The following is a 55,215-nucleotide window of genomic DNA, read 5'->3' on the forward strand; positions in this document are numbered from 1 at the left end:
CAAAATGTGCGCAATGTGTTCGATGACATTTTTATGAGGGATTTTTTTGAATCTAAAATGCTGAGTTCGGCTAAGAATAGTCGCAGGAAGCAAAAGAGGGTCTGTTGTGGCAAGAATAAATTTGACAAAAGAAGGAGGTTCTTCTAGGGTCTTTAAAAGAGCATTAAAAGCCTCTTTTGTCAGCATATGAACTTCATCGATGATAAAAATTTTATAACGCCCAAAGCCAGGTTTATATTTGGTTTGTTCAATAAGATCTCGAATATCATCGATTTTGCGATTTGATGCAGCATCAAGCTCGATAATATCAATATGCCTTCCTTCAAGTGAAGCTTTGCAGTTATCACAGATTCCACAAGGTGTGCTTGTAGGCCCTTGATCGCATTGCAATGCGCGGGCAAAGATCCGAGCCGAACTTGTTTTCCCACTTCCTCTTAAGCCACTAAAAAGATAAGCATTGGAAATTTTATTTTGATTGAGGGCAAGCGAAAGTGTCTGAGAAACGCTATGTTGTCCAACCAAATCTTGAAATTGAGTGGGGCGATATTTGAGAGCAAGTGTCATGGCTTTTCCTATGATTTTTCTTTGGTTTCAAAAATGAAAGTAGGAAGTGAGATTTTATACCTAATCGCAATCATTCTTACAATAAAACCAATTCCAATTGCACATAAAGTTGCAAGCTCTTCTCCCAAAAAGGGATAAGAAAACCAATAGATTGCCCCGCAAAGCATTGCGACAAATGCATAGAGTTCTTTTCTGAAAATTAGAGGCATGCTATTGCAAAATAAATCTCGTAAGATTCCCCCAAAACTTCCTGTAATCATTGCTCCAATCATTGCTAAAGTAAGGTCATATCCCATTCCAATCACAATTTTTGCCCCTATCGTGCTAAAAACAGCCAATCCAATAGCATCAAAAGTAAGAAACAATCGCTCTAATCGATTGATGAAGTAGGCAATACGCGTTGCAATCAAAGAAGAAACTAGAACAATCAAAATATAGTGTGGAGATTGCACCCATAAAAGAGGGTAGTGATTGAATAAGACATCCCGAATGCTTCCTCCTCCTAAAGCTGTTGCAAAAGAGATAAAAAATACACCAAAAAGATCCATTTTGTGGCGTCCAGCAGCCAATGCGCCACTCATAGATTCTGCAATGATTCCCATATGAAATAAAACTGCAATTAGCATCGATTTTGTCCAACTTAGAAAACTTCAAAATTGTGTATTTTATGATATTTAAGGATAAAATTGCTGTCTTAAAATTATCTATTTCTTAAGGAATCTAAAATGAGTGTAATCACACGATTTGCACCTTCTCCTACAGGGTATTTGCATATTGGAGGACTAAGGACAGCATTATTTAATTATTTGTATGCCAAATCTAATGGAGGCAAATTTTTGCTTCGAATTGAAGATACTGATTTGCAAAGAAATTCTCAAGAGGCTACAGATGCTATTATTAAGGCATTTGAATGGACAGGACTGAGCTATGATGGAGATGTGGTTTATCAGTCACAACGTTTTGAAATTTACAAACAATATATCCAACAACTTTTAGATGAGGGGAAGGCGTATTATTGCTATATGACCAAAGAAGAGCTTGATGCTTTGAGAGAAGAACAAAGAGCAAATAAACTTCCTCCAAGATATGATAATCGCTACAGAGATTTTAAGGGAACTCCACCTGATGGAATTGATCCTGTGGTGAGAATCAAAACACCACTTGAGGGGGTAATCGCGTTTGAAGATGGCGTAAAGGGACGCATTGAGATTGCAGCAAAAGAAGTGGATGATTTTATCATTGCAAGAAGTGATGGAACCCCAACTTATAATTTTGTCGTGGCTATTGATGATGCATTAATGGGCGTGACTGATGTTATTAGGGGAGATGATCACACGACCAATACTCCTAAGCAGATTGTTGTGTATGAGGCACTTGGTTTTCAGATTCCTAAGTTTTATCATGTGCCAATGATTCTCAATCCTGAAGGGAAGAAATTAAGCAAGCGTGATGGAGCAACTGATGTGATGGAATATAAAGAAATGGGATATTTGCCCGAAGCATTGCTTAATTTCCTTGTAAGGCTTGGATGGAGTAGCGGGGATCAAGAGATTTTTAGTATGCAAGAGATGCTTGCACTTTTCTCTCCTTATGAGCTGAATAAATCTGCAAGTTGCTACAACCAATCTAAGCTTGATTGGCTCAATAACCACTACATCCGCGAAATGGATAATCAAAAGCTTAGGATGATGCTTGAAGAATATGGTTGTGAGGTGAAGATGGAGGGAGATAAACTTGAGGTGCTTTTTGAGGCGCTTAAGGAGAGGAATTATACTCTTGTAGCATTTGCCAATGGTGTGAGGGAAGTTTTAGAGGCTCCAAAGAGTTATGATGCGAAAATGCAATCACGCTTGAGCTTAGAAATAATAGAGAATCTTAAGAAATTTATTGGTGGACTGACAGAGGGATTAGGTGTGAGTGAGCTTGAAGAGAAAAGCAAAGCCTTTATGAGTCAGTATTCACTTAAAGCTGGAGAATTTTTACAACCCTTGCGTTTGGCTCTTCTAGGGAAGGGGGGAGGGATTGGGATGGCCGAAACAATTTTTGTCTTAGGAATTCAGGAATGCCATCATCGCATTAAGATGCTTGAGAAGATTAGTTTTGCAAAGTAGGGGAATTAATTTTTTATTTAAGAATAGTTCCTACAATCTAAAAGAGGGTTTCCTCTTTTAGAAAATATTGCAAGGAAAGATAATGAAAAAAGTTTTAATGATGGCAGGACTAATCCTAGCTGCAAATTTAGGGGCTGATGAATACAAGATTGATGCAGCTCATTCCAATATAGGATTCAAGGTTAAGCATCTTCTTGTGAGTACTGTTGGAGGAAATTTTAAAAACTTTAATGGGAAAATTGATCTAGATCCTGCAAATAAGAAGATCAACTTTTTTGAGGGTGAGATTGCTGTTGATTCTATTAATACAGACAATGAAAAAAGAGATGATCATCTAAAATCTCCAGATTTTTTTGATGTCAAAAAAAACCCAAAGGGTTATTTTAAGATGACAAAACAAGAAGGAGATAAATTGTATGGAATCCTTACTTTTGGAAGCGTGAGCAGGGAAGTTGTGTTTGATGCCGAGATGAGCGATGTTGTTGTGCATCCAAAGACGAAAAAAAATGTAACTGCTCTTGAGCTTGAGGGAAAAATCAATCGTAAAGATTTTAACATTGGGTCGGGAGTTCCAAATACTGTTGTTGGCGATGAGGTGAAGATTGTTATCAATCTTGAGCTTCTTGGACAGTAAGACAACCTTAGAAACAAAGAGAATTTTTCTCTTTGTTTATGCTTATTTTTGTTGGCTCAAGTTTTCTGTGATTAAATTTCCTATTAAGGTCAATAGCTAGCTTTTTAAACTTCTTTAAATTTTATTTAAGCTTTATCCAAAAATAACCATCCCTAAAAAACTTTCATGTTCTTTATTGCCATTTAACCAAGAAGATTAAGTGGTGTATTTGTGCATATAATTTGTGATTTTAGATTTGATTGGTCTTGTCTCTTTGATGTTTTTGATCTGCATTTAATGAATACAGAAGAGTGGATTAAGGTGGTTTTTTGGGGTGCTTAATAAAGGATATAGTATTTTATATTTGTGTATTTTTATAGAAACTTATATTGAGTTCAAAGCAAAGAAAATAGTGAAATTTTAATAAGTGGAAGTATGACTTCCCTCCTAGGGGGAGGGGATTAGTGTAAATCTTTCCAGATTTTTCTTTTCCATAAGTAGGCAATAAAGGCCATAACAATACAGAAGAGGATAATCTTGACACCAAGAGATTCTCTTTCTTGTTTTTTGGCATCAGCAATGCTTTCCATGTATGCAATTACTTGCGCTTCTGCCTGTTTTGTAAGACCGATACGAGGCATAGAGGCCCCAGGAAGCATTTTTTGTGGATCATTGATAAAGAGTGCAAGATAATGTTCTCCTTTGCTTCTGAACATTGTTGAAAGATCTGGTGCAGGAGCTCCAAGATATTCTTGCAAGAAGTTTGAAGGCGTGGCCACTTTGATTCCTTTCACCCCATTAATCCCATCATATTTGATATCGTGACATCTTGAGCAGGCATCAACAAAAACTTCACGATCTCCCATTGTCTTGGGGGCAATTGAAGTAAGATAGGCGATGATATCAGCAATTTGTTGATCATCAAGGCTTCCCGCCAAAGCACTCATTTGATAGAGATCCTCTTTTCCTTTGAGTTTTTCTTGCAAGAGAGTTGCTTTGAGTGGATCTTTGAGAAACGCGCTTAGGAACTCTGGAGCGTAAAGATATCCCATCGTATCAAGATCTGGCCCCATCACTCCATTTGCATTTCTTGCTTTAAGTTCGTTCTCTGGTGTTTTTGTATTGTGGCAACCTGCACAATTTTCTTCAACCAAAGTTTTTCCTTTCTCTGCATTTCCTTGTAGAGAAACTTGCAAGTCTTTTAGATCAGAGAATTGATAATCCGCTGGTGCTTTAGGTGGATGGAAAACGGAGTGAGCCAAGGGTTCAACACCCCAATAAATTACACCAACAATAACAGCTAGGATAGCTAGGATTTTAATTTCTTTCATTATTGATTTCCTCCTGCTTTTTCATTCTTTGTAATTAGTGGAAGAATAATAAAAAGTGCAATAAAGACACTTGAGGCAATACATCCAATCCAGACATTGATTCCCTCTGGAGGAAGCTTTCCATAGATTGTCAAGACAATCATGTCAATAAGTAAAACAGCAAACCATGCAAAAAATGCAGGTCTTTTGTGTGCTGGAGCTACCACGGGGCTACGATCAAGGAATGGAAGAATGAAGAAAATCACATTTGCAAGCCCAAACATTGCAAGACCAAAACTGCTACTAAAGAAAAATCCTCTCAATACTTCATAACTCCACAAGAAATACCATTCAGGGTAAATGTGTGCAGGTGTTTTGAGGTTGTTTGCAGGATCAAAATTAATTGGATCGAGTGCAAAGTTGAAGTTAAAGCAAGCAAGATAAAAGAAGAGTGCTAAAAACACAAAGATGACAAAGATGTCTTTTGATAAGAATGCTGGCCAGAATGGAATAACCTTTGATTCTTTTTTCTTGCCTTCAAGGTATTTTTGAGCCTCAGCTTCAAAATCTAATTTTTCTCCTTCAGCATTATTGACATGAGGGATTCGTAAGCTATAGAAATGGATTGCAATAACAGCCATAATAAGCACTGGAAGCAAGCAAACATGAAGCATAAAAAATCTTGTCAATGTCGCATCTGCAACACTATAGTCTCCTCTAATCCATTCAACAATATCGGGTCCAATAAAAGGGATTCCTCCAAAGAGGTTTGTAATAACAACAGCTGCCCAATAGCTCATTTGTCCCCATGGAAGCATATAGCCACTAAAGGCTTCTGCAGAAAAGAGCACAAAGAGAAGCATTCCTGTGATCCAAATCATTTCTCGTCCTTGTTTGTAAGAGCCATAATAGATTCCAACAAACATGTGAATATAGATAATAAGGAAAACCATGCTTGCACTAACTGCGTGAATATTTCTCCATAGCCATCCATAGGCAACTTCTGTCATAATAGTGTAATTAACACTATCAAAGGCTAGATTAACATCGGGCTTGTAATACATTAATAAAAATAAGCCAGAGATAAAAAGCATTGAAAATAAGACAAGGAGTAAAACCCCCATCGCCCACAAGAAATTAATATTTTTAGGAATCCAATATTCTGTCATTAAGACTTTTGTAAGGCTTCTAACGGCAAGGCGCTGATCTAACCAGTCAATGAGCCCATTTGCTTTTTTAATTTCAGCCATTTTCTACTCCTTATCGCTTAGTTGATTGTATTCTTCTCCTGCTTCTCCAAGCAAGATTTTTTTGCCATCTTCAAGTATTTTAAAGGGTGGGATTGTCATGGGTTTAGGAGGAGGGGTTCCAGGGGCGTTGATTCCTGATGAGTTAAATCTTCCACCATGGCAAGCGCAGAGAAATTCTTTTTTGTTGGCATCATATCCTGGGATGCATCCAAGATGAGTGCAGACTTGAATCCCGATTGTATAAATTGCATCACCAATTTGAAAATTTCTTTTTCCTAAAAAGTTTTGTGCATCCGCATCATTTTTTGCCATCCTTAGGATATAAACAGGTTTCTTTCTCCACTCAACTGTCATCATTTCACCCTCTTGCAGAGAGGAAATATCTACCGTCGTGAAGCCGGCAGATACGACATTAGGGAGTGGATCCCAAGTTCTCTTCATGGCAACAAGTGAAGCAGCAGCACCTAAAGCCGCTCCTCCACCTAGAGCCATGCCGATAAAATCTCTTCTTTTATTCATCCTTGATACTCCTTTTGTGTTATTTCTTGTCGTAAATATTTCGGACAAAACTGAAGATTATAGTTTAAAAATCGATTGAATGAGACAGAACAATAAAAATTTTGAAATACAAAATTTTGTAGAATCTTTCTCAATTCACAATCTAGAGGATAAGAGAGATTTAAAGATTTACTTTTAGGGAGAGTGTAAGATGAGCAGAGAGATGAGGATTCTCAAAGAAGAAATGATTGATTTTTTGAAAAGTGAAGTAAAAGAGAAAGGGTTTGAACGCGTTATTTTTGGATTGAGTGGAGGGATTGATAGCGCTGTTGTGGCTTTTGTATGTAAAGAAGCATTTGGAAGCAATGCAAAAGCTCTTCTAATGCCTTCTTTGAGAGGATCTCAAGAGAATTTTGAAGATGCAAAAATATTAACAGAGTTGCTTAAGATTCCTTATGAAATTATTCCTCTTGAGCCTTATGAAAGAGTGTTTGGATCATATGAAGAGATAGATCAATTGCGATATGGAAATTTTTGCGCTAGGACTAGAATGATGCTTTTGTATGATCGCTCCCAGAGGGATCGTTCGCTTGTTGTCGGGACAAGCAATAAGAGTGAATTGATGTTGGGATATGGGACAATTTATGGAGATTTGGCCTGTGCGATTAATCCAATTGGAGATTTATTCAAAACTGAAATTTTTGAACTTGCAAGGTTTTTGCAAGTTCCAGAAAAGATTATCTGTAAGGCGCCAAGTGCTGATTTATACGAGGGGCAAAGTGATGAGAAAGAAATAGGGCTTTCTTATGATGAAATTGATTCTATCTTGAGAAAAATAGATTATAAAAATTTAAATTGTTCTAATTTAAATTTAGTTCTTGATACAATGCAAGGGAAACATTCTAAAAAAAATTTAGGAAAGATACTTGATCGGATATGGAAAAACAAATTTAAAACACAAAACATAAAAATTTTTAGACATGGAGGATCGGATGATAAAGAGCATCCCATTTTTTCTTGAATTTTTTCAGGAGGAAGACTTACGAAATCTATCTGATGTGGTTAGAAAGCACTCAAATCTAAGCACTGATTGGGGGTATATGCTTGGTGATCGTGAAAAGTGTATTGAAAAGTATGAAGAGGAGATCATCAAAATTACAAGATCTAAATATGCAATTGCGACTCAAGCTGATCATTGCGCTCTTTTGCTTGCTTTTAGAGCCCTTGGTTTAAAAAGAAATCATCGTGTGATTTGTTCAATTTATTGTCATCCTATGGTTCCAGAATGTATTCGTTTGTTTGATGCGGAGCCATTGTTTGTAGATATTGATCCTTCGACACTAGCAATGCTTCCTGAGCAATGTGAGGAATTACTTGAAAATGGAGCAAGAGATCGAATAAAAGCTATTGTTGTTTCTCATGTTGGCGGATTGACGAATATGGACCCCTTTCATAAGATGAAAGAAAAGTATCATGTCAATATTATTGAAGACTTGAGCTATTCTTTGGGGCTGATGAATTCTAGTGGGGTTCATGCGGGAATTGATTTGCAGACAGATTTTGCAATTGTTTCTCGTTTTTCTGGTTTTCTTAGGAGGCTGTCTAGCTGTTCAACGCTTTTGACAAGCAATGGGGAATTGGCAAAAAAATGTCGTCGACTGCGATATCACTCTATGGTGAGAGATTCAGTCAATAATAGTATTTTTTATGATATTACAGATTTGACATTGGAATACAACCCAAGCATTTTTGACTTAAATGTTGCAACACTAGCAGTTAGAAGAAACCAAGAGGCTATCAAAAGAAGAGCGCAAATTGCAATGCGTTATCGTGAAGCATTGCAAGATATCAAAGGTGTCAAGTTTTTAAAACAAGATTTGGAAACTGTTCATGCAATTTGTTTTATCTTCTTTGAGAGGGGAAGGGATCAAATTGCTAATTATTTATCTGAGAGGGGAATTGGGGTGCGTCTGCCCTATGTTCCTTTTAATCTTTTGAGTTTTCACCAAAACAAAAGCTTTTTAAAGGTGACGCAATATCCAAATGCTTTGGATGTCTATCAGAGAGTTTTAGCACTGCCTTGCTATCTTGGAATGACTGATGAAGATGTGGATTATGTTGTTGCTACACTTCAAGCTATTCTGAAAGATGAGAATTTTTAATTGCGACTAATTGATCGTTACTTTTATAAGCCTACATGGTGGCAGAAGATTATTATTTTTCTTCTGTTGCCATTATCTTTTTTTTATTGTCTGATTGCGTTTTTGAAGCGTAAATTTCTTTTTCAAACTGATTTTGGAATCCCAATTGTAAGTGTAGGGAATCTTGTTGTTGGAGGTAGTGGAAAAACCCCTTTTATCTTAGAAATGGCCAAATTTTTTCCTCATTACAAAATTGCAATTGTCTCGCGAGGATATAAACGTAGAAGCAAGGGGCTTGTTGTGGTTTCAGATCAGGGAAAGATTCTGTGTCCACAAGAAGATGCTGGAGATGAGCCGTTTTTGATGGCTAAAAGTGTTAAGAATGCAAGTGTTATTGTTTGTAAAAAGCGCAAAGAGGCAATCTTGAAGGCAAAAGAAATGGGGTGTGAGATGATATTTTTAGATGATGGATTTCGATTCAATTATAAAAAACTCAATGTTGTCTTAAAACCCAAGCTAGAACCTTATTATCCTTTTTGTTTGCCAAGTGGTATGTATCGCGAATGGAGGGGATCATATAGAGAGGCTGATTTGGTAGTGCAAGAGGGGATTGATTATGCGCGAGAGGTGAGTGTAAAAAATCCAAGTGAGAGAATGTTGTTGCTAACTGCTATAGCCAATCCATCAAGATTGGATGAGTTTTTGCCTTCTGTTGTGGGGAAGATTTATTATGCAGATCATGCGCGATTTGATTTTGATGAACTGAAGAAAAAAATACAGGATTTAAAAGCCTCTAGTTTGCTTGTTACCTCAAAAGATTTGGTCAAGCTTGAAGATTTTGATTTCCCTATAAGTGTTCTTGAGTTAAGATTAAAGATCGATCAGCAGATTATTGATCAGATTCAGACCTATGTCAAAGGAGAAAAAGATGCTTAAGCAAGGAGATCAAGCTCCACATTTTGCACTTCCCAATCAAGATGGGATTGAGGTAGCATTGAATGATTTGTTGGGGCGTGTATTAGTGCTTTATTTTTATCCTAAGGATAATACTTCAGGCTGTTCTTTGGAAGCTCAGGATTTTACTGCGTTGTTGGAAGAATTTGACTTGAATGGAGCAAGTATTGTGGGAATTAGTCCAGATAGTCAAAAAAGTCATAAACGCTTTATAGAAAACAAGCAACTTCAGATCATGCTTTTGAGTGATCAAGAAAAGGTTGTGGCATCTAAATATGGAGCTTTTGGAGAAAAGAAGCTTTATGGGAAGACTTATGAGGGAATCATCCGATCTACTTTTATTATTGGAGAAGATGGAAAGATTTTAGAGACCTTTTATAATGTCAAGGCCAAAGGGCATGCTCAAAAGGTGCTTGAGCGTTTGAAAGAATTAAAAGGAAAATCAGGCGAGGAAAAGAGGAGTTAGATAATCACTCCTCCTCCTAACACGCATTCTCCATCATAAACAACAAGTGCCTGACCTTTTGCGACACCAAAAACATCCTCTGTTAATTCTGCAGCGATGATTCCATCTTGAAGTGTAACTTTTGCTGAGGTTTTTGTGCTTCGATAGCGAATCTTGACTTCATAGTTTCCATCTTGGAAATTCACTAAGCTTTTGTTGATGGCTTTGATGGTTTTAATTGCAAGGTCTTCTTTTTTTCCAACAATGATTTCATTTTTTTGTGCATCAATTCCTAAAACATAATGTGGTTCAAGTGCTCCTTTGACGCTAAAGCCTTTGCGCTTACCGATTGTGTATTGCATATAGCCTTTGTGCTCTCCTACTGCGTTTCCATTAATATCTCGAACAATTCCCTTTTTTTCTACTTCAAGCGTTTTTTTGAGAATGTCAATATAGTCTGTTTCTACAAAGCAAATTTCTTGTGATTCTTTGTAGGTTTCAAGACTTCCAAGCCAAGGCATTGCTTCAAAAGCTTCTTTTTTTACATCCACCTTTAGATAGTCTCCAAGCGGAAAAATGAGAGAATCGATGGCTTGTTGGGAAATTGCATACAAAAAATAACTTTGATCTTTGCTAGGATCTCTAGCTTCTCTAATGCACTTAATTCCATTTACTTCTTGGATGCGCGCATAATGTCCTGTAGCAATCTTTTCACATCCCATCTCAAGAGCTTTTTGAAGAGCTAGTCCAAATTTCATTAAAGGATTGCAAAGCGCGCAAGGATTGGGTGTCTCTCCTCTTTGATATGAGGCAATAAATTCATTGTAAACTTTTTCTTTAAATTCTTTTTGTGCATCAATCACTTGAAACTCAAATCCTAAATTTTGCGAGACCTTGATGCAGTTTTGGATAAAAATCTGATGCTTTTCTTCTTTGTCATGTAATTTAAGATAGATTCCAAGGACTTCATATCCTGCTTTTTTGAGAAGATAAGCACAATATGAGCTATCTACGCCCCCACTCATTAATAATGCAACTTTCATATTTTTTAAGATCCTTTTTGAAGTATAAGGTTTAATATTTTTTATCTTCAAATTTTACAGAGAAAATTTTAAATCATGGAGGTGATTATTTTATAATCTCGGGTTTGATTAGATTTTAGATGGAGGATTTGCAATGGCTGATTTGGTTGTAGGCTTGCAATGGGGAGATGAGGGGAAGGGAAAAATTGTGGATTTATTGGCAAAAGATTATGATGTTGTTGTGCGCTATCAGGGTGGGCATAATGCGGGACACACTATTGTTGTAGAAGGCAAGAAGATCGCCCTTCATCTCCTGCCCTCAGGAGTACTCTATCCTCACTGTCAAAATGTGATTGGCAATGGGGTGGTTGTTGAACCCCATTCATTGGTTACTGAAATGAAGCAATTTGGGATTGAATGTTTGCAAAATCGTCTTTTTATTAGTGATCGTGCTCATGTGATTCTACCAATTCATGCCAAATTGGATCTTCTGCGAGAGAAACTTAAAGGAAAGGAAGCGATTGGAACGACAGGAAAGGGGATTGGTCCAAGTTATGCAGATAAGGTTTCAAGAGTGGGGATTAGAATGGGGGAACTTAGAGATATGGAGACATTAAAGCAAAAAGTTCAATTTGCTTATCGTGAGTTACAGATTTTAGCTCAAGCAATGGGTGAAACGATTGAGAGTTTGGATGAGATTGTTTGCTCATTGCGTGAGGTGAGTGAGATTTTGATGCCTTTTGTGTGTGATAGTGTGCATTTTCTTTGGAACGCTAAGGAGCAAGGAAAGAAAATTCTTCTTGAGGGAGCTCAAGGAAGTATGCTTGATTTGGATCATGGGACCTATCCGTTTGTGACAAGCTCAACAACAATTAGTGCAGGAGCATGTAGTGGAAGCGGGATCAATATCCGAGAAGTGCAAGAAGTTATAGGGATTGCAAAAGCTTATTGCACGCGTGTGGGCAATGGTCCCTTTCCAAGCGAAGAGTTTGGGAATATTGCTCAAGAGATACAAACTAAGGGGGGAGAGTTTGGAACAACAACAGGGAGAGCAAGGAGATGTGGGTGGTTTGATGCTGTTGCGCTTAAATATGCTTGCAATCTCAATGGATGTACCCAAATCGCACTTATGAAACTTGATGTGCTTGATGGTCTTGAGGAAATCAAGGTTTGCACGCAATATGAGTATAGGGGTGAGAAAATTGATTATATTCCTTATGATTATTCTGAAGTTAAGCCTATCTATCAAACTTTTAAAGGATGGGATAAAACTTGTGGGGCAAGATCTAGAAGTGATTTGCCCAAAGAAGCACAAGAATATATTGTGGCTTTAGAAAAGTTGGTGGGAGTGAGAATTTCAATTGTTTCAACAAGTCCAGATCGCGAGGATACGATTATTGAAGACAAAGTTTGATGTTTTGGTCAAGGCAAGTGAGCAAAAAATCAAAATGTGCGAGCAGGCTATTTTCCAAATCAATCAAAAAATAAGAGAACATGAAGAAAAAATTGATCAAATTTTGCATCAAATGTATGAACTTGAGATTCCTTTTTGGGGATCCAATCTTTTGTTCTCCGAAGTGTATGAAAATAAAAAAATCTGTTTGAATCTAATTGATGAAGAAAAAGCAAAAATTTCTCATCTAAAATTAGAAAGACGACAACAAGAACAAGAATGTCATCAATTTTCTTTGGAGCTTGAAAAAATGCGATTTTTGCAAAAACAAGACATTCAAAAGAAATTGGAACAAAAAAAACTAAGAGAACAAAAAGAGATGGATGAAATTGCAGGAATGCGTTTTTATCTTAAAGGAGAAAAAAATGAAGAGATTTAAATTGATTTTAATGTTTTGTATTGCTGGACTTATGGCCAATGAAGAGCATTTAAATCAAGAAATCGGTGAAGATAAAATTTTGGAATGCAATTTAATTTTTGAATCAAGAAAAGAAGAAATCGAAGCACAACTTAAAAAACTTGAAGAACAGCAACAATCCCTTTTGATCTTGCAAAATGCAACAGAAGATGTTTTGAAGGAGAGACAGGAAGCTTTAGATCAAAGATATCAAGAGTTAGAAAGAGATAAAGTTGCTTTTGAAGAGCAGAAGAAGCAATATGAGCAAGAGCAAAAACAAAGAGAGGAAGATCTTCAAAAACAACAAGAGCAAAAAACCAAAGAAATTGCAGATTTGATACAAAAAAATGAAGAATTGCTTCAAGAAATTAAGAGGGAAAGAAAAAGCAAGCTTGTTGAAACTTATAGCAAAATGAAAGATTCAAAGGCTGCTCAGATTTTGGAATCAATGCCTATTGATGATGTTGTCGGGATTTTAGGAAGTATGGAGACAAAACTTGTGGGGAAGATTCTAGCAAAAATGAATGCACAAAAGGCTGCAGAAATCACATTGGCAATTCAAAAGGATGGACAGCACAAGACTTTGCCACAAACGCAAGAAGAGTGATTGTGTTATAATCCATTTTAAAATGCATGCAAAAGGAAATCAATATGAAAGTTTTAGTTATTCAAGGACCAAATCTTAATATTCTGGGGCACAGAGATCCAAGAATCTATGGAAATGTTACTTTAGAGCAAATTCATCAAAATATGCAAGATATGGCAAAACAAAATGAAATAGAGCTCGAGTTCTTTCAAAGCAATTTTGAAGGAGAAATCATTGATAAGCTTCAAGAATGTATTGGTGGAGAATATCAGGGTGTGATTATCAATCCTGCAGCATATGCTCATACTTCTATTGCAATTGCTGATGCAATCGCATCGTGCGGAGTGCCATGTGTTGAGGTACATTTAAGCAATATTTTTGCTAGAGAGGATTATCGAAGCAAAAGTTACACAGGAGCAGTGAGCGCTGGAGTAATCTCTGGATTTGGAGCCTTTGGTTATCATTTGGCATTGATTTCGCTCTTTCAGATTATGAAAGAAATTAAAGCATTGGCTGATGCACAACAAAAACAAGCTTAATTCTCCCTATCTTTTAAATACTGAGAGTGCTCAATATTATGAGTGCTCTTATTCTTGTGATCATGCTTTAGTTTTGGTGTGCGGAGATGAAAAGTTCTTCTTCACAGATGGCCGATATGATATTGAAGCAAGGGCTTATGTTCATCGTGGCGTTGAGGTGATTAAGGCACAAGATTTAGTTTTGAGCGTATGTCAATTTGTGATTCAAAACAAAATCTCTTCTTTGATTTATGATCCTTTATATACAAGCGTTTTGGACTTTGAAAGGATGAAGTCCTTATTGTCTGGCATTGAATTGCGGGCACAAACGAATTTTCATCAAGAGTTACGCAAAGTCAAAACAAATGAGGAGATCGAAAAAATCAGACGATCGCAAAAATTAAACAAGGAAGCATTTAAGAGATTTGCAGAATTTTTGCAAATCTCAGAAGGAAAAAACGAGAAAGAATTGCACTTTTGGGCACAAGCATTTTTATCTCAAAATGGACAGTATTCTTTGAGCTTTGATCCTATCTTTGCTTTGAATGGAAATGGGGCAAAAGCTCATGCCTTGCCCGATGAAACGAGCATTTTGCAAAAAGGCGATTGGATCTTGTTTGATGCGGGAATCAAATATGAGCGGTATTGTTCTGATATGACAAGGTGTGCATATTTTGATCGCGAAATTGATTTTTTTAAATCCCAAACACATAGCCATAGCGAATTTCAAAAAATTTATGAAGTTGTGAGAGAGGCTAAAGAGTATGCGATTGAGAATCTAAGAGAGGGGATGAGGGCAAAAGAAATTGATGCCTTAGCAAGAAGTGTAATTGAAAAAAAAGGATTTGGCCAATATTTTACTCATTCGACAGGACATGGGATTGGGCTTGATATCCATGAGCTTCCACGAATTTCTCCCAAAAGCGATGAGATTGTGAGTGAGGGGATGGTATTTTCTGTTGAGCCAGGGATTTATTTGGCTCAACAAATTGGTGTGCGCTTAGAGGATTTGGTAGTGATTAAAAATGGGAGAGCCGAAGTCTTATGAGAAAGTTGCTCTATAGTCGCTTTTTCCCTTTTGTTTCGCGCAAAAAATCCAAATTAAAAAATCAAGTCATGCTTGGAGTGGGTGGAAATATAGGTGATTGCTTATTTTGCTTTGAGGCTTTGTTTCGTAAAATATCTAAGGACGCTCGCTTTTGCATCCTCTCTACTTCTCCAATTTATCGCAATCCTCCGTTTGGATATGAGCAACAAAATGATTTTTTAAATGCAACAATACAGATTGCCACATCTTGTGGAGTAACTGAGATGTTTAGAATGATTTTTTATTGGGAGAGATGTTTTGGAAGAGGCAGAAAGCGAGCTTTCAAAAATGCTCCAAGGACACTTGATGTTGATTTGTTATGGTTTAATCAATTAAAACTAAGTTGGCCATCTTTGCATTTGCCTCATCCTCAATGGCATAATCGAGAATCAGTGCTTATCCCATTGCAATTGCAAACAATCATTTAAGGAGCAAGGAGAAATGAAACTTTTTACTTATACTGGAGAAACTCCCGATGAGGCTCTTAGGCAAGCCAAAAGCGTGCATGGATCAGATCCCTTTATTCTCAAATCAAGAGAGATTCGCAAAAAAACTCTATCCCAAAAAGGGCTTTATGAAATTGTGATTGCAGTAGAGGAGCAAAATGAAGAGCCAGCCAAAAATAGTGTAAAGAAGAAATTAGATGAAATAGCACAAAAAAGTTTTGAAAAAAAGAAGCAGGATCAAAAAATTAGTTTAAGCCAAGATATGAATGAAACTATCCGTCATATCTCTGAAATTGCCGGAGTTAAGAATCCTTCCAATCCATATGTATCACAAAAGCAAAAACCACAAATGCAAGAGAGTGAAGACTTGAGGGCAATCAAAAAAGAAATTGAGCAGATTGATGATCGTTTGAAACTGATTCAAAGCATGTTTTGGGAGGAAAAAAAACCAAATCATCACTTAAATATACCTCAAGAGTTTGCTGAAATTTATGGGATTGCGAAAAATAGTGGGATTGATTCTGAACGCTTAAATGCTTTGATGGAATTAACTCTTGAGCTGATGCCTCTTCAGATGCGATCCAATTCTGTAACAGTGAAGCGTTATTTTCGCGAAGTTTTGAGGAAGATGATTGCTTGCCGTAGTGAGAATTTAGAGATAGGGTCTAAAAATATTCTTATGTTTGTTGGTCCTACTGGAGTAGGAAAAACAACAACTTTGGCCAAGCTTGCTGCACGCTATTCTTTGATGCTTGATAAACGCTATAAAGTAGGAGTGATCACTTTAGATTCTTATAAAATTGCAGCAATGGAACAGCTTATGACTTATGCAAGGATGATGCGTCTTGGGATTGAGCGCGTTGATGATCCAAGTGAGCTTGAGCATGCTCTGGATCGTTTAAAATATTGTGATTTTATTTTGATTGATACTGCTGGTCATTCTCAATATGATAAGCAAAAGCTTGAAATGTTGAAGTCATATATGCAAAATGATTTTCATATTGAGGTAAGTCTTGTGCTTTCGGCAGGCACAAAATATGAAGACTTAAGAGATATCTATCAATCTTTTAGTGCAGTTGAGATTGATAATCTTATTTTTAGCAAATTAGATGAAAGTCGCAGTTTTGGGAACATTTTTTCCTTAGCATGCGATGTGAGAAAACCTATTAGTTACTTTTCAGTTGGGCAAAGCGTTCCGAATGATTTGCTTGTTGCGAGCAATGAATTCTTGGTGGATTGCCTGCTTGATGGGTTCAAAAAGCCACAAAAGGATAATAAGTGAAGAATCAAGCAACAGATTTAATTGAGCTTGTTGGACAACAAGGAAATAAAAAAAATACAGAGATTATTGCAATTACAAGTGGAAAGGGTGGGGTGGGCAAATCAAGTATTAGTGCAAATCTTTCCTATACGCTTTGTAAGATGGGGTATAAGGTCGCTGTTTTTGATGCTGATATTGGGTTGGCAAATTTGGACTTGATTTTTGGTGTTAAGGCACACAAGACGATCTTGAATGTTTTGAAGGGGGAGTGTGAGCTGAAAGATATTATTATCCCTATTGAAAATGGACTATATCTTATACCAGGGGATAGTGGAGATGAAATTTTTAACTATATTTCTGAAGATTCTGTTTCTAGACTTGTGGGTGAGGGCGAAATTTTAAGTGATTTGGATTATTTGATTATTGACACTGGGGCAGGGATTGGTGGAATTACTCAAAAATTTTTAGAATCAAGTGATACTTTGATTGTGATTACGATGCCTGATCCAAGTGCTATCACTGATGCGTATGCGGCAATTAAAGTCAATGCCAAAACACGTAGTCAAATTTATATGATTCTTAATATGGTCAAAACTGCCAAAGAAGCAGAGAATGTGTATCTTAAAATGAAGCAAATTGCTTATAAAAATATTGAGAATCTTTCATTGGAATTGTTGGGCTATGTCCCTCTCTCATCTGGAGTTTCTTCTGCTACGCGTGGTCGCACTTTATTTTCCCGCGTAGATCCTGGAGATGTTGCATCTCTTCAGCTGAAAGGGATTGCAAGAAAGATTTTGCAAAAAAGGGAACAAAAAGTGCTACCTTCAAAAGAAAATGGTTTTGGGAGCTTTTTCCAAAGGCTATTGAAATATTTGTAGGGGTCGTGAATGGCATCAGAAAACTTTATTGGTCTTTCCGTAGTATCTGGATTCTTTATCGGACTTATTTTTGCATTTATTGGCTTTAATGAACCAGAAAATATTGTGTTTTTTACCCTTGTTGTGACGGCTATATTTTATTTGATTGTTATTTCGGGGATTTCTCTTTTTAACTGGTTTATAAGCTTTGATGCAAAGCGTTTTAATAAAGAACAGCTAGAAGACAATTTGGAATACTATGTCTCACAGTTTAGAAAAAAAGAGAATGAACTTGTCTATGTGTTGGACTATATCAAGCGTGTTGAGCTTGAACAGGAAGATCAAGAAAAGTAAAAATCATCATGAAGCGCACCCAACAAGTCAAAAGCTATAGTCAAAGTTTAAAATATACTCAAGATGAGCTTGCTTTGCAGTATTTGCCCGCAGTCAAAGCAATGGCGCATCGCTTAAAAGAGCGTTTGCCAAGCTCTGTTGATTTTGCTGATTTGATTTCAATTGGGACAGAGGAGCTGATAAAGGTTGCAAGGCGTTATGATAGTAGTCTCAATGATTCTTTTTGGGGGTTTGCAAAGATACGTGTTCATGGTGCAATGCTGGATTATTTGCGTAATCTTGATATTCTCTCTAGATCCTCGCGCAAATTAATTAAGGCAATTGATTCTGAAATAAGCAAATATCTCAATGAGCATGATGAAGAACCAAGTGATGAATATTTGGCACAAGTGCTTCATGAAGATATTGCTAAAATCAAGGAAGCCAAGATCGCATCAGATATTTATACACTCATTCCAATCAATGAACAATACAGTGCGATTCAGACTGATAGCGTTGCTTTGAAGGTGGAACAAGAAGATTTGATTGAGCAGATTCAGCAAGTGCTTTCAACACTATCAGAACGAGAGCAATTAGTCATGCAACTTTATTATTTTGAAGAGTTGAATTTGAGTGAGATTTCTGAGATTCTCAATATTACAGAATCTCGAATCTCCCAAATCAATAAGGAAGTGATTAAAAAGGTTCGATTAAAACTGGGAGAAATGTATGGCTGATATTTTAAGTCAAGAAGAAATCGATGCTCTTTTGGCTGTTGTTGATGGTCACGAAGAGCAAGAAGTCAAGCCAAAATATGATCATGTCATGCTTTATGACTTTAAACGCCCAAATCGTGTAAGCAAGGAACAGTTGCGCGCTTTTAAGGGGATTCATGATAAATTGGCAAGATCTCTTTCTTCTCAAATTTCTTCAGCTATGCGCTCTATTGTAGAGATTAGTTTGCATAGTGTCGATCAAATGACCTATGGTGAATTCTTGATGAGTTTGCCAAATCCAACAAGCTTTAATGTTTTTTCTATGCGTCCATTGGACGGAACAGGAGTGCTTGAAATCAATCCAAGCATTGCCTTCCCAATGATTGATCGACTTTTGGGGGGAAGAGGAGAGCCTTATAATCATCAAAGGGAATTTAGTGGAATTGAGCTTAATTTGCTTGATTCGATTTTAAATCAGGTGATTGTAAATCTTAAAGATGCTTGGGCTCCAGTAACTGAAATTTATCCAGCGATTGACACCAAGGAAACAAGCGCTTCTGTGGTCCAGATCGTGGCACAAAATGAAATTGTGATCATGGTTGTGATGGAGATTGTGATTGGTAATTCTAGGGGAATGATGAATCTGTGTTATCCTGTAATTTCTTTGGAAACGATTCTTTCAAGGCTAGGCAGTAGGGATTTGATGTTGAGTGATACAAACACCAAAAAAAGTAGAAATAAAGAACTGCAAGCTTTGATTGGGGGATCTGGGGTAGTTGTGAGTGTGGGATTGGGAAATGCTATTTTGGATCTAAAAAATGTCATTGAGCTTAAAGTGGGGGATATTATTAGATTGGATCGTCCGGCAAATGATGAAGTGGTTGTAAGCATTGATGGGAGAGAGAAATATGTTGCAGAGATTGGACTGCAACGCTATCGCAAAACAGTTAAAATAAAAGATGTCATTCGGACAGAAAAAGATGAGGTGAAGGAAATGCTTGAACTGCTTGAAGAGCAGAGAAAAATAAGAGCAGTCCAAGTTAATGAGGAGGAATAAGGAAATATGGTTTCAGAAATAATCCGTCGTTTTGTAAATCTTTTTGTGCAAGAAAGTAGTGCAACATTAGAGGGGTTGCTTGGTGTGAAGCCAGAAATCTCTTATAAAGATGTTGTCAATGTTGATGATGAAACGATTAAACCTCCTTTTGTTTTGATTCGTATTCGATGTAAAAGTGAAAATCGAGAAGGCAATGCTGCGATGACAATCCCTAGTCTTTTGGCCTCTCATTTATCAGCCCTTATGGTTGGTGAAGAGCCACAAGAAAATAAAGAGCATTTAAGTGATGATGATTTGGATGCAACAAAGGAGATTGCCAATAACATTTTGGGAGCTCTTTCGACAGGATTGGATGCTGATAAGCTTCTGCCTTCTATGCGTTTTGAGATTTTAGAAGTTAAGGAGATTAGGGATCAGGTTGATTTATCTGATTTTGTAAGAGCATGGTCTTATGAGATTTCAATCAATGGATTGCATTCTCAATTGATTAATTTTGGCTCATTGGAGTTTATTCAGCTTTTTCAGACAGAAACAGAAAAAGAAGACAAGAATCTGCAAGAGAATTCTCAAAATGATGATTTGAAAAATATTTCTATGCTTTTAGATGTCAAGATCAATGTTCATGTGCGGATTGGGCAGAAGAAGATGCTTCTTAAGGATGTGATTGCTATGGATATTGGTAGTGTTATTGAGCTTAACCAGCTTGCAAATGAACCTTTGGAGGTTTTGGTCGATGACAAAGTGATTGCTCATGGGGAAGTTGTGATTGTAGATGGAAATTTTGGAATCCAAATCACAGATATTGGAAGTAAAAAAGAGCGTTTAGAGCAAATTAAAGTTTAAATAGGGAGTGTTATGAAAAAGATTAGTTTGTGTGATATGTTATTGAAGCTTCAAAATTATTGGAAAGAGCAAGGATGTTTAGTGCTTCAACCTTATGATATTCCTGCAGGGGCGGGAACTTTTCATCCTGCTACTTTGCTTAGGAGTCTTGATAGTCGTCCATGGAGTGTGGCTTATGTGGCTCCTAGTCGTCGTCCTACAGATGGTCGATATGGGGAAAATCCAAATCGTTTGGGGAGCTATTATCAATTTCAGGTTTTGATTAAACCAAGCCCATCCAATATTCAAGAGCTTTATTTGAAGTCTCTTGATGTTTTGGGAATTGATCGCAAGAAGCATGATATTCGCTTTGTTGAGGACAATTGGGAATCTCCAACACTTGGAGCTTGGGGTCTAGGATGGGAAGTGTGGCTTGATGGAATGGAGGTAACGCAGTTTACATATTTTCAACAAGTTGGAGGATTGCCTTGTGAGCCTGTAGCTGTAGAAATTACTTATGGTGTTGAAAGACTTGCGATGTATATCCAAGGTGTTGATAATATTTTTGATATTGAATATGCCAATGATACAGAGGTTGTTTTTTATAAAGATGTTCATCTTCAGGGAGAGTATGAGTTTTCAAAATATAATTTTGAGGTTGCCGACATAGAGACTTTATTTGCGATGTTTGAACACTCTCAAAAAGAAGCAAAGCATTGTTTAGAATCAGGTCTTCCTCTCCCTGCTTATGATTACACAATGCTTTCTAGTCATTTCTTTAATGTTCTTGATGCGCGTAAAGCAATTTCTGTTGCACAAAGACAAAACTATATCCTCAAGATTCGAGAGTTGGCAAAGGGATGTGCAGTACTTTATAAGGAACAAGAAAAAGAGAGAGAAAAAAGGCTTAAAGCCTAAAAAACTCTTGTATAATACGCCTTCTTCATTAGCGGAGTATGGCGCAGCCTGATTAGCGCGCACCCTTGGGGTGGGTGAGGTCGTGGGTTTGAATCCCGCTACTCCGACCATCTTCATCAGTTTTATTTATGTTTAAGCCAATTTAGAACATTTTGCGTATTTTTAGAAGGAAGCTTGTTTAAACAGCGCAGAAAAACTTCTTTACATGTGAGTGCATCAGCATAGGCGCGATGAGAAATGGGTGTTTGGATTTCTAGGAATTGATTGAGGAAATCTAGACTATAGCGTGGAGCTTGGATGCATTTTTGTGCCATTTTGAGAGTGCAGAGAGTTTGATTGTAAAGTCCGATTCCAAAATGTTTGAGATAAAGAGAATCTAAAAAAATATAATCAAAATTTACATTATGTGCAACAAAAATGCTTGTGCCAATAAAAGCCCTGAATTGTTGGAGCACCTCTTGCACCTCCAAAGCATTAGCAACATCATCAAGTGAGATTCCAGTGATTTGCGTCACGATTGGTGGAATGGTTGTGTTCTTGACTAAATGTTCAAAACGCCCAAGAATCTCTCCTTTTCCATTGCATAAAATTGCTCCAATCTCAAGAAGATTTCCTTTTAGAGGATTCCCATCAGTTGTTTCTAAATCAACAAAACAAAAGAGTTGGTCTTGTATGTGGGTTATCTTGGGATGAAGAAAAACCTTTTGATCTTGAATGGCAAGATCCATGCCAATTGTGCGCAAAAAATCCAAGGAGAGATGATCGAGGTGGAAATCCCTGAGCTTTTCATCTTGATGGCAGAGTTGCAAAAAATCAGGGATCTCTAGGGTTTTGTTTGCGATTTGATCAAGAAAAGATTGGCTTGGGCTTTTAATCTTTTTTTGTTTTTTATATTTGGGTTTTAAGGAGGGGTCTTGGATGATGATATGCATTAGATTTTGAGCGATTGGATAGCTTGAGAATAGGATTTGCTCCCAAAGATATAACTTCCAGCTACCACAATATCCACTCCTGCTGTTTTAAGAAGATCAATATTTTCTGCATTCACTCCGCCATCGACTTGGATCAGACATTGAGGATTTTGTTTGGAAATTTTTTCTTTTAATCGTTTGATTTTTTCAAGACTTTGTGGGATAAAGCTTTGGCCGCCAAAGCCTGGATTGACGCTCATGATCAAAACCATATCAAGATCTTGCAAAATATAATCAAGGCACTCAAGAGGCGTATGAGGATTTAAGGCAATTGATGCACCTATTCCTTTACTCTTGACATATTGAATCATTCTATGAATATGCTGTTCTTCTTCAGCGTGGAAGCTTATAAATCGTGGTTTGTAGGGAGCAAATAAATCGACAAAAAACAAAGTGTTTTTTACCATCAGGTGGATATCCAATGGAAGCAAAGAAGCTTTGGCAATTTTTTCTATGATAACTGGACCAAAGGTTAGATTTGGCACAAAATGGCCATCCATAATGTCAAGATGAAGAAAGTCGGCTCCAGCTTTTTGGATTGATATGAGTTCTTGTTCAAGGTTTAAAAAATCAGCTGAGAGTAAACTTGGTGCAACTTTCATCCTATCTCCGATACAAAGGGTAAAATCGTTATAATTTTACAATTTTCAAACATAAAGTAAGGATTTAAAATGCAAAAAATATTTGATTGTTTTCTCTCTCTTGGCCCAAAGATTCAAGATTTGATTATTTGTGGAGAAACAAATTACACATCACATGTGAACTCTAGTGGAGATACTCAGCTTGCTCTTGATGTTCAGAGTGATTTAATGATTGAGAGAGAATTATCAAATCTTGCATGTGTTTATGCCTTATTTTCAGAAGAGCAAGAAAAGGTAAGAATCATTCATAAAGAGGGGGAGTATAGTGTTGCGTATGATCCAATCGATGGGTCTTCATTGCTTGATTCTAATTTGAGTGTGGGGACAATTTTTGGAATCTATGCAAAAGATTTTGAGGGAAAAAATCTTGTAGCAAGTGGATATATTCTCTATGGTCCGCGTCTTGAAATTGTGATTGCTCAAAAGGATGAAGTTGGTGTAAGACATTTGCGTTTTGATCCAAAAAAGCAGGAGTGGAGAGAGCAAGAAAGATTGTTTTTGGCTCAAAAAGGTAAAATCAATGCCAGTGGAGGGACGCAAAAATATTGGTCCAATCAGCATCAAAAAATGATCTTATCTCTTTTTCAAAATGGTTATCGCTTAAGGTATTCAGGAGGGATGGTGCCTGATTTACATCAAATTCTAGTTAAAGGTGGGGGATTATTTAGTTATCCTGCGACACAGGATGCCCCACAGGGAAAATTACGAAAACTTTTTGAGGTTTTTCCATTTGCTTTAATCTTTGAGTGTGCTGGTGGAGAGGCTATTGATGGGAAATCACGCTTGTTGGATCTTGGGATTCAAACTTCTCATGAGAGTTGCCCTTGTTTTTTTGGAAGCAAAGAAGAGATAGGGTTGGTTAGGGAAATGGATGGAGGAAAATAATGGAGCAATTAGAAGAGCAATTTGAAAAAAGCAGAAAAGAAGTTCAAGAATGCCAAAAAAGTCAAGCACTTGATTCTTGCTTGAAGTGTCCTCAGATTTTGCAATGCGAGAAAAGAAAGACTTATGTACAAAACACTTATCTTTTTCTCAATGGCGGGCAACAAGATGGTGGGTTTGATTTTTAGATTGGCGTGTATTTTGGTTTTGATGTGGGGATGTGGGGAGAATGATCAAAAAACCATCGCTTCATTTGAAAAAGCTTGTCTTGAGGGTAGAAGCAGGGCTTGTTTGTCATTGGCTTCTTTTTATGCCCAACAAGAGGCTAGTCTTATTTCTCGCTTGAAGGCTCTAAAGGCAATACAAAAGGCTTGTGAATATGGGGATTTAAAATCTTGTGGAATTGTTGTTCGTGTATTGTATTCTCACAATCAAATTGATGAATCTATGAAGTGGCTAAAACGGGGATGTGAGTGGGGAGAGCCAAAATTTTGTCTTGTGTTGGCATACGAGTATTTGCGCGGAGAATATGTTGCAAAAGATTGGCAACAAGCGAATCGATTTTTTATCAAGGCTTGTTATGGTGGGGAAAAAATAGCTTGCAAAAGAGGGATTGAGATTTTAAAACAAACCTTTCCAAATTCTTCAGAAATTCAAGGATTACAAAAACAGCTTGGATCATAATTAAGAAGATCTAGACCTTATTGTTTAAGACCTAAAAGAGTATCAATCATTTTGTCAATTGTGCTGACGACTTTTGCATTGGCTGCATATCCACTTTGAAATTTGACAAGATTAACCATTTCTTCATCAACGCTAACTTGAGAGATGCTTTGGTGTTCTTTTTGTGCAGCTGCAAAAAGAGCAGTTTTTGTATCAAGTGCGGTTTTGACTGCTTGGGTATCTGTAGCCATTTCTCCTCCAAGGAGTTGGTAATATTGTGTAAGTTGCATTTTTTGAATTGTATTTTTATCTGCTTGAAATGAAAGATCATCATATTGCATTTGTTGCATCATGTTTGCTACATCTGTATTTCCAGAAGAGGGTGCTCCCCATGCTCTGAGTTTTGTTGGGTCTTGAACATATGTTTCGTTGATGCTGATGTTTTTTGCGCTATTTCCATCAAAGAAGCGATTGATTCCAAGTGAGCCTGCAAAGTTGCTTCCATTATCCCGAATACCAATGTAAATATCATTTTGATTTTTGGGAGAGATTTGGAATTTGCCTGTTTGAGAATCAAATGTTGCACTAAAGTAATCATCAATGTCATTGAGTGAATTTTGATCAGCATTGTCATCTGTGTTTGCATTGATTTGTTCAACAACTTCTTTGATTGTTGTTGTCGGAGAGATAACGATAGTTTTTGTCGCAAGTTCTTGTCCATCCAAATCATAAATCACCAAATCAAAGCTACCTTGACGGATATTGTATTGGCTATCAACAAGTGATTGGTCTTTGAGAAGCTCTACATAGTCGCTTTCGACATTTCTTGTTGCGCTTTGTGCATAGATGTTGTTTGTTGTTTCAATGAAAGTTTTTGCAAAAACATTAAGCATATCAATATATTTTTGTATTTTTCCTGGTGTTGTGCCATCGATTCCATCAGCATAGAGTTTGATCAATCCCCCAATTTTCCCATCCAAGAGGTAGTTTGTAATATCAACAGGTCGATGGTCTTGATTTTGAAAATAAACATGGTGTAATTCATTGCCTAGGTGCGATTCTTTGGTACTAAGAGGGTGAAAATTTACGCCATCAACAATGTTAAATCCCCCAGCAATGTTTAAAACATAATTTTCACCATAATCAATATCTCTAGAAGCAATACCTATATCAGACTTAAGATTGGTTTTAAATACGCTGCCTCCTATAAGCTCTTTGAGTTGGAATTCAAGCTTATCTCTTTGATCACGTAGGTCGTTGGCCTTCATAAGATCGACTTTTGATTCTTTGACGCTAAGTTGCTTGTTGATATCGGCAATTTGTTGTCCTAAGCGATTGACTTCATCAATTCTTAATGCAAGTTCTTGGCTCGTCTTTTTTTGCATAGTTGCAAGATTGTTATAGCTAGCATGAATGCTTCTAAGAAGGGTTTGTGTTGATTGAATTAAGAGTTGTTTTTGTGCAGGATCTTTGGCATCTTTGGAAAAATTTTTCCATGCATTGAAGTATTGTTGCAAATCCTCATATATTCCTACTCCTTCAAGATCGGGAAAGAGAGATGAGGTTTCTCTGAGTTTGTCAAATTGGGTTTGATAAAACTCTTTTTCTTGAGCTGCTCTACTATAGCGTTGAAAAATAAATTCATCATGGGCTCTAACGATGCTTTGGATTTGCACACCTGTTCCAAGATGATAGGTGCCTTTATCAAGGGGAGATTGGGGCTTGACAATGACCTTTTGTCGTGAGTAAAACTCATCATTGGCATTGGCAATGTTGTTTCCTGTTGTATCTACCATCGCTTGATGGGCTTGAAGTCCTGTATAGGATGTATTGAGAGATGTAAAGATTCCACCCATAATTTTAGACCTGAATTGTTAGGAAATTTTGTTGAGGTTTGGCATATCCGCCATAGCCACTATTTTCATGTGGAACAATACGTCTAAGAAGTGAAGTGTAAAATTCGCCTACTGCATGGACGCTACGAGCATAGCCATTATTAAGTTCTTTGAGTTGTTTAAGATGAGTTTTTAAGATGTCCAAAAGATCAAGAATTTCCTGACCCAAAAGGACAGAAAGCTCTTGATCGGGATTTTTATGCTTGAGTTGTAGCATCTGAGAATCAATAATTGCTTTTTTTTGTTCAAATTCTCTAATCAAAGTTTCTTTAAGGGGTAATCTGCGAAAGATCTGATCATTTTGAGCTTGAGAGAGACTCTCAATGTCGAGTTTTGTCATTTCAATAAGTTCAGAAAGCTTTTGGATAGCTTCTTTTAGGGACTCTTGTAGCATCTTAACCTCTCTAGTTATTGGAAGTCTTTTTGAGACTTTTGATTAAAATTTTCTAGAGACCAAGCAAATTTAGTGCCATTTTTTCTGAAGTCTTTTTGAGGTCAATTTTATAAGTACCAGCTTGAATCTGTTCCTTAATTTGACTTAGACGATCAGAATAACTGTTTTCCTCAGTTTGTTTTTCTTCTATTTTCATATCTCTTGTTTTCTTTTCTTGTGAGTGAACATAAAGACTTTTTAGCTCTGTTGAACGATTGACATTGTTTTTAATCATTATTTTTACCTCAAATGAAAAACTTCTAATATCTCTCACAAATCGACATAAGGAAAAATATTTTAACGATAAATTAGGGCTTTTTTAAAATCTTCAAGATTAACAATCTGTTTATTGCTATCAGATGGCTTACTATCAAAAGAAAGTTTTTGATTAAAGCTTAAATAAACTACGACAATCATAGTGATGACAAATCCACAAAAGCTAATCGTTGGAATGATCCAGCCACTTTTATCCATTCTAATCCTTAGCCTACATAATTATAGAGTTATGATTGGTGATGCAATAGTAACACATCAACCAAAACTTTATAAGTTTTATAGTAAGCTTTTGGTTTGAAATTTTTAGAAGTTGGGTGCTTTTGAATAAATAATAAAAGATTGAACTCGGGGTATTTAAGGTATTGATGAAAAATCTTTTTTTGCTTCTTTTTGTGTGTCAGATTTGTTTTAGCGCAGTGGGAGAGAATCGCATTTGGCAGAGGGGTTATGCATTCTTAAACTTTTTGGCTGACAATAAAATACCATTGAGTTTATATTACAACCTGCCTTCTAGTGATAAGGAATTGACTGCAGAAATTAATGCCGGTATTGAATATCAAGTGCTTAAGAACTCTCAAGGAGAGTTAATGCAGGCATTAATCCCTATAGATGAAGAGGTGCAGATCCACATCTATAGAGAAAATTTTAAATATAAAATGGCTCTTATCCCAATTAAAACATTCTACAAAAAACAAAAACTTTCTTTAGAGGTGAGCAATTCTCCCCATCAGGATATTTTTGCTTTTTCTAAAGATTTGGGGCTTGCGAATGAGTTTTTAAACACCTATAAAAATAGCATTGATTTTAAGCGAGAAGTGATCAAGGGGGATAGGCTTGCTATTATCTATACGCGCAAGTATCGCTTTGGTCAGTTTTTTGGAACTCCTTCTATTGTTGCTACAATGATTGAGACAAACAAAAAGCAGAATTTCTTGATTGCTTATAATGATGGTCGTTTTTATAATTTGAAGGGAAAGGAAATTACAGGTTTTTTACTTCAAATGCCATTGAGCTCTATTTATATTACTTCTAGATTCTCAAAGGCAAGAAAGCATCCTGTTTTAAAAACAATTATTCGGCCTCATTTTGGAGTAGATTTTAGGGCAAAGATAGGAACTCCTGTTTATGCAGCAGGGAATGGAAAGGTCATCAGTGCTGGCTGGAAGGGGGGATATGGTAAGGCTATTGAAATTTTGCATGAAGGAGGGCTAAAAACTCTCTATGCTCATTTAAGTAAAATTGATCCAAAATTGCGCGTAGGGAGCTTTATAAAGCAAGGGAAAATCATTGGTCGTAGTGGCAATACTGGTTTGAGTTCTGGTCCCCATTTGCACTTTGGGCTTTATAAAAATAATAGGCCCATTGATCCATTGGGAAGCATTAAAACAACACGCAGTGAATTAAAAGGAAAACAAAAACAGCAATTTTTTAAGCTTGCGCATCAGTATGAGCAGGAAATTCAAGAACAATTAGAGCAAATGAAGACTGGAGAAAAGCAATCTCAAAATCAAGGAAATTTAATGAAAAAATCTCCATTAGAAGATTCTTGATTGGGGAGCTCTTGTTATGATTGTATTTTGAATGTTTCTGGAGGTTTTGTTGTATGGGGAAAATGATTGTTGTTTTTTTGATTTCTTTTTTGATGGGTTGGGCTTTTGATACCAATGTAGTGAAATTAAGTATTGTAGATGTAGATAAAAAGAAACAAACTCTTGTTTTGAAGCCCGCGAGTGTTCGAGTAGGTGAAACAGGGATTGTTTTTCATCAAATTGGTCCAGGAGTGATTTCTAATCTTGTAACAATTACAGAAGTTACACCAAAGGCTCTTCATGCTTCTTATAAGCGTTTTGATCTATTGGAGCAAAAGTATCTTCCTACGCCTGTTGTTGAGCCAAAAGTGGGAGATGAAGTTATTATGCGAAGTTTTTATACGCGAGGCTTTATTGTTGCTCCAAATCAGGCAGTGTATGAAGAGATCAAGACGCTTTTTCCAAAAATCGAATTTGTTAGTTCAGATTTGATGATTGCAGATGTTGGCGATAAGGGAATTGTTGATCCAAGCAAGAAGGGATTTCAGGAGATATGTAAAATTTACAGTGTAGGAATTTTGATGATTTATGCATCTAATGGTTTAAATATTTTAGATTGTCAGAGTTTTCAGGTGTTAGAAACTCAAGAGGTAAACAATCCAAATCCAGAAGAAAAGTATTATCCTTTTTTTGCAAGAGTTCCGGCGAAGAGTTTTTGGGATTTTTTAAAAAGAAAAAAAGACTATTATGATGAATATGACAAGTTGCTTAATGAAGCACTTTGAGAATCTAAAAGCAATAATAGGGGAGGATGGAGTTTATTGTGATGATGCGCATTTGAGTGTGTATGGGTTTGATAGCACACGTTTGGTGCGTAAGCCTAGCTATGTTGTATTTCCAAAGAATGAAGCACAGGTTGTAAAGCTTGTTGAGTATGCTAATGAGCATAAATTGCCCATTACCCCAAGAGGGGCTGGGAGCGGAATGAGTGGTGGAAGTATTAACGAGGGAATCATTCTTGCGATGCAAAAACATTTTTCATCTATTTTGGAGATAGATTTAGAAAATTTATGTGTGAGAGTTCAGCCAGGTGTGATTAATGCACGCTTAAATCAAGAGTTAAAATCCTATGGTTTATTTTTTCCCCCAGATCCTGCAAGTCAAGCCTTTAGCACTGTTGGTGGAAATATTGCTGAAAATGCTGGCGGAATGAATGCTTTGAGATATGGAGTGAGTAAAAATCATATTTTATCGATGCGTGTGGTGCTTGGTAGTGGCGAGATGATGCAGATTGGACACAGAACATATAAAGATGTTGCTGGATATGATCTTTTGGGATTGATGTGTGGAAGTGAGGGAACTCTTGGAATCATGACAGAATTGACGCTGAAGCTAAGTCCTATTCCCCGATATTCAACTTCGATTTTGTTGTGTTTTAAAAACGCCAAAGAATTAGCAAGGGCTGCATGCATGATTCTTGCAGAGGGAGTTTTGCCCTATGCGATGGAATTTTTGGATACTTTAACAATTATGGCTTTAAATCAAAAATACGAAATTTACCCTAAGAATGCAGGGGCTGTTTTGATTATTAAACTCAGTGCTCAATACCCTGAAGTCTTGGAGAGAGATAGGGATGAGATTAAAAAGATCTCCAAAAAGTTTTCCTTGATCTCATTTTGGGAATCTCAAAACAAAGAAGATGAAGAAAGGATCTGGTTTGGTCGCAAAAATGCATCGCAAGCCAATAGTATTTATGGGAGAAAAAAACTCAATGAAGATATTACTGTTCCTCGTAATAAAGTGGCAGAATTCTTAGAAAAAGTGGAGGAAATTGGAAAAAAATATCAATTAACTATCCCGTGTTTTGGTCATATTGGGGATGGCAATATCCATACAAATGTTATGCTTCAAAGTGAAGATGAGCTACAAATTGGTTATCAAGCTGTAAAAGAGCTCTTTGAGATTGCACTTTTATTGGGTGGAACATTGAGCGGAGAACATGGAATTGGGATCGCAAAGTCTTCGTTTATGCCGATGGCTTTTGAGTCTTATCATCTAGAGCTTTTTAAAAAAATTAAATCCATCTTTGATCCAAACTGCATTTTAAATCCTCATAAAATGGGTTTTTAATAATGTATAATAACGCCTTTGTTTTTTGTCTTAATTTGCTTGTAGGCAAAAACGAATATAAATTTGCAATGAAGGAAGCATGATGTATGCAATTTTTAAGAATGGAGGCAAGCAATACAAGGTGCAAGAAGGAAGCATAGTTCTTCTTGATAAAATGAGCCTTGAGCCAAAGTCAAAAATTACTTTTGAAGAAGTATTGTTCCTTATTGATAATGAAACAAGCAAAATTGGAACACCTTTTGTGCAAGGTGCAAAAATTGAAGCAGAAGTTATCAACGAAGGAAGAGCGAGAAAGGTGATCACTTTCAAAAAAAGAAGAAGAAAAGACAGTAAAGTAAAGCGTGGATTTAGAAGAGATTTTACGCGTGTTCGAATCACAAAGATTGTAGGATAAGGAGAAGAAATGGCTCACAAGAAAGGTCAGGGTAGTACTCAGAATAATAGAGATTCCGCAGGTCGTCGTTTAGGTGTCAAAAAATTTGGATCTCAGTTTGTAAGGGCTGGAAATATTCTTATCCGACAAAGAGGGACAAAAGTCCATCCTGGAAATAATGTGGGAATGGGTAAGGATCATACAATTTATGCCCTTATTGATGGTGTTGTAAAATTTGAGCAAAAAAACAAGGACAGGAAAAAGGTTTCTGTTTATCCTGCTTAAATTTAATGCGATATAGATGGCCAAAATTTTCAGAGCTTTTTGGAGATTTTGGTCAGCGTCATAATTTTGATTCTAAGGTTTATTATTTGCGCCAAGTGACACGCTATCTCTTGCGTTGCATGCTGGCAAAGAAGCAAATTAAGCAATTTGTCATGTTGGTCAATCAGCATGATAGATTGGTTGATTTTTTTCATCAAAATAAAGGGGGAGATTATCGTATTGTTTGTTCCCAGTTTGTCAATCAAAAGTTTAAACCCAATGAAAGACTAGAATATATTCAAAAAAACTTTCCTCTTATTTTTTCTCTTCGAGATGAGAGTTTTAAGATAATGCTCTGCCATAAAGAGATTGTTTTGTTTTCAAAGGAGGGGTTTGATCTAGTCTTTAAGGTTAATGGAACTTTTGAAGAGGGGTTTTTTGCTTTTGAACTTAAATTGGATCAGCAAAGAATCTATGCAGTTTCCTTTTGTCTTTTTGAAGAAAAGCTTATCATCGCCTCCTTGCAAGGCTTGATTCAGGGGGATGAGGCCAAAGAAAAGATTAAAGTTTTGACAAAGAAATGCTTTGGATTGAGGCCACAGGTTTTGCTTATTGAGGTGATGCGTTTTGCTTTAAAAAGCTTGAAGTGCAAGACGCTTTTGGGGATTGCACAAACTTCTCAGGTGCGTTTTTCAAAATTTGGTAAGCGTGGATATTTTGTTGATTATGATGCATTGTGGGAGGAGGTTGGCGGAGTGCGATGTGGTGATTATTTTGATATTACTACTGAGAAGAGAAAGGAGCTTTGCGAGATTCCGAGCAACAAGCGATCAATGTATAAAAAGCGTTTTGCTTTTTTAGATGAAGTTCAAGAAACGATATTAAAAAAAATGCATGAAATAGGATTTTAGATTATGTTTGTAGATTGTGTAGATATTTTTGTATCTTCGGGTAATGGGGGAGCCGGAGCTGTAAGTTTTAGACGTGAGAAATTTGTCATTCAAGGAGGGCCTGATGGAGGAGATGGGGGAAAGGGTGGAGATGTTTATTTTGAAGTAGATTCCAATAGCGATACTTTATCGCGTTTTCGAGGAGCAAAGCATTATAGGGCCGAAAACGGAAGACCTGGGGAAGGAAAAAATAAAACAGGTAAGGGTGGAGCAGATTTGATTATTAAGGTTCCTGCAGGGACTCAGGTATTTGATGAGGAGAATGGTGAGCTATTGTTAGATCTTAAAGAGGGGAGACATTTGTTGTTTGAGGGGGGGAAGGGAGGATTGGGAAATGCACGCTTTAAGAACTCTGTCAATCAAAGACCTACATATGCACAGCAGGGAATTGCTGGCAAAAAAGCACATTTGAGATTGGAATTAAAATTAATTGCTGATGTAGGGTTGGTTGGATATCCCAATGTGGGGAAATCTACATTGATTTCTGTTCTTTCTAATGCGCGTCCAGAAATTGCAAATTATGAATTTACAACTCTTGTGCCAAATTTAGGAGTTGTAGATGTAGGTGATTTTGATAGCTTTGTGGTGGCAGATATTCCTGGAATCATTGATGGAGCAAGTCAGGGGCGCGGACTTGGTGTTGAATTTTTGCGCCATGTTGAGCGTACGAAGTTTTTGCTCTTTGTGTTGGATCTATCTTCTTATCGGACTTTGCAAGATCAGTATGAGAAATTGCGTATCGAGCTTCAATCTTTTTCAACCTTATTGATTTCAAAGCCCTTTGGAATCGTTTTGAGTAAGGCAGATATTTGTTTTGATTTTGAGGAAATGCTAAAGAAGTTTTTGGATTCTAATGATTTGGGAAGTTTAAGTTTGCATGATGGGGTCTATATGCAAAAACTTTCTGATGATCAAGAACAATTTGACACGCAACTTCCGCTTTTTGTTTTGCCTATCGCTTCAGCAACGCATTTGCATATTGATAAGCTTAAGACACTTTTATCTTTGGGGCTTAAGTCGTGAGTAAAAAACGCATTGTTCTTAAAATTGGAACATCAAATCTAAGTGATGGAGAGAAGATTCAAGAAGGAGTCATTTATAAAATTGCTGAATGCGTTGCGCATCTTAGAGACAAATTTCATGTGATTTTGGTCAGTTCTGGAGCTGTTGCAAGTGGTTATACTCAGCTTCGCTTGGACAAACAAGTTCTTGCACACAAGCAGGCCCTTGCAAGTATTGGACAACCTTTATTGTTGGAGAGTTATCGCAAATGTTTTGCTTCATTTGGAATCTTGAGCGCTCAAATTTTACTTTCTGGACATGATTTTGATTCAAGAAAGGCGACACAGCACGCTCGCGATACAATTGAGGTGCTTTTGGAGCACAATGTTATTCCAATTCTCAATGAAAATGATGCGATTGCCACAGCGGAGTTGATGTTTGGGGATAATGATCGTCTGAGCGCGCACATTGCCTATTATCTGGGTGCAGAGCTTTTGGTGATTTTGAGTGATATTGATGGATATTATGATAAGGATCCACATCGTTTTGATGATGCTAAGCTTATTCCTTTTCTTGATCAGATTCCTCAAGAAAAGTTGCAAACAAGTTATGACCCATATGGAAATTTTGCAACAGGCGGGATTGTGACAAAGTTGATTGCCGCAGATTTTTTGTTGCAAAAGGGGAGGGCAATGTTTTTGTGCAATGGGAATCAGTTGGGGCATTTGGAAGATTTTTTGTTAAGACAGATTCAAAAAAGTGGCACTCTTTTTGGAGAATTTAATGGCTAAAGTTGTTTTTTTTGGCACCCCTGCTTTTGCGCGAGAAGTCTTGGAGATTGTGGCTTTAGAGCATCAAATTGTGTGTATTGTGACACAGCCTGATCGTCCTTTTGGACGTAAACAAGAGCTTAGGGCTTCTGAAGTTAAAGAATATGCATTGCAATATCATATTCCTCTCTTTCAGCCTCAAACCCTTGATCAAAAATTGCTCAAAGATTTGCAAGCGCTGTGCGCAGATTTTTTTCTAGTTGTTGCTTTTGGGCAGATTTTCCCAAAAGCATTTTTGGATTTTCTTCCTTGTATCAATATACACGCTTCTATTTTGCCAGAGTTGAGGGGAGCTTCTCCAATGCAAGAAATGATTTTGCAAGACCAAAAGAAGTTTGGCGTTAGCGCAATGAGAATGGAAGAGGGGCTTGATTGTGGAGATATCTTGGGAATGAGTTGCTTAGATACTGCGCAAGATTTGGATTTAAATATCCTTGCAAAAAAGCTTGCTCAGATAGGTGGAAACTTGGCTAGTCATGTCTTGAAGCATTTCTCTTGTATTGCACCTCTAAAACAGAATCATTGTGATGCGAGCATATGTAAGAAGATTAAAAAAGAGCAGGGAGAGGTTACTTTTTCTGAAGCACGCAAAATCTTTGTGAAATTTTTAGCCTTTGCTCAGTGGCCCAGTGTATTTTTATCCAATGGCTTAAAGCTTTCTAAAATCGAATTAGATTCTCAAGAAGGACATTTTTTGGAAGGTGAGATTCTGGAAATTCTTGATGATGGCGTGCTTGTAGGATGCCAAAAGGGAAAAATAAAAATTCTTGAAGTGCAACCTCCTTCTAAACAAAAAATTCGTGCAGTGGATTATTTGCATGGCAAGAGATTAAGGGTTGGAGATATTTTTTGTTGAATTTTTTTTATTTTTCTCAAATTGATTCGACCCAAGATTGGCTGATTGGGCAGATTAAAAAAGAGAGTTTTACTTTGCCTGCTTGTGTTGGAAGCGATCAGCAAACCAAAGGAAGGGGGAGTAGACAAAATGTTTGGGATAATGTAGAGAATGCTTTGATGTTTTCGTTTGCATTTGAAGAGATAGGGCTCCCCAATGATTTGCCTAGACAATCAATTTCTATTTATGTAGGATTTTTGCTAAAAGAATGGTTACTAAAGCTAGGGTGTAATGTATGGCTAAAATGGCCTAATGATCTTTATCAAGGAAGATCAAAAATCGGAGGGATTCTAACTCAAAAGGTGGGAAAATATATCGTGTGTGGAATCGGCTTAAACCTCGTATCTTCTACATATTCTGCACTTAATTTGAAATGGGACTCAGAGATAAAAAAAGCAAAGATTTTGGAGTTTGTGGAATTTTTTTTTAAATTTCCGACTTGGGCTTACATTTTCCAAAATTACAAGCTAGAATTTCAGAAAAATTTTGACTTTACTTTTCATTTTGAAAATAAAGAGATTTGTTTTAGTCATACTTCTTTGTGTGATGATGGATCTCTGTTATGGGAAAATCAGAGGATTTATAGCTTACGATAGTTGGAGAGATGCATGTGTGAAATTATTGCTATTGCGAATCAAAAGGGGGGTGTTGGGAAAACGACAACTGCTGTAAATCTTTCTGCCTCTCTAGCCAATTTGAATAAAAAAGTTTTGCTGATTGATTTTGATCCACAAGCAAATGCAACGACAAGCTTAGGTTTCCGTCGCAATGAAGTTGAGTTTGATATTTATCATGCTTTGATTGGAAGCAAGAGACTTTCGCAAATCATTTATCCTACTGATATGACAAATCTTTTTTTAGCTCCGTCTAATATTGGTTTGGTTGGGTTTGAAAAAGAGTTTTATAGCAAAAGAAGCGCAGGCCGTGAGCTTTTGCTTAAAAAAAAGATTGATGAGATAGCTGGACAATATGATTTTATTGTCATTGATTCTCCTCCTGCCTTAGGGCCTCTTACGATCAATGCTCTGAGTGCTTCTCATTCTGTTATTATCCCTATTCAATGTGAATTTTTTGCACTCGAGGGGTTGGCACAGCTTTTGAGCACAATTAAAGCCCTTAAAACAACAAGCAACCCAGATTTAGTGATACGTGGTTTTTTGCCTACAATGTATTCCTCTCAAAACAATCTTTCAAAGCAGGTTTTGGCTGATTTGATACAACACTTTGATCGTGAGCTGTTTAAGCGATCCAAAAAAAATGATTGTGTGATGGTGCCAAGAAGCGTAAAGCTTGCAGAATCTCCAAGCTTTGGAAAGCCCATTTTGCTTTATGATAAAAAATCCAATGGAAGTCTTGCTTATCAAGAACTTGCTCATGCAATTTTGAGAGGAGTGCGCTAATGGCAAAAAAGCAAGTGTTGGGACGAGGGTTGGGGGAACTTTTAAGTGAAGTAAGTCAGGCTTATGAAAATAACTTAATGGGATCAGAAAATGATGATCGCATTGTAGAGATCAGCATGGATCAAATTCGCTCAAATCCTTATCAACCTAGAAAAAGGTTTGAGACTTCAGCTCTTCATGAACTTGCAGATTCTATTAAAGAGTATGGTTTGTTGCAACCCATCCTTGTATATAAAGATCAAGAAAATTATGTTTTGATTGCTGGTGAGAGGAGATATAGAGCATCTAAATTGTGCGGAAAAAACACCATCAAAGCAATTGTGGCTGATCTTGACTTGAATCGCTTGAGGGAAATAGCATTGATTGAGAATATCCAAAGAGAGGATCTTAACCCAATTGATTTGGCATATGCTTATGATGAGCTTTTGAAGCATTATAACCTTACACACGAAGAGCTTGCTGAGCGCATTCAAAAATCTCGTGCCCATATCACAAATACTCTAAGGTTATTGCATTTATCAGATCAAGTTCAGAAACTTTTGGTTGATGAAAAGATTACACAAGGTCATGCTAAAGTTCTTGTTGGCTTGGAAGAAAATATGCAAGAAAAATTTGCACACACAATCATTGGTCGCAAATTATCTGTGAGGGAAGCAGAAAAAATGGTTCAAAACCTAAAAAAAGATCAAAAACCCCTTCAAGACATTTCAAAACCTCAAACAGAAAATCAGCATAAAATAGAAACAATCTTAAAAAAGAATCATATTTCATTTTTCTTTAAAAACAATGGAAAAACATTGTCAATTTCGCTTAAAACTCCTGAGGAAATTCAGCATTTCTTGGCTTTGATTGAGAGATAGATTTGTTAAAATACATATTTTATTTAAGGAAGTTTTAGGATAGGAGAAGAAATTGAGTCTGACATTAAATCCGTATTTGATGCTTTTAGTTTTTATTGTGTTTATGGCATTAATCATTTGTCTTAATACTCTTTTGTATCGTCCAATGTTGCACTTTATCCAAAAACGCAACCAATCTCTCCAAGGTGGTTTATTGGGGTTGGATGAAGATAAAAGAAAGGTTCAAGATATTCAACTTGAGATTCAAAAACTTTTAAATGAGGCAAAACAGGAAGCGAAAGAAATCAGAAATACAGCAACCAAAGAAGCTCAAAAAAAATACAACGAGAGCTTTGAGCGTGCAAAAATTGAGCTTGAGAATCGTTTTGAAGAATCTAGAAGGGTTTTAATTTCTCAGCATCAGGCAACACAATCTGCATTGCAATATGAAATCAATGCAATCAGCGATGCAATTGAGGACAAAATTAGCAAAATGAGGAGTGTGTAGTGAGATCGATTTTTGTTTGGGGATTTTTCTTTAGTGTTTTGTCTGCTGCAGATGTTTCCTTGGCTCAAAGTGATTTTGTAGAGCGAGTAATTAATTTTGTTATTTTTGCTTTGATTATTTGGTACTTGGGATCAAGCAGAATTAAGCAAATCTTTACGCAAAGAAAAATGAAAATTGTGCATGAATTTGATAAGTTGCAAGAAGAAGAAAAAGAAATGAAAAAAATAGTTGAGAAAACAGAAAATCTGCTTGCTGATGCACAAAATAAAGCTAAAGAGATTGTGGGAAACGCAAAGAAAGAGGCTTTTGTGATAGCTCAACAGTTTGATTCTGATCTAGAAAGAGATATTAAAACTGTTGCCTCTTCTTTTGATGAGAGATTGAAACAAGAAAGAAAAAAAATGCTTTGTGATGAAGTAGCTAGCACGATAGATCAATCATTGCAAAAAGTTAGGATCTCTCAAGATTCTTGTATGGAAATTTTGACAAAGGGAATAAGATGAATAGTCTTACAAAGAAATATGCCTGTGCTTTTCTTGAGGGCGTTGGAGAGGAGATCTCTCGCGAATTTGTCGCATATAAGCCTATTGTTCAAGAATGTTTTCAAAATGAGGATTTCTATAAAATCTTAGTTGATCCATTTTTGGAAAATTCAATAAAATTTGAGATTCTTAAAGCATGCTTGGGAGTGCATAATCTAAAAATTCAACATTTCTTATCAGTTCTTGCTGATGCTGATAGATTGTTGTTACTTATTGACATTATGGAGGCATTGGAAACTCTTTTGAAGCTTGACAGTAAGCATTGCAGTGCAGTTTTATTTTCTTCTGAGAAAATCAGCTCTTCTTTGCTTGAGCGTTTTAAGGAACAATTAGAAAACAAGCTAGGGTGTCAAATTCAGTTTGATGAAGTCTTGTGGGATAAAGATGAGGTGAAATGTTGTCTCAAAGAGCTAGATTTAGAAGTTTCTTTTTCTCAAGAAAAATTTAATCAAGATTTGAAAAAGTTTATTTTAGTTTCATTTTTACAAGGAGTGCAAATTGAAGAATAAAGCAGAAGAAATTAGTTCAATCATCAAAGAAAAAATCAACCAATTTGAATTGAAACTGGATATTCAAGAGGTTGGAAAAGTATTGACTTATGCTGATGGAGTCGCGCGTGTATATGGACTGAAAAATGTCATGTATTACGAAATGGTTGAGTTTGAAAGCGGGGATGTAGGTATTGCTTCAAGCCTTGAAGAGGATTTTGTGGGAGTTGTTGTTTTGGGGGCTGGAAAAACAATACAAGAGGGAATGAGTGTTAAAAGATTAAATAAGCTCATGAAAGTCCCTGTAGGGGAATGTGTTGTTGGACGAATTCTTAATACTTTGGGCGAACCTATTGATGGGAAGGGTAGCTTGAATGCGACAGAATATCGCTTTGTTGAAGAAAAAGCTCCAGGGATTATGGATAGAAAATCTGTTCATGAGCCATTGCAAACAGGTATTAAAGCAATTGATGCACTTGTGCCAATTGGACGAGGACAAAGAGAGTTGATTATTGGAGATCGTCAAACAGGGAAAACAACTGTTGCAATTGATGCGATTATTAACCAAAAGGGTCAAGATGTTGTGTGTATTTATGTTGCTATCGGTCAAAAAGAATCAACTGTAGCTCAGGTTGTTAGAAGGCTTGAGGAGCATGGGGCGATGGAATACACAGTAGTGATCAATGCTCCAGCTTCAACATCTGCTGCTATGCAATTTTTGGCTCCTTATGTGGGTGTAACAATGGGAGAGTATTTCCGAGATAACGCAAAACATGCTTTGATTGTTTATGATGATTTGAGCAAGCATGCTGTGGCTTATAGAGAAATGTCGTTGATTTTGAGACGTCCTCCTGGAAGAGAAGCATTCCCTGGAGATGTATTTTATTTGCACTCAAGATTACTTGAAAGGGCAGCAAAAGTAAGCGATGAACTTGGGGCTGGTTCGCTTACTGCTTTGCCAATTATTGAAACTCAAGCTGGAGATGTTTCTGCCTATATTCCTACAAATGTGATTTCTATCACAGATGGGCAAATCTTTTTGGAGACAGATTTATTCTATTCTGGTATTCGTCCAGCAATCAATGTGGGGCTTTCTGTATCAAGGGTAGGAGGAGCTGCACAAATTAAGGCAACCAAACAGGTTTCTGGAACATTAAGACTTGATTTGGCTCAATATAGAGAGCTTCAAGCATTTGCACAATTTGCATCTAATTTGGATGATGCGAGCAGGAAGCAGTTGGAGAGAGGGCAACGTATGGTTGAGGTATTGAAGCAAGCTCCTTATTCTCCATTGCCTATTGAAAAGCAAGTTGTCATTATTTATGCAGGAGCAAAGGGTTATTTGGATGATGTGGATGTAAATCAAATTGTTTCATTTGAGAATGCACTTTATCCATTTATTGAAGAAAAATATCCTCAAATTTTTGCAAAGATCAGAGAGCAAAAAGCTCTTGATTCTGCATTGGAGCAAGAGATTTCTAGCGCCATAGAAGACTTTAAAGCAAGTTTTGCAGGGTGATCTCAAGGATTGGAATAAAATGGGAAATAGTTTAAAAGAAATACGCAGAAAAATTTCAAGTGTTCAAAATACACAGAAGACCACAAGAGCTATGAAGCTTGTGTCTTCGTCGAAATTGAAAAAAGCTGAAGATGTGGCAAAGTCCTCAAGGGTTTTTGCTCAAAAGCTCAATGAAATGTTTCAAGAAATTGTTCAAAAACTCGAATTTGTTGGTTTTGAAAATATTTCAACACCTCTTTTTCATGCATCTTCAAAGCGAGAAAGCAAGATTGTTGATCTTATTTTCATCACAGCAGAAAAGGGGTTGTGCGGGGGCTTTAATCAGGCGACAATTAAAGAGGTTGCAAATCAAATTTCTCAATATAAAGAACGAGGCATACAAGTGCGTCTGAGAGGAGTGGGGAAAAAGGGAGTTTCTTATTTTTCATTTAATGGAATCGAGATTTTTGATTCTTTGGATGGTTTGAGTGCAAATCCCAACTATGAGACTTCTTCTGCTTTCTTGAAACGTTCAATTGATGATTTTATTTGTGGTAAAACAGATGAAGTAGTGATTATTTACAATGGTTTTAAAACAATGATTTCTCAAGAAGTTAAGATTAAGAAAATCTTGCCTTTTGAAATTGAGAAACAAAAGCGATCTCTCAATCAGGAGATGATTTGTGTAGAACCTGTGGAAAACGAGGAGCAAATCTTAGAAGAGCTGGCAAAAAAATATACAGAATATAATTTTTATTATGCTCTACTTGATTCTCTTGTAGCAGAGCATAGTGCGAGAGTGCAGGCTATGGATGCTGCGACAAACAATGCAGGGAATTTAGTAAGAAGTTTGACAATTTCATACAATAAAGCAAGACAAGAAGCGATTACAACAGAACTTGTTGAAATCAATGCTGGCGTTGAAGCAATGAAGTAAAAAGGAGATAAAGGTGAATCAAAAAGGAAAAATTGTTCAAGTTATGGGTCCTGTTGTGGATGTAAAGTTTGAAAATTATAAGCCATTAATTAATGAGGCCCTTGATGTGAAATATGAAGTTGAGGGTGTGCAAAAGCAACTTGTTTTAGAGGTTGCTGCAGAAATTGGAGATCAAACAGTTAGAACGATTGCTATGGATATGACAGAGGGGCTTGTAAGGGGACAAGAAGTTGAAGCAAGAGGAAGTATGATCGAGGTTCCTGTAGGTGAAGCTGTTTTGGGCAGAATCTTTAATGTGACAGGGGATGTGATTGATGGTGGAGAAAAACTCCAAAATGTCCAAAAATGGCCAATCCATAGAGATGCTCCAAGTTTTGAAGAGCAAAGCACAAAAACTGAGATGTTTGAAACAGGGATCAAAGTTGTTGATTTGCTTGCACCTTATTTGAAGGGTGGAAAAGTTGGTCTCTTTGGTGGAGCAGGAGTGGGGAAGACAGTTGTTATTATGGAGTTGATTCATAATGTAGCTTATAAGCACAGTGGATATTCTGTATTTGCTGGAGTAGGTGAGCGAACAAGAGAAGGTAATGACTTGTATCATGAAATGAAGGAGGGGGGAGTTTTAGATAAAGTTGCCCTATGCTATGGGCAAATGAATGAGCCACCAGGTGCAAGAAATCGTATTGCTTTCACAGGTCTTACAATGGCAGAATACTTCCGTGATGAAAAAGGACTTGATGTATTGATGTTTATTGATAATATCTTTAGATATGCACAATCAGGTGCAGAAATGTCTGCTTTGCTTGGAAGAATTCCTTCTGCAGTTGGTTATCAGCCAACATTGGCAAGCGAGATGGGAAAATTACAAGAACGCATCGCTTCAACAAAAAAGGGCTCAATTACATCAGTTCAAGCTGTATATGTTCCTGCTGATGACCTTACAGACCCAGCTCCAGCTTCAGTGTTTTCGCATCTTGATGCTAAAACAGTTTTGAATCGAAAGATCGCAGAAAAAGGAATTTATCCAGCTGTAGATCCCCTTGATTCGACTTCAAGGGTTCTTGATCCTCATATTGTTGGGCAAGAGCACTATGAGATTGCGACAGGAGTTCAACGTGTGTTGCAAAAGTATAAAGATTTACAGGATATTATTGCTTTGCTTGGAATGGATGAATTATCTGAAGAAGATAAGAAAACTGTAGAAAGAGCAAGAAAGATTGAGAAATTCCTCTCCCAACCTTTCTTTGTCGCTGAAGTTTTCACTGGAAGTCCAGGAAAATATGTCTCTCTCAATGAAACTTTAGAAGGTTTCAAGGGAATTTTGGAAGGGAAGTATGATGATATCCCTGAAAATGCTTTTTATATGGTTGGTAATATCAATGAGGTGTTGGAAAAAGCAGAGAAAATGAAAGCTGAAAGTAAATAAGGAATCAAATCATGCAAAAGATGAGGATTTTAGTTGTAACTCCAGAGGGAGTGATTTTTGATGATGATGTGTTGGGTATAACTCTCCCTGGTTCTGATGGGGAGTTTGGTGTGTATCCAAACCACTGTTCGCTAATTTCCCTTCTGAAAACAGGAGTGATTGAGATTCTTTCTCAAGGGCAAACAAAAGAATATGTTGCTATTGATTGGGGTTATGCAAGGATTGAGCATGATAGGGTGGATATTTTGGCAAATGGGGCAGTTGCTATCGATCAGAATGGGCAAATTTCTCAGAATCTAGAACGCGCTAAAACGCTCTTGAAAAAAGCTTCTTCTGATGAAATTTTACTTTCTGGAGCATTGTCTAAGCTGGATTGTTTGACTGGGAGATAAAGATGGTTGAGCTAGTGATAAATTTTTTGCATTCAAGTTCTGTGGTAAGTGTAGTCGTTTTGGGCTGGCTGGCTTTTTATATGTTTTTGACCCTGTGGGTTTTTCTTTATCGTTTTATGGCGATTAGTAGTTATTGCAGAGATGAAAATTTATCACTAAGAATGCTTGTCTCTGGAGAAAAAATGTATCCATCTTCTATTGTTTTGATTCAGGGAATTGTAGGAGATGGAATCAATAAAGAGATTATGGGGATTTGGAAACATCAAATTTTACAAAAAGCTTCAAGGGGAATGACTTTTCTAGCGATTGTGGCATCAACTGCTCCATTTATCGGATTATTTGGCACAGTGATTGAGATCTTGGAGGCTTTTTTTCAATTAGGGGGAGGTGGGCAAGTGTCTTTTGATACTGTTGCTCCTATTATTTCAAAAGCTTTAATTGCAACAGCAACAGGAATTCTTACAGCAATTCCTGCCTATAGTTTTCATTTGATTCTTAAGAGAAAAATGTATGACCTAAATGTTGTATTGCAAATGGAACTTGATTTCTTGCTCTCTCGTCAGGATCAAAATCAAATCAGGTTTTAAAATGAATGAATATTTTGATGAAACTCCAGAGTTAAATATCACTCCCCTTGTAGATATTATGCTCGTGCTTTTGGCAATTCTTATGGTCACTATACCGACAGTGAATTATAAAGAAGATATAGCTTTGCCTCAAGGCTCCAAAGAGAGCAAACTGCAAGAAGAATCTATGCTTGAGATACAGATTACAAAAAACAAAGAAATACGCATGAGGGGGAAAGTTTATGAATTTAACTCATTTGCGGATAACTTTTTGCTTTTTTCTCAAACAATTGATAAAAAAACACCAATTTTTATTTCCGCTGACAAAAGCTTAATTTATGATGATGTGATTTTTGTATTGAAAACTGTTAAAGAGGCAGGTTTTTCTAGAGCTTCTTTGATTACAAGTGGCTAAATATTATGAAAAGCAAATTTTTTTTAAGTGGTTTTTTTGCAATTGTTTTTGAATTTTGTCTTTTTCTCTTTCTTTTTTTTGCTCTTTTTCCTAAACCGCAAAAGCATTATGTTTTTCAAGAAAAAACAGCTTTGGAATTTATACAGATAGAAGATGTTCAACAGCAAAAGACCACAAGAATTACTCAAAAACAAGAAAAACCAAAACCAAAAAAACAAACCAAGCCCAAAACTCAGGAGCAAAAAGAGTTACAGAAAAGTAGTCCAGCGCCTTCTCCTAAGGTAGGAGCAGACATTAAAAAATTGTTTGCAAAAATTGATAGTTCAAATCCTCCAGTGCGAGAAGAAAGAATTGAAGATGATCGTCCGACTTTTTCTGCCAATACTCTCAAAAAGAGCGATTATTCTTTTGATCAAACCAATACTCAAATACAAGAGGAGTCATCTAAGATCCAAAGTGCTTTAGATTCTCTTTGGGAAAAAGAGCTAGAAGTGAGTACCCCTCAATTGCAAGATATAACAGAAGGGGAATATGATGAATGGTTTGCACAAGTAAAAGAAATTCTCTATGCTAAATGGACTAATTCCTTTTATGAAAATGTTGCGATTGTAGTAAATATAGTAATTGAGTCAGATGGTCGTTTTCGCTATAGAATTGTTAAGTATTCTAAAAATCAATCCTACAATATTTATATGGAAGAATTGCTTGAGGGCCTTAAAGATGAAATTTTTCCTCCCTATCCTAAAGGAAGAATTACTCTGGAAGTAACCTTTAAAACTAAGGAGCACGAGAATGAATAGAGTGATTGTGATTTGTTTGTTGTTATGTGTGAGGATATTTTATGGAGCTGATGCTAAGCTAGAAATTGTTAAGGGACAAAAATATCTTCCGCTTATTGCTATTCATAATGTAGGCAATGATCTAGAAAAAAAGATTGCCAATATGCTTGCCAAAGATCTTGAAGTGAGTGGAAATTTTAAAATTTCACTCCAATCAAAGGAGATTCAGAATCAACCTAATTATCTGCTTTATCAGGCTCAACAAATTGATTTATTGGCCAATGTTATTCAGCAGGGAAATGAGGTGAGATTGGATTTTTTTGATGTTAATGCGAAAAAAAAGCTTTTGTCTGAAAAATTTTCTCTTTCTGAAAAATCTCTTTTTCCCTTTATTGCTCATAGAATGGCTAATGTAATCAATGATTATTTTAAAGCCCCAAGCATTAAATGGATGGAGGGAAAGGTTGTTTTTGCCAAATTGATTGCCCCATCAAAGAGTGCAATTGTAATCGCAGACTATACTTTGACATTTCAAGAAACTATTATTAATGATGGTTTAAATATTTTTCCAAAATGGGCTGATGAAAAACAAGAGAGTCTGTTTTTTACAAAATATTTAGACCGACCAACGATTCTCAAATATAACCTGAAAAATAAGAAATTTGAGCGCATTTTGAGTTCGCAAGGAATGGCTGTAGTGTCAGATGTGAGTTCAGATTATAAAAAACTTCTTGTGAGTATGGCGCCAATTGGACAGGCTGATGTTTATCTTTATGATCTTGAGGCAAAAAGCACAACCAAGCTTACCAACTATCCAGGGATTGATGTTGGGGCAAATTTTATTGAAGATAAGAAAAAAATTATTTTTATTTCTGATCGCCTAGGCTATCCAAATGTCTTTTTGATGAATGAAAATGGTAGTGGAGTTGAGCAAGCTGTTTTTCATGGAAGGAATAACTCTTCTGTAGCTTCAAATGGAAAATATATCGCTTATTCTAGTCGTGAAGAAAAAAATGAATTTGGTTCAAGCATTTTTAATCTTTATCTTATGGAATCAGGAAGTAGTGCTATTAGACGTTTAACGCTTAATGGTGCAAATCAAATGCCTAGGTTTTCGCGTGATGGCGAGAATGTTATGTTTTTAAAAAATGCAAATAATCAAAGCTCTTTAGGGCTAGTGAGATTGAGATATAATAAAACATTCTTGTTTCCAATTAGGGGCGTGAAGATACAATCATTTGACTGGTAGTGAGGAGGGAGAGATGAAAAAGTTTTATATTGTGTGTTTGGTGTGTTTGGGGCTATTACTGAGTGCGTGTGGAGATAAAAAGGCAGATATTGCACAGGGAGGGAATTCTGAATTGATTCAGCCACAACAGCCACAAGAAGGAGGTGATAATTTTGAGGAGGTGATTGAAGAATATGAGCCTCCAAAGCCTTCTTTGCAAGCCAATCAGTTTCAGGTCATTTATTTTGCTTTTGATTCGTTTTCGATTTCCAAAGAAATGTTTTCTAAAATCAATCAAAATGCAGAACTCTTAAAAGAAAATCCAAATGTAACTATTGTTTTGGAGGGCAATACTGATGCTTATGGAAGCGATGAGTATAATCTTGCATTGGGGAATAAGCGTGCTTTGGCTGTTAAGGAAGCCTTAATTGTAAGAGGGATCAAACAAGATCGCATTGAAGTTGTTAGTTTTGGAGAAACAAAGCCTGTATGTGTAACAAACAATAGTCCTGAATGCCGACAAGAAAATAGGAGAGTTGATTTTGTTCTTAAAGAGACACATTAAATTAAGTTTTTTTTGTGCATTTTTTTCTTTTTTAATTGCCGCTGAGCCTTCTGCGTTTGAAAGTCAAAGTGGAGCGACAAAAAAAGATATCAAAAGTCTGAAAGATAGCAGTATAAATTTATCTTCAATTCTCCTTGATTTGCAAGGGAGGGTTGAGACATTAGAACAAGTTCAACATGGACTTCAGAGTTTATATGATGGACAAAATCAAAAGATTCAGAATCTTCTCCTAGGGCTTGAAAACCAAACTATCACTGCAGAGGAATTAAAAACTCAAATTGAACTTCTAAAAGAGAGTTTTGCTCAAATGAGTGAAGGGCAAAAAATCATTAAAAATAAGCAAGATGAATTCTTGCTAAAAATTGGAGAGTTTGAAAAAAAGATTCGTGAAATCACTGATGTGAGCACAAATCTCAATACTCTTGTTCTAAATGAGTTTAAAAATGTGAAAGATGAGCTTAAAAAACAAGCCGATGTTATGCTTGCCAATCAAGACAATATACAAAAGCTAGGAGTTGAGCTTGAAAAAATTTTGAGTGACAAAAAAGAAGAGCAAAAAAAGAATAGCTTCAAGAGTTATGAAAAAAAATCAGATGTTTTTAAGGAAGCCAAACGCTTGTTTTGGGATAAAAAATTCAATGAAGCTCGAGATCGCTTTTCTTGGCTTGTAGCTCAAAATTATCAAAAGGCTGAAGCAAATTATTTTTTGGGGCAAATTGCATATCGTCAGAAGCGTTATGAGGATGCGATTTTTTATTATAGAGAAAGTGCGACTCTAGATGATAAGGCGAGTTATATGCCTATTTTGATGCTTAATACTATTAAGTCATTTGAGGCAATTAAAGATCAAAAGAATGCCCTAAAGTTTAGTGAGACGCTTATTGCTTTGTATCCAAAATCCAAAGAGGCTCTTGAAGCTAAGAAGATTCAAAACAAATTAAAAGGAGAAAATAAAAATGGAAAATAAAAAAGTTATGTCTTTACATTATTGTGTTAAAGAACAAGGAAAAGAAGAAGTGCTTGATCAAAATCAAGAAGGTGAAACTTTGGATTTTATCCTTGGGGCTTCTCAGATCATTCCTGGTCTTGAAAGAGCTTTGATTGATACACAAAAAGGAGAGAAGAAAGAAGTTGTTGTTTTGCCTGATGAGGCCTATGGTGAGTATAGAGTTGATTTTTTGCAAGAAGTCCCAAGAGATCAATTTGAGGGAATTGATTTGAGAGAGGGAATGACGCTTTTTGGACATGGAGAAGATGGAAGAAGTGTGCAGGTTATCGTTAAAAGTTTCAATGATCAAATGGTCATGATTGATTATAACCATCCTTTGGCTGGCAAAACCCTTGTGTTTGATGTCACTGTTGTTGATGTTCGTGATGCTACAGAGGAAGATTTGATGGTAATGGGTGGTGGAGGATGCTGTGGAGGAGGGCATCATGATGATCACGAGGAGCATGGCGGGGGATGTTGTGGTGGTGGAGGATGCTGTGGAGGAGGGCATCATTAACCCCCCCCCCTTTTTTTTTGCAAGATCAATAAGCGCGATTTTTCATGCACTTGATTTCAATTTCTTCAGCAATTGGCATATTGTTATTGTAGATTAGGTCGATATCAACAAAATCGCCTTGTTTTAGATCAACAAACTTTTTTGGAGTATCCCATCCCATTCCACAAGAATCTTGTTCAATTTTTGTATAGGGCATGACTCCTATGACTGTTCCATTGATGGTGATTGTTTTTTTATCAGAATCGATGGATTGAATAATACCTTTAATATCTGCTAAAACGAAGTTTAATCCTACTAAAGTGAATAGTATCAATATTTTTTTCATGATTGCTCCTTTGAAAGATGTCTTATCACTAAGAAATTTCTTTCTTAGATCAAAGTTGTGTGGGAGTATAGAGTGTGAAAATAAAATTAGTGTGAAATTAAAAAATGATCGTTTTGTTTTCAAAAACAAATACACGATCTTGCAAAACAAGATTGAGACCTCTTGCTAAAACAACTTTTTCTACATCTCTTCCTGCCCTTTGCATATCTTGCCAGCTATAAGAATGGTCAATATGGATAATATCTTGCACAATAATGGGTCCTTCATCTAAATGGTCATTGACAAAATGCGCTGTTGCACCAATGATCTTCACTCCCCGTTCATAAGCCTGCTTATAGGGATTTGCTCCGATAAAAGCTGGAAGAAATGAATGGTGGATATTGATAATTTGATTTGGAAAATGAGAGACAAAATTTGGCGTAAGGATACGCATGTATTTTGCAAGCACAAGAAGGTCTGGAGAAAAATTCTGTGTAATTTTGAGAATCTCTGCTTCATGTTCTTCTCGCGAGAGATGTTGAGAATCAACATGAAAAAATGGGATCTCAAATTTTTCGCTCAAAGATTGCAAAATTGTATGGTTGGAAATGATTGCTTGGATGTGTGCGTTGAGCTCCCCACTCTCATATCGCAAAAGCAAATCCCCCAAACAATGGTTTTCTTTTGTACAAAGGATAATGATGGATTTTTTTTCTTCTTTTTTGATGTGCACTTGAGATTGAGGAGAAAGGGAATCTTTGATTTCTCTTAAGAGATCTTGGATCTGACATTCTCCGCTAAACTCAGTGCGCATAAAAAAATGATGCTTTTGCAAATCAACATGTTCATCATTTTTTTCGATGTTGAGATGATGTGCGCTTAAAATTGTTGCAACTTTGGCAATGATGCCTTGTGCATCTGGAGAGCTGATTGTAAGGATATGTTTCATTGGATTGAGCCTTGAAAAAAGTTGGAAAATACTGCAAGAGAGGCATTGCTAAGTCGATCAATCCATTCTTGAGTCTTGGATTTTTCAAGCCAAATGGGGTCTTGGATTTGAGCGATTTCACTCAATTCTTTTATGGCTTGATTTTGGGAGCCAATAGTATCAATGAGTCCTAGTTTGAGTGCTGTTTTTGCACTGAAAATTTTTCCATTAGCGAATATATTTGGATTAGGATTATTTAGAGCTCTTGCTTGGATGACATCATCGACAAACATTAAGTATTGTTCATGAATAAAGTTTTGCAAGAACTTTTTTTCTTCATCGCTCCAGCTTCTAAAGGGGGTTCCTATCCTTTTGTATTCTCCTTCTTGAAGATTTTGCGGATAGATTCCGATCTTATCTAAGAGGGGTTTGATATTGAAGCCTTCTAGCACAACACCAATTGATCCAATGACTGCACCACGGTTGGCAATGATTTTATCACTATACATTCCTGCATAATAGCCACCACTTGCCATCGCTCCCTCAACATGAGCGACGATAGGCATTGTGTCTCTAAGCTCTTTAATGAGATTGGCAATCTCAATACTTGCTCCAATCCCTCCACCAGGAGAATCAACCACAAGCAACACCCCTTTAATATTTGGGTGTGCTTTGATTCTTTGGACTTGTTCTCGAAAATCATCGCTTTGTAAGATAGGGCCTCTGAGATAAAGTTTGGCCAAATTGGCTTGTGAGTCTTGATTTTTTTCACTATTTCCCCAAAGGAGAATAATAATCACAAGCAAAACAAGAAGCTTGAAATACTTCATCAAAAAGTCTAAAGGCATGATTAGATATCTAAGGATATTCTTTATTGTTTCCACGTATATTCTCCTATTCCATTAATGTAGAGATCTTTGACTTGGGTTTGTGCGTATAAAACGAAGTGCAAGGGTTTTTGTTGGGAGGTTTGGATCCCACAACATGGAAAAATAGCCAAATCTGCATCTTTTCCTTCTTTGAGTTCTCCATTGTTGTTGCCTAAGGCAATAGCTGGAAAACGCGTGATTCCCAAAAGCAGATTTTTTGCAAGTTTTTCAGCATCAAGATGTGCATACCCAAAAAAAGCACTCCGTATTTCTTCAATGAGATTCAAAGAATAATTTGAGCTCAATCCATCTGTGCTAAAAATGGGAGCAAGCTTGACATGAGTCAGGCGATCAAGATCAAGATAGCATCCATTAAGGAGACGATTGGAGCGCGGAGCGCATATCACAGACCCATTAATCTGTGAAATTTTATCAAAAATCGCATCATCTGCAAAAAGGCAATGTACAAAAAGAGGAGAAAGGTTACTCAGAAGATCTAAGAATTCATGGGCATTCATTGTTGGCTTGGCATTGGCGACTTTAAAGAAATGAGAAAAAAACTCTTGAAACCAGCCATTTTTTTCATATAGCCATTGTTTTTCCTCTTTAGATTCTAGAAAATGACAACTAAGTTTGACCGATTCGCTTTGTGCAAGCAGAGCTACTTTTTTAGAGAGAACATAGTGCGTAGAGTATGGGGAGTGGATAGCTAAAGCAGGTGAGAATTTGTGGTTTTTGAGTATTTTGCATTTTTCAAATCTTTCCAAAAGATTCTGGTATAAAAAATCAAGTGCTTGAGGATTGCTTCCGATTGCTTCATTAAATAGTGTGACTCTAAGTGGGGATTGAGCAAGAGGATCAATGTCATATCCATAGCTACTGATTGCCCCAACGCTTGAGATCCCGCTTGCAAGTTGGAGGTTGATTTCTCGTTGAATACCTTGAGTGAGATTTTCAAACAACTCTTCTCTGTGGGCAATGACACTGCTAAGCCATGTGGGAAAATCACCATAGAGAAGATGGCTTTGATTGTTGCTAAATTCAAAATGAATATGAGCATTGCTAAAAGCGGGCAGAAGAACACAGTCAGAATAAAAAGTTGCTTGAAGATGGGGGTACTCTTGTGTTAGTGTTGCAAAATCTTGAATCTTAAGGATTTGGTTGGATGATGAGTGGGGATCACATTCAAAAAGAACTCCTCCATCTTGCAATATCGAAAAATCTTGATCGCATTTAAAAACGCAACTAGCTCCAATGATTTTTAGCATATCTTAATCCTTTAGAGAGAATTCGATAATGGAAAAATGAGATTCTAGTTTTTGCAATAATTCTTGAATAATGGCATTGTGGCTATAAGAAGATGGAACCCAAAATTCTAACGCATAAGTTAGAATTTGATTTTGTATAGAGATGAGGCGAAAAATAGGCTTGGGTTCTTGAGCGATTCCTTGAGTGGAATCTAGGACTTTTTGGATGAGCGGATGAAGATCTTGAATGGGTTGTTTTGATCGAAATGTGAAAGTCCAAGAGAGTTTGATGAAAGAGTGCTGAGCATGATTAATGATACTTGCTTTGGTGATGTTGGTATTGGGGATAATGGATTGTGTTTGATTGTCAATTGTCAAAATTGTATGAAAAAGATTGATCACTTTGACTTTTCCCTTAGTGGTTCCAATCTGTATGTAATCATCTTTTTTAAAAGGTCTAAGAATAACAAGCATTAGGCCACTTGCAAGATTTGAAAGAGAATCTTTTAGTCCTAGTGCTATTGCCAATCCTGTTGTCCCAAGAATAGCAACAAGGGAGTTGGTTTGGATTCCCAAAGTGCCAAGTGTTGTAATGGCTGTCAAAATAAGGAGACAAACAAAGCCTACTTGAGCTAAAAAATTTCCAAGAATTTCATCTCTTTTTGAGAGCTCTTGTCTGATTTTTTTTCTGAGAAAGAAAGAGAGATAAAGCCCAAAGGATAGAATCACAAGACTCTTGATGCACGCAAGGATAAAGTTTGAGTAAGATTGCCAAAGATGAGAAAAAAATGCACCAACCTCAATCATTTAATTGACCTTATGCAATCCGGTTTTGGGAGATAAAATCGCTTTGATTTTGCCAAAAAGAGTTTTTTTACCATAAAGGGGGTGAGATATTTCAAAAGACTCTTGGGGGTCAAAGATTATTAAGTTTGCATCATGGCCTATAGAAATCTCTCCTTGGTTTAAATGCAGGAATTGTGCTTGATTGTATGATGTTTTTGCACTAAGTTCTTGGAGGCTCAAAAGATTGGTTTTGACCAATTCAGTAAAAAGGAGGGAAAAATAAAATTCCAAACAATCTGCTCCAGATGATGCATCTTCAAAAGTTTGTTCTTTGGAGCTTGTTGAGAATTCTCGATGGAGTGAAGTGAGCATATTGATATGAATAAGCTCTTGATGAAAAAAATCTTGAATCTCTTTTGTCATAAGCGGTGGGGTGAGTTTTGCCCATGGGTCATAATGTGCGATTTTTTCTTCATTAAGCAATAGATGATGAATACTTATTTCGCTTTGAATCCATGGTGTTGTTTTTGTTTGAAGAAAGAGATTTTTTTCACTTAAAGCACGAATGAGTGTAGGAACACGGAAGTGGTTGGCAAGACAGAAGAATTTTGAAAACTCCAATTCTTCTACAAATGGAGGAATTTGTGACAATCCCATTTTAAAACTCATTGGACTTTGCGCACTCACTCCCCCAAAGGAATGATTGAGATTGCAAAGACATGAGAGATTGAGAAATTGAGCATATTCATAGATGCATTTAAGTGCATCATTGGGCGTGGAAGATTGAATGGAGATAGAGGAAGCGCCATCGTGATGCATTGTGCTTAAGTTTTGAATCGTCTCAAGTGTAAAAGGTATTGCACTTGAGATAAAGGTAATGTGGCTTTGAGTGTTGAAGAATTTGAGGGTTTCGACTTGATCTGGAAGAGAATCTAAGACAATTGTCCCAACGCCTCCTCTTTGTGCCTTGTCTTGGATGGAGAGAAGGTTGGAATGAGAATGATTCTTGATTTGGATATTAAGATCAATGCAAGCGGGCATGACGATAAGATTTGAAGCATCTAAAATATGCTCATCTTTTAAGGAGGGAGAAATGTCTATAATTTTCCCACGATCAATTCTAAGATCGGATTTTATTGTTTGGCGATGATCACAGAGTAAAGCGTTTTTAATGACTAGAGAATTCATCTCATTCCTTCTAAGAACAATTATAGAGTTTGGGCAAGCCAATTTGAGATTTGACTCATGAGGTCAAAGGCAATGACCAAGCCAATAATGATAAGCAAAATTCCAGAGAGAATTTCAATTTTTTTCATATGTTGTGAAAAAGATTTAAAGAATCTTAAACTACTTCCAATGAAAATAGAAGAAAGTAAAAAGGGAATTGACAATCCTAGACAAAAAGTTAGCATGAGCCAAAGAGAAAAGTGTTTGTCTGTCATAGAAAGCGCAAGAATGCTTGTAAGAATTGGGCCAACACATGGGCTCCATCCTAAAGAAAAGCTAATGCCAAGCAAAAATGGGGACAAAAAGGAATTTCCTTTAAAATCAAAGCGCTTGGTTTGATACAGTAGTTTGATTTTAAGAATCCCTATAAAGTGGAGGCCAAATAGGATAATGATTCCTCCAGCGATATATCGAATCAAAGGTAGGCTAAAAAATTGTCCCAAAAAGCTATTAAAAAATAAGCCAAGCAGAATAAAAATGAAAAAAAATCCACAAACAAAAAACAAGCATTTAAAGAAGATTTTTGGAATATGAGAAGAGGGGTTTTCTTTGAGTTCGGCAATAGAAAGACCAGAAATATAAGAAAAGTATGCAGGAAGCAAGGGGAGGATACAAGGACTTAAAAAAGTCAAGATTCCGGCAAGAAAGCTTGCCAAGAATGGAGTATTTATAAAAATATCAGCGAGCCATTTTTCTTCCAAGGTGAGCCTTTAAATATGATTAAGTTAAAAATAGATTGTGAAGGTTTGATTGAGTAAAAAATCAAACAAATCGCGTTCTATAGGGCATTATACTTAAAAAAATTATTCTTCAGATAGTGCGATTTGTTATAATGCAGGGGTTTTCTTCAAAACACAAAACACTCCAAAACTAGATTTTCATAATGTTGGGGATGTTAACAACAATAAAAACGCTTATTTAGGAATGTATTATGAACAGTAATGATTTTAATTCTTTTGGACTAAAACAATCTGTAATAAAAGGAATTAAAGAGATGGGATTTGTCACGCCAAGCCCGATTCAGGCTCAGGCCATCCCTATCATCTTGGAGGGTCATGATTTGACTGCTCAGGCTCAAACTGGGACAGGAAAGACTGCTGCTTTTGCTATCCCTATTTTGCATAGTCTTGAGAAAAATGGGAGTGTTGAGGCTCTTGTAATTACCCCAACCCGTGAACTTGCAATGCAAATTAGTGATGAAATATTTAAGTTGGGAAAATTTTTAAAAATTCGAACAATGTGTGTTTATGGTGGGCAGTCTATTCGCAGACAATGCGAGCTTTTAGAAAGCAAGCCTCAAGTTCTTGTAGCGACGCCAGGACGATTGCTTGATCATCTTAAAAATGAGAGAATCTCCAATTTTTCTCCCAAAATTGTAGTGCTTGATGAGAGTGATGAGATGCTTGATATGGGGTTTTTAGATGATGTGGAGGAGATTTTTTCATATCTTCCAGAAGCACGTCAAACGCTTTTGTTTTCTGCAACAATGCCTCACCAAATCAAGCGTTTAGCGCAAAAAATTTTGCGTTTTCCCAAGCAAATTAAAATCGCTTCAAGCAATATTACAAATGAGGATATTACTCAAAAATGTTATGTGGTCAATGAAGGGCATCGCGATGAGGCTATTATTCGTTTGCTAGATATGCTGTGTCCTGTGAAGAGTATCGTTTTTA

68 protein-coding genes and 1 tRNA gene (2 of these 69 running past the window's edge) are annotated in these 55,215 nt (G+C 36.6%); 50 read left to right on the forward strand and 19 right to left on the reverse strand.

The features are described from left to right. Both LW137_RS02900 and LW137_RS02905 read right to left on the reverse strand, forming a co-directional pair. Positions 1-564: the 5' portion of a DNA polymerase III subunit gamma/tau gene (locus LW137_RS02900; RefSeq protein WP_233032999.1), read on the reverse strand. Its footprint begins 1,086 nt before the window's first position; the window shows 564 of its 1,650 coding nt (coding positions 1-564); the start codon lies at positions 562-564; its stop codon lies beyond the left edge, outside the window. A gap of 8 nt (positions 565-572) precedes the next feature. After that, the gene (locus LW137_RS02905; protein WP_233033001.1) at positions 573-1,190 is read right to left on the reverse strand and encodes a trimeric intracellular cation channel family protein; all 618 of its coding nucleotides are present in this window, start codon (positions 1,188-1,190) and stop codon (positions 573-575) included. A gap of 99 nt (positions 1,191-1,289) precedes the next feature. On the opposite strand from LW137_RS02905, the gene gltX reads away from it, so the two are divergent. After that, positions 1,290-2,675: a glutamate--tRNA ligase gene (gltX, locus tag LW137_RS02910; RefSeq protein ID WP_233033002.1), complete on the forward strand. Its 1,386-nt coding sequence runs from the start codon at positions 1,290-1,292 to the stop codon at positions 2,673-2,675. An 82-nt stretch (positions 2,676-2,757) separates the two neighbouring features. After that, positions 2,758-3,309 (forward strand): YceI family protein, encoded by a 552-nt coding sequence (locus LW137_RS02915; protein ID WP_233033004.1) that lies wholly within the window; start codon positions 2,758-2,760, stop codon positions 3,307-3,309. Positions 3,310-3,749: 440 nt separating this feature from the next. Here LW137_RS02915 and LW137_RS02920 read toward each other — a convergent pair whose 3' ends face one another. From LW137_RS02920 to petA, 3 genes are read right to left on the reverse strand one after another with little or no spacing between them, the layout of a single operon-like run. Then, positions 3,750-4,619: a c-type cytochrome gene (locus tag LW137_RS02920; protein ID WP_233033006.1), complete on the reverse strand. Its 870-nt coding sequence runs from the start codon at positions 4,617-4,619 to the stop codon at positions 3,750-3,752. Next, a complete protein-coding gene (locus LW137_RS02925; protein ID WP_233033008.1) occupies positions 4,619-5,848 on the reverse strand; it encodes a cytochrome b in 1,230 nt (409 codons plus the stop codon). The genes LW137_RS02920 and LW137_RS02925 overlap by 1 nt, the downstream gene beginning before the upstream one ends. Before the next feature lie 3 nt (positions 5,849-5,851). Next, entirely contained in the window at positions 5,852-6,367 is a 516-nt protein-coding gene (gene petA, locus LW137_RS02930; protein ID WP_233033012.1) for a ubiquinol-cytochrome c reductase iron-sulfur subunit, read from the reverse strand. 190 nt (positions 6,368-6,557) lie between these two features. On the opposite strand from petA, the gene LW137_RS02935 reads away from it, so the two are divergent. Genes LW137_RS02935 through bcp form a run of 4 tightly spaced genes read left to right on the forward strand, consistent with a single transcriptional unit; the run spans position 6,558 to position 9,907 of the window. Continuing rightward, positions 6,558-7,367 carry an NAD+ synthase gene (locus LW137_RS02935; RefSeq protein WP_233033019.1) on the forward strand — a complete coding sequence of 270 codons (810 nt, stop codon included), beginning with the start codon at positions 6,558-6,560 and terminating at the stop codon, positions 7,365-7,367. Further along, positions 7,339-8,508, forward strand: a complete 1,170-nt coding sequence (locus LW137_RS02940; RefSeq protein ID WP_233033020.1) for a DegT/DnrJ/EryC1/StrS family aminotransferase — start codon at positions 7,339-7,341, stop codon at positions 8,506-8,508. The genes LW137_RS02935 and LW137_RS02940 overlap by 29 nt, the downstream gene beginning before the upstream one ends. Continuing rightward, entirely contained in the window at positions 8,509-9,423 is a 915-nt protein-coding gene (locus LW137_RS02945; RefSeq protein WP_233033021.1) for a tetraacyldisaccharide 4'-kinase, read from the forward strand. After that, a complete protein-coding gene (bcp, locus tag LW137_RS02950) occupies positions 9,416-9,907 on the forward strand; it encodes a thioredoxin-dependent thiol peroxidase (protein WP_233033022.1) in 492 nt (163 codons plus the stop codon). Before LW137_RS02945 ends, bcp begins: the two co-directional genes overlap by 8 nt. Here the strand turns inward: bcp and mnmA are convergent. Continuing rightward, positions 9,904-10,929 carry a tRNA 2-thiouridine(34) synthase MnmA gene (gene mnmA / locus LW137_RS02955; protein WP_233033023.1) on the reverse strand — a complete coding sequence of 342 codons (1,026 nt, stop codon included), beginning with the start codon at positions 10,927-10,929 and terminating at the stop codon, positions 9,904-9,906. The genes bcp and mnmA overlap by 4 nt on opposite strands. Before the next feature lie 133 nt (positions 10,930-11,062). On the opposite strand from mnmA, the gene LW137_RS02960 reads away from it, so the two are divergent. The 14 genes from LW137_RS02960 (at position 11,063) to LW137_RS03025 (ending at position 21,469) form a co-directional block, all read left to right on the forward strand. Next, positions 11,063-12,322, forward strand: a complete 1,260-nt coding sequence (locus LW137_RS02960) for an adenylosuccinate synthase (protein ID WP_233033024.1) — start codon at positions 11,063-11,065, stop codon at positions 12,320-12,322. Continuing rightward, positions 12,306-12,740: a flagellar FliJ family protein gene (locus tag LW137_RS02965; RefSeq protein WP_233033025.1), complete on the forward strand. Its 435-nt coding sequence runs from the start codon at positions 12,306-12,308 to the stop codon at positions 12,738-12,740. The genes LW137_RS02960 and LW137_RS02965 overlap by 17 nt, the downstream gene beginning before the upstream one ends. After that, entirely contained in the window at positions 12,727-13,365 is a 639-nt protein-coding gene (locus tag LW137_RS02970) for a MotE family protein (protein WP_233033026.1), read from the forward strand. Before LW137_RS02965 ends, LW137_RS02970 begins: the two co-directional genes overlap by 14 nt. 44 nt (positions 13,366-13,409) lie before the next feature. Beyond that, positions 13,410-13,883, forward strand: coding sequence for a type II 3-dehydroquinate dehydratase (gene aroQ / locus LW137_RS02975; protein ID WP_233033028.1), 474 nt, complete (start codon positions 13,410-13,412; stop codon positions 13,881-13,883). Then, a complete protein-coding gene (locus LW137_RS02980; RefSeq protein WP_233033030.1) occupies positions 13,861-14,910 on the forward strand; it encodes an aminopeptidase P family protein in 1,050 nt (349 codons plus the stop codon). Before aroQ ends, LW137_RS02980 begins: the two co-directional genes overlap by 23 nt. Further along, positions 14,907-15,377: a 2-amino-4-hydroxy-6-hydroxymethyldihydropteridine diphosphokinase gene (gene folK / locus LW137_RS02985; RefSeq protein WP_233033032.1), complete on the forward strand. Its 471-nt coding sequence runs from the start codon at positions 14,907-14,909 to the stop codon at positions 15,375-15,377. Before LW137_RS02980 ends, folK begins: the two co-directional genes overlap by 4 nt. A 13-nt stretch (positions 15,378-15,390) precedes the next feature. Continuing rightward, positions 15,391-16,677, forward strand: a complete 1,287-nt coding sequence (flhF, locus tag LW137_RS02990; RefSeq protein WP_233033034.1) for a flagellar biosynthesis GTPase FlhF — start codon at positions 15,391-15,393, stop codon at positions 16,675-16,677. Then, positions 16,674-17,534, forward strand: coding sequence for a MinD/ParA family protein (locus LW137_RS02995; protein WP_233033036.1), 861 nt, complete (start codon positions 16,674-16,676; stop codon positions 17,532-17,534). Before flhF ends, LW137_RS02995 begins: the two co-directional genes overlap by 4 nt. Before the next feature lie 9 nt (positions 17,535-17,543). Next, positions 17,544-17,867: a hypothetical protein gene (locus LW137_RS03000; protein ID WP_233033038.1), complete on the forward strand. Its 324-nt coding sequence runs from the start codon at positions 17,544-17,546 to the stop codon at positions 17,865-17,867. Between the two features lie 8 nt (positions 17,868-17,875). Continuing rightward, positions 17,876-18,583: an RNA polymerase sigma factor FliA gene (locus LW137_RS03005; RefSeq protein WP_233033040.1), complete on the forward strand. Its 708-nt coding sequence runs from the start codon at positions 17,876-17,878 to the stop codon at positions 18,581-18,583. Further along, a complete protein-coding gene (fliM, locus tag LW137_RS03010; protein ID WP_233033042.1) occupies positions 18,576-19,619 on the forward strand; it encodes a flagellar motor switch protein FliM in 1,044 nt (347 codons plus the stop codon). Before LW137_RS03005 ends, fliM begins: the two co-directional genes overlap by 8 nt. Before the next feature lie 6 nt (positions 19,620-19,625). After that, a complete protein-coding gene (gene fliY, locus LW137_RS03015) occupies positions 19,626-20,462 on the forward strand; it encodes a flagellar motor switch protein FliY (protein ID WP_233033044.1) in 837 nt (278 codons plus the stop codon). Between the two features lie 12 nt (positions 20,463-20,474). Next, positions 20,475-21,359 (forward strand): glycine--tRNA ligase subunit alpha, encoded by an 885-nt coding sequence (gene glyQ / locus LW137_RS03020; protein ID WP_233033046.1) that lies wholly within the window; start codon positions 20,475-20,477, stop codon positions 21,357-21,359. A gap of 32 nt (positions 21,360-21,391) precedes the next feature. Further along, positions 21,392-21,469: transfer RNA gene (locus tag LW137_RS03025), tRNA-Pro, on the forward strand. A 12-nt stretch (positions 21,470-21,481) separates the two neighbouring features. On the opposite strand, the gene LW137_RS03030 is transcribed toward LW137_RS03025, so the two are convergent. Further along, the gene (locus LW137_RS03030) at positions 21,482-22,291 is read right to left on the reverse strand and encodes an exonuclease domain-containing protein (protein ID WP_233033048.1); all 810 of its coding nucleotides are present in this window, start codon (positions 22,289-22,291) and stop codon (positions 21,482-21,484) included. Next, the gene (gene rpe / locus LW137_RS03035) at positions 22,291-22,932 is read right to left on the reverse strand and encodes a ribulose-phosphate 3-epimerase (RefSeq protein WP_233033050.1); all 642 of its coding nucleotides are present in this window, start codon (positions 22,930-22,932) and stop codon (positions 22,291-22,293) included. Before rpe ends, LW137_RS03030 begins: the two co-directional genes overlap by 1 nt. A gap of 69 nt (positions 22,933-23,001) precedes the next feature. On the opposite strand from rpe, the gene LW137_RS03040 reads away from it, so the two are divergent. The 3 genes from LW137_RS03040 to LW137_RS03050 are packed head-to-tail and all read left to right on the forward strand — an operon-like array spanning position 23,002 to position 24,537. Continuing rightward, positions 23,002-23,856 carry a class 1 fructose-bisphosphatase gene (locus LW137_RS03040; RefSeq protein WP_233033052.1) on the forward strand — a complete coding sequence of 285 codons (855 nt, stop codon included), beginning with the start codon at positions 23,002-23,004 and terminating at the stop codon, positions 23,854-23,856. Further along, on the forward strand, positions 23,856-24,041 hold the full coding sequence (locus tag LW137_RS03045; RefSeq protein WP_233033054.1) for a hypothetical protein: 186 nt from the start codon (positions 23,856-23,858) through the stop codon (positions 24,039-24,041). Before LW137_RS03040 ends, LW137_RS03045 begins: the two co-directional genes overlap by 1 nt. Continuing rightward, complete coding sequence (locus tag LW137_RS03050) at positions 24,007-24,537, forward strand: tetratricopeptide repeat protein (RefSeq protein WP_233033056.1); 531 nt, start codon at positions 24,007-24,009, stop codon at positions 24,535-24,537. The genes LW137_RS03045 and LW137_RS03050 overlap by 35 nt, the downstream gene beginning before the upstream one ends. A gap of 17 nt (positions 24,538-24,554) precedes the next feature. Here LW137_RS03050 and flgK read toward each other — a convergent pair whose 3' ends face one another. From flgK to LW137_RS03070, 4 genes are all read right to left on the reverse strand, one after another. Continuing rightward, entirely contained in the window at positions 24,555-26,372 is a 1,818-nt protein-coding gene (gene flgK, locus LW137_RS03055) for a flagellar hook-associated protein FlgK (protein ID WP_233033058.1), read from the reverse strand. A 4-nt stretch (positions 26,373-26,376) separates the two neighbouring features. Then, positions 26,377-26,805, reverse strand: a complete 429-nt coding sequence (locus LW137_RS03060) for a hypothetical protein (protein ID WP_233033060.1) — start codon at positions 26,803-26,805, stop codon at positions 26,377-26,379. Positions 26,806-26,857: 52 nt separating this feature from the next. Next, positions 26,858-27,079, reverse strand: a complete 222-nt coding sequence (locus tag LW137_RS03065) for a flagellar biosynthesis anti-sigma factor FlgM (RefSeq protein ID WP_233033062.1) — start codon at positions 27,077-27,079, stop codon at positions 26,858-26,860. 62 nt (positions 27,080-27,141) lie between these two features. Further along, positions 27,142-27,318 carry a hypothetical protein gene (locus LW137_RS03070; protein ID WP_233033064.1) on the reverse strand — a complete coding sequence of 59 codons (177 nt, stop codon included), beginning with the start codon at positions 27,316-27,318 and terminating at the stop codon, positions 27,142-27,144. A 167-nt stretch (positions 27,319-27,485) separates the two neighbouring features. Here LW137_RS03070 and LW137_RS03075 point away from each other — a divergent pair, with 167 nt between their 5' ends. From LW137_RS03075 to LW137_RS03200, 26 genes are all read left to right on the forward strand, one after another. Beyond that, the gene (locus LW137_RS03075; RefSeq protein WP_233033066.1) at positions 27,486-28,670 is read left to right on the forward strand and encodes a peptidoglycan DD-metalloendopeptidase family protein; all 1,185 of its coding nucleotides are present in this window, start codon (positions 27,486-27,488) and stop codon (positions 28,668-28,670) included. Positions 28,671-28,723: 53 nt separating this feature from the next. Beyond that, positions 28,724-29,434 carry a plasminogen-binding N-terminal domain-containing protein gene (locus LW137_RS03080; protein ID WP_233033068.1) on the forward strand — a complete coding sequence of 237 codons (711 nt, stop codon included), beginning with the start codon at positions 28,724-28,726 and terminating at the stop codon, positions 29,432-29,434. After that, complete coding sequence (locus tag LW137_RS03085; RefSeq protein ID WP_233033070.1) at positions 29,400-30,779, forward strand: FAD-binding oxidoreductase; 1,380 nt, start codon at positions 29,400-29,402, stop codon at positions 30,777-30,779. Before LW137_RS03080 ends, LW137_RS03085 begins: the two co-directional genes overlap by 35 nt. A 79-nt stretch (positions 30,780-30,858) precedes the next feature. Continuing rightward, positions 30,859-31,173, forward strand: coding sequence for a 50S ribosomal protein L21 (rplU, locus tag LW137_RS03090; protein ID WP_233033071.1), 315 nt, complete (start codon positions 30,859-30,861; stop codon positions 31,171-31,173). 9 nt (positions 31,174-31,182) lie between these two features. After that, entirely contained in the window at positions 31,183-31,437 is a 255-nt protein-coding gene (gene rpmA / locus LW137_RS03095) for a 50S ribosomal protein L27 (RefSeq protein WP_027326863.1), read from the forward strand. Positions 31,438-31,442: 5 nt separating this feature from the next. Beyond that, positions 31,443-32,327, forward strand: coding sequence for a DUF535 family protein (locus LW137_RS03100; RefSeq protein ID WP_233033074.1), 885 nt, complete (start codon positions 31,443-31,445; stop codon positions 32,325-32,327). Between the two features lie 3 nt (positions 32,328-32,330). After that, positions 32,331-33,389 carry a GTPase ObgE gene (obgE, locus tag LW137_RS03105; protein ID WP_233033076.1) on the forward strand — a complete coding sequence of 353 codons (1,059 nt, stop codon included), beginning with the start codon at positions 32,331-32,333 and terminating at the stop codon, positions 33,387-33,389. Further along, the gene (gene proB, locus LW137_RS03110) at positions 33,386-34,159 is read left to right on the forward strand and encodes a glutamate 5-kinase (protein ID WP_233033078.1); all 774 of its coding nucleotides are present in this window, start codon (positions 33,386-33,388) and stop codon (positions 34,157-34,159) included. Before obgE ends, proB begins: the two co-directional genes overlap by 4 nt. Then, complete coding sequence (locus tag LW137_RS03115; protein ID WP_233033079.1) at positions 34,152-35,054, forward strand: methionyl-tRNA formyltransferase; 903 nt, start codon at positions 34,152-34,154, stop codon at positions 35,052-35,054. The genes proB and LW137_RS03115 overlap by 8 nt, the downstream gene beginning before the upstream one ends. Beyond that, positions 35,051-35,689, forward strand: coding sequence for a biotin--[acetyl-CoA-carboxylase] ligase (locus LW137_RS03120; protein WP_233033080.1), 639 nt, complete (start codon positions 35,051-35,053; stop codon positions 35,687-35,689). The genes LW137_RS03115 and LW137_RS03120 overlap by 4 nt, the downstream gene beginning before the upstream one ends. A gap of 12 nt (positions 35,690-35,701) precedes the next feature. Continuing rightward, positions 35,702-36,493, forward strand: a complete 792-nt coding sequence (locus LW137_RS03125; protein ID WP_233033082.1) for a ParA family protein — start codon at positions 35,702-35,704, stop codon at positions 36,491-36,493. Then, on the forward strand, positions 36,493-37,353 hold the full coding sequence (locus tag LW137_RS03130) for a ParB/RepB/Spo0J family partition protein (protein WP_233033084.1): 861 nt from the start codon (positions 36,493-36,495) through the stop codon (positions 37,351-37,353). Before LW137_RS03125 ends, LW137_RS03130 begins: the two co-directional genes overlap by 1 nt. 52 nt (positions 37,354-37,405) lie before the next feature. Beyond that, positions 37,406-37,840 (forward strand): F0F1 ATP synthase subunit B family protein, encoded by a 435-nt coding sequence (locus LW137_RS03135; RefSeq protein WP_233033086.1) that lies wholly within the window; start codon positions 37,406-37,408, stop codon positions 37,838-37,840. Continuing rightward, positions 37,840-38,343, forward strand: a complete 504-nt coding sequence (locus tag LW137_RS03140; protein WP_233033088.1) for a F0F1 ATP synthase subunit B family protein — start codon at positions 37,840-37,842, stop codon at positions 38,341-38,343. Before LW137_RS03135 ends, LW137_RS03140 begins: the two co-directional genes overlap by 1 nt. After that, positions 38,340-38,891, forward strand: a complete 552-nt coding sequence (locus tag LW137_RS03145; protein WP_233033090.1) for a F0F1 ATP synthase subunit delta — start codon at positions 38,340-38,342, stop codon at positions 38,889-38,891. The genes LW137_RS03140 and LW137_RS03145 overlap by 4 nt, the downstream gene beginning before the upstream one ends. Further along, complete coding sequence (atpA, locus tag LW137_RS03150; protein ID WP_233033091.1) at positions 38,881-40,389, forward strand: F0F1 ATP synthase subunit alpha; 1,509 nt, start codon at positions 38,881-38,883, stop codon at positions 40,387-40,389. The genes LW137_RS03145 and atpA overlap by 11 nt, the downstream gene beginning before the upstream one ends. Before the next feature lie 19 nt (positions 40,390-40,408). After that, complete coding sequence (gene atpG, locus LW137_RS03155) at positions 40,409-41,305, forward strand: ATP synthase F1 subunit gamma (protein ID WP_233033093.1); 897 nt, start codon at positions 40,409-40,411, stop codon at positions 41,303-41,305. A 13-nt stretch (positions 41,306-41,318) separates the two neighbouring features. Beyond that, positions 41,319-42,731, forward strand: coding sequence for a F0F1 ATP synthase subunit beta (atpD, locus tag LW137_RS03160; protein ID WP_346344787.1), 1,413 nt, complete (start codon positions 41,319-41,321; stop codon positions 42,729-42,731). An 11-nt stretch (positions 42,732-42,742) separates the two neighbouring features. Then, complete coding sequence (gene atpC, locus LW137_RS03165; protein ID WP_233033095.1) at positions 42,743-43,123, forward strand: ATP synthase F1 subunit epsilon; 381 nt, start codon at positions 42,743-42,745, stop codon at positions 43,121-43,123. A 2-nt stretch (positions 43,124-43,125) separates the two neighbouring features. Beyond that, a complete protein-coding gene (locus tag LW137_RS03170) occupies positions 43,126-43,710 on the forward strand; it encodes a MotA/TolQ/ExbB proton channel family protein (RefSeq protein WP_233033097.1) in 585 nt (194 codons plus the stop codon). Position 43,711: 1 nt separating this feature from the next. Then, positions 43,712-44,104 carry a biopolymer transporter ExbD gene (locus LW137_RS03175; protein WP_233033099.1) on the forward strand — a complete coding sequence of 131 codons (393 nt, stop codon included), beginning with the start codon at positions 43,712-43,714 and terminating at the stop codon, positions 44,102-44,104. A gap of 5 nt (positions 44,105-44,109) precedes the next feature. Next, a complete protein-coding gene (locus LW137_RS03180; protein WP_233033100.1) occupies positions 44,110-44,904 on the forward strand; it encodes a TonB C-terminal domain-containing protein in 795 nt (264 codons plus the stop codon). Beyond that, positions 44,897-46,132, forward strand: coding sequence for a Tol-Pal system protein TolB (tolB, locus tag LW137_RS03185; protein ID WP_233033102.1), 1,236 nt, complete (start codon positions 44,897-44,899; stop codon positions 46,130-46,132). The genes LW137_RS03180 and tolB overlap by 8 nt, the downstream gene beginning before the upstream one ends. 13 nt (positions 46,133-46,145) lie before the next feature. Beyond that, the gene (locus LW137_RS03190; protein ID WP_233033104.1) at positions 46,146-46,676 is read left to right on the forward strand and encodes an OmpA family protein; all 531 of its coding nucleotides are present in this window, start codon (positions 46,146-46,148) and stop codon (positions 46,674-46,676) included. Further along, on the forward strand, positions 46,654-47,643 hold the full coding sequence (locus LW137_RS03195; protein WP_233033106.1) for a tetratricopeptide repeat protein: 990 nt from the start codon (positions 46,654-46,656) through the stop codon (positions 47,641-47,643). The genes LW137_RS03190 and LW137_RS03195 overlap by 23 nt, the downstream gene beginning before the upstream one ends. Next, complete coding sequence (locus tag LW137_RS03200) at positions 47,633-48,181, forward strand: FKBP-type peptidyl-prolyl cis-trans isomerase (RefSeq protein WP_233033108.1); 549 nt, start codon at positions 47,633-47,635, stop codon at positions 48,179-48,181. The genes LW137_RS03195 and LW137_RS03200 overlap by 11 nt, the downstream gene beginning before the upstream one ends. Before the next feature lie 25 nt (positions 48,182-48,206). On the opposite strand, the gene LW137_RS03205 is transcribed toward LW137_RS03200, so the two are convergent. The 7 genes from LW137_RS03205 to LW137_RS03235 form a co-directional block, all read right to left on the reverse strand. Next, positions 48,207-48,506, reverse strand: a complete 300-nt coding sequence (locus LW137_RS03205; protein WP_233033110.1) for a DUF5666 domain-containing protein — start codon at positions 48,504-48,506, stop codon at positions 48,207-48,209. A gap of 97 nt (positions 48,507-48,603) precedes the next feature. Then, on the reverse strand, positions 48,604-49,434 hold the full coding sequence (purU, locus tag LW137_RS03210) for a formyltetrahydrofolate deformylase (protein ID WP_233033112.1): 831 nt from the start codon (positions 49,432-49,434) through the stop codon (positions 48,604-48,606). Continuing rightward, the gene (gene sppA / locus LW137_RS03215) at positions 49,431-50,243 is read right to left on the reverse strand and encodes a signal peptide peptidase SppA (protein WP_233033114.1); all 813 of its coding nucleotides are present in this window, start codon (positions 50,241-50,243) and stop codon (positions 49,431-49,433) included. Before sppA ends, purU begins: the two co-directional genes overlap by 4 nt. A gap of 41 nt (positions 50,244-50,284) precedes the next feature. Then, positions 50,285-51,550 carry an aminofutalosine deaminase family hydrolase gene (gene mqnF / locus LW137_RS03220; RefSeq protein ID WP_233033116.1) on the reverse strand — a complete coding sequence of 422 codons (1,266 nt, stop codon included), beginning with the start codon at positions 51,548-51,550 and terminating at the stop codon, positions 50,285-50,287. Between the two features lie 3 nt (positions 51,551-51,553). After that, positions 51,554-52,336: a mechanosensitive ion channel family protein gene (locus LW137_RS03225; RefSeq protein WP_233033118.1), complete on the reverse strand. Its 783-nt coding sequence runs from the start codon at positions 52,334-52,336 to the stop codon at positions 51,554-51,556. Next, entirely contained in the window at positions 52,337-53,503 is a 1,167-nt protein-coding gene (locus tag LW137_RS03230) for an amidohydrolase family protein (protein WP_233033120.1), read from the reverse strand. It lies immediately after the preceding gene. A 20-nt stretch (positions 53,504-53,523) separates the two neighbouring features. Then, complete coding sequence (locus tag LW137_RS03235; RefSeq protein WP_233033122.1) at positions 53,524-54,243, reverse strand: cytochrome c biogenesis CcdA family protein; 720 nt, start codon at positions 54,241-54,243, stop codon at positions 53,524-53,526. A 230-nt stretch (positions 54,244-54,473) separates the two neighbouring features. On the opposite strand from LW137_RS03235, the gene LW137_RS03240 reads away from it, so the two are divergent. After that, a protein-coding gene (locus LW137_RS03240; RefSeq protein WP_233033124.1) for a DEAD/DEAH box helicase crosses the window boundary here: on the forward strand, positions 54,474-55,215 show its 5' portion. 677 nt of this gene lie beyond the right edge of the window; the window shows 742 of its 1,419 coding nt (coding positions 1-742); the start codon lies at positions 54,474-54,476; its stop codon lies beyond the right edge, outside the window.

This window comes from Helicobacter kayseriensis (assembly GCF_021300655.1).
In the GTDB taxonomy this organism is placed as follows: domain Bacteria; phylum Campylobacterota; class Campylobacteria; order Campylobacterales; family Helicobacteraceae; genus Helicobacter_G; species Helicobacter_G kayseriensis.

Excerpts from the sequence above, each read along its gene's own strand:
- LW137_RS03085 (WP_233033070.1), top strand. The coding sequence starts at position 29,400 with ATGAATATGACAAGTTGCTTAATGAAGCACTTTGAGAATCTAAAAGCA.
- LW137_RS03125 (WP_233033082.1), top strand. The coding sequence starts at position 35,702 with ATGTGTGAAATTATTGCTATTGCGAATCAAAAGGGGGGTGTTGGGAAA.
- LW137_RS03040 (WP_233033052.1), top strand. The coding sequence starts at position 23,002 with ATGCAAAAAATATTTGATTGTTTTCTCTCTCTTGGCCCAAAGATTCAA.
- LW137_RS03205 (WP_233033110.1), bottom strand. The coding sequence starts at position 48,506 with ATGAAAAAAATATTGATACTATTCACTTTAGTAGGATTAAACTTCGTT.
- LW137_RS03225 (WP_233033118.1), bottom strand. The coding sequence starts at position 52,336 with ATGATTGAGGTTGGTGCATTTTTTTCTCATCTTTGGCAATCTTACTCA.
- LW137_RS03100 (WP_233033074.1), top strand. The coding sequence starts at position 31,443 with ATGCGATATAGATGGCCAAAATTTTCAGAGCTTTTTGGAGATTTTGGT.
- LW137_RS03045 (WP_233033054.1), top strand. The coding sequence starts at position 23,856 with ATGGAGCAATTAGAAGAGCAATTTGAAAAAAGCAGAAAAGAAGTTCAA.
- LW137_RS03075 (WP_233033066.1), top strand. The coding sequence starts at position 27,486 with ATGAAAAATCTTTTTTTGCTTCTTTTTGTGTGTCAGATTTGTTTTAGC.
- fliM (WP_233033042.1), top strand. The coding sequence starts at position 18,576 with ATGGCTGATATTTTAAGTCAAGAAGAAATCGATGCTCTTTTGGCTGTT.
- LW137_RS03175 (WP_233033099.1), top strand. The coding sequence starts at position 43,712 with ATGAATGAATATTTTGATGAAACTCCAGAGTTAAATATCACTCCCCTT.
- mnmA (WP_233033023.1), bottom strand. The coding sequence starts at position 10,929 with ATGAAAGTTGCATTATTAATGAGTGGGGGCGTAGATAGCTCATATTGT.
- rpe (WP_233033050.1), bottom strand. The coding sequence starts at position 22,932 with ATGAAAGTTGCACCAAGTTTACTCTCAGCTGATTTTTTAAACCTTGAA.
- tolB (WP_233033102.1), top strand. The coding sequence starts at position 44,897 with ATGAATAGAGTGATTGTGATTTGTTTGTTGTTATGTGTGAGGATATTT.
- obgE (WP_233033076.1), top strand. The coding sequence starts at position 32,331 with ATGTTTGTAGATTGTGTAGATATTTTTGTATCTTCGGGTAATGGGGGA.
- LW137_RS03005 (WP_233033040.1), top strand. The coding sequence starts at position 17,876 with ATGAAGCGCACCCAACAAGTCAAAAGCTATAGTCAAAGTTTAAAATAT.
- rplU (WP_233033071.1), top strand. The coding sequence starts at position 30,859 with ATGATGTATGCAATTTTTAAGAATGGAGGCAAGCAATACAAGGTGCAA.
- gltX (WP_233033002.1), top strand. The coding sequence starts at position 1,290 with ATGAGTGTAATCACACGATTTGCACCTTCTCCTACAGGGTATTTGCAT.
- atpC (WP_233033095.1), top strand. The coding sequence starts at position 42,743 with ATGCAAAAGATGAGGATTTTAGTTGTAACTCCAGAGGGAGTGATTTTT.
- rpmA (WP_027326863.1), top strand. The coding sequence starts at position 31,183 with ATGGCTCACAAGAAAGGTCAGGGTAGTACTCAGAATAATAGAGATTCC.
- petA (WP_233033012.1), bottom strand. The coding sequence starts at position 6,367 with ATGAATAAAAGAAGAGATTTTATCGGCATGGCTCTAGGTGGAGGAGCG.
- flgK (WP_233033058.1), bottom strand. The coding sequence starts at position 26,372 with ATGGGTGGAATCTTTACATCTCTCAATACATCCTATACAGGACTTCAA.
- LW137_RS03030 (WP_233033048.1), bottom strand. The coding sequence starts at position 22,291 with ATGCATATCATCATCCAAGACCCCTCCTTAAAACCCAAATATAAAAAA.
- LW137_RS02915 (WP_233033004.1), top strand. The coding sequence starts at position 2,758 with ATGAAAAAAGTTTTAATGATGGCAGGACTAATCCTAGCTGCAAATTTA.
- LW137_RS03070 (WP_233033064.1), bottom strand. The coding sequence starts at position 27,318 with ATGGATAAAAGTGGCTGGATCATTCCAACGATTAGCTTTTGTGGATTT.
- LW137_RS03130 (WP_233033084.1), top strand. The coding sequence starts at position 36,493 with ATGGCAAAAAAGCAAGTGTTGGGACGAGGGTTGGGGGAACTTTTAAGT.
- LW137_RS03080 (WP_233033068.1), top strand. The coding sequence starts at position 28,724 with ATGGGGAAAATGATTGTTGTTTTTTTGATTTCTTTTTTGATGGGTTGG.
- fliY (WP_233033044.1), top strand. The coding sequence starts at position 19,626 with ATGGTTTCAGAAATAATCCGTCGTTTTGTAAATCTTTTTGTGCAAGAA.
- LW137_RS03050 (WP_233033056.1), top strand. The coding sequence starts at position 24,007 with ATGGCGGGCAACAAGATGGTGGGTTTGATTTTTAGATTGGCGTGTATT.
- LW137_RS03170 (WP_233033097.1), top strand. The coding sequence starts at position 43,126 with ATGGTTGAGCTAGTGATAAATTTTTTGCATTCAAGTTCTGTGGTAAGT.
- mqnF (WP_233033116.1), bottom strand. The coding sequence starts at position 51,550 with ATGCTAAAAATCATTGGAGCTAGTTGCGTTTTTAAATGCGATCAAGAT.
- LW137_RS03200 (WP_233033108.1), top strand. The coding sequence starts at position 47,633 with ATGGAAAATAAAAAAGTTATGTCTTTACATTATTGTGTTAAAGAACAA.
- LW137_RS03065 (WP_233033062.1), bottom strand. The coding sequence starts at position 27,079 with ATGATTAAAAACAATGTCAATCGTTCAACAGAGCTAAAAAGTCTTTAT.
- LW137_RS03230 (WP_233033120.1), bottom strand. The coding sequence starts at position 53,503 with ATGAATTCTCTAGTCATTAAAAACGCTTTACTCTGTGATCATCGCCAA.
- LW137_RS02980 (WP_233033030.1), top strand. The coding sequence starts at position 13,861 with ATGCACAACAAAAACAAGCTTAATTCTCCCTATCTTTTAAATACTGAG.
- flhF (WP_233033034.1), top strand. The coding sequence starts at position 15,391 with ATGAAACTTTTTACTTATACTGGAGAAACTCCCGATGAGGCTCTTAGG.
- LW137_RS02940 (WP_233033020.1), top strand. The coding sequence starts at position 7,339 with ATGATAAAGAGCATCCCATTTTTTCTTGAATTTTTTCAGGAGGAAGAC.
- LW137_RS02935 (WP_233033019.1), top strand. The coding sequence starts at position 6,558 with ATGAGCAGAGAGATGAGGATTCTCAAAGAAGAAATGATTGATTTTTTG.
- LW137_RS02920 (WP_233033006.1), bottom strand. The coding sequence starts at position 4,619 with ATGAAAGAAATTAAAATCCTAGCTATCCTAGCTGTTATTGTTGGTGTA.
- LW137_RS03145 (WP_233033090.1), top strand. The coding sequence starts at position 38,340 with ATGAATAGTCTTACAAAGAAATATGCCTGTGCTTTTCTTGAGGGCGTT.
- folK (WP_233033032.1), top strand. The coding sequence starts at position 14,907 with ATGAGAAAGTTGCTCTATAGTCGCTTTTTCCCTTTTGTTTCGCGCAAA.
- aroQ (WP_233033028.1), top strand. The coding sequence starts at position 13,410 with ATGAAAGTTTTAGTTATTCAAGGACCAAATCTTAATATTCTGGGGCAC.
- LW137_RS02905 (WP_233033001.1), bottom strand. The coding sequence starts at position 1,190 with ATGCTAATTGCAGTTTTATTTCATATGGGAATCATTGCAGAATCTATG.
- LW137_RS03190 (WP_233033104.1), top strand. The coding sequence starts at position 46,146 with ATGAAAAAGTTTTATATTGTGTGTTTGGTGTGTTTGGGGCTATTACTG.
- glyQ (WP_233033046.1), top strand. The coding sequence starts at position 20,475 with ATGAAAAAGATTAGTTTGTGTGATATGTTATTGAAGCTTCAAAATTAT.
- purU (WP_233033112.1), bottom strand. The coding sequence starts at position 49,434 with ATGAAACATATCCTTACAATCAGCTCTCCAGATGCACAAGGCATCATT.
- LW137_RS02970 (WP_233033026.1), top strand. The coding sequence starts at position 12,727 with ATGAAGAGATTTAAATTGATTTTAATGTTTTGTATTGCTGGACTTATG.
- LW137_RS03000 (WP_233033038.1), top strand. The coding sequence starts at position 17,544 with ATGGCATCAGAAAACTTTATTGGTCTTTCCGTAGTATCTGGATTCTTT.
- LW137_RS02960 (WP_233033024.1), top strand. The coding sequence starts at position 11,063 with ATGGCTGATTTGGTTGTAGGCTTGCAATGGGGAGATGAGGGGAAGGGA.
- LW137_RS03115 (WP_233033079.1), top strand. The coding sequence starts at position 34,152 with ATGGCTAAAGTTGTTTTTTTTGGCACCCCTGCTTTTGCGCGAGAAGTC.
- LW137_RS02925 (WP_233033008.1), bottom strand. The coding sequence starts at position 5,848 with ATGGCTGAAATTAAAAAAGCAAATGGGCTCATTGACTGGTTAGATCAG.
- LW137_RS03060 (WP_233033060.1), bottom strand. The coding sequence starts at position 26,805 with ATGCTACAAGAGTCCCTAAAAGAAGCTATCCAAAAGCTTTCTGAACTT.
- bcp (WP_233033022.1), top strand. The coding sequence starts at position 9,416 with ATGCTTAAGCAAGGAGATCAAGCTCCACATTTTGCACTTCCCAATCAA.
- LW137_RS03180 (WP_233033100.1), top strand. The coding sequence starts at position 44,110 with ATGAAAAGCAAATTTTTTTTAAGTGGTTTTTTTGCAATTGTTTTTGAA.
- sppA (WP_233033114.1), bottom strand. The coding sequence starts at position 50,243 with ATGAAGTATTTCAAGCTTCTTGTTTTGCTTGTGATTATTATTCTCCTT.
- atpG (WP_233033093.1), top strand. The coding sequence starts at position 40,409 with ATGGGAAATAGTTTAAAAGAAATACGCAGAAAAATTTCAAGTGTTCAA.